The sequence below is a fragment of the Endozoicomonas atrinae genome, assembly GCF_001647025.1.
In the GTDB taxonomy this organism is placed as follows: Bacteria; Pseudomonadota; Gammaproteobacteria; order Pseudomonadales; family Endozoicomonadaceae; genus Endozoicomonas; species Endozoicomonas atrinae.
The window spans coordinates 1-44,210 of the sequence record NZ_LUKQ02000017.1 but is presented as its reverse complement, the minus strand read 5'-3'; the positions used below and the strand labels follow the sequence as shown (position 1 = coordinate 44,210).

The window sequence follows — 44,210 nt, the reverse complement described above, 5'->3', positions numbered from 1 at the left end:
AAACCATCAGTTATAGAAAAAAAACTACTTGGATTAGAAAATCCTTTTTTCTCCAACATTAAATCTAACAATATATGATTTTGATTGTTAGCTGCCTTAATAACACTGCGACTCGTATAAACAGGTGTAAAGAAAAACTGAAAAATAAACCACCAACCAAGTGCAAATAGAAAAAAACAAATTATATAAAATATCCCGGTTTTTTTAGTGACAGAATTATCAATACTACTATTTTTATTCTTTTGCATTGATTTCCACCATATCAGCAACCTAATCGGCTATATCTTTACATTGGTAAACCAGCCTATTTAAACACATCAGGTATCTATTTTTTAGTCACTTATCTTTGACAACCACCACCTTAACACATATTTCAAAAAGCACGCTACCGCCCGTCGACTTACGCATATGTCGAAACAACTCTTCGGAAAACCGAATCAGCACCAGAGCATTCCTTATCGCAAAGAATCATCCAGCACCTAAACGCAAAAAGGCCTTTAGAAGGCCTTAACACTTGTTATCATACAACTCTATCCAATAGTAAATTCTACACGACGAGCAATGACTAATCACGTTTTATCTATATGAAATAATACAAAATACTTACTACATCACGGAACAAAACGAACAAGAATACCCTCAAGCCCCATGTCTTTCTTGATGATGACTTTCAGCTGTTGAAGTTCATCCGGTCGCACTTCAGGACCGATATAGACCCGATAAAATATCTTCCCCTTTTCTGTAGAAATTATCTTCTGAAAAGCACTGTACCCCTTGCTTTTCAGCTGTTTCTCCAGGTTACGGGCATTGTTTTTATCGGCAAAGGTTGCCAGCTGCAGGGACCAGGCTTTCAGATGCCCTTTTTCATCCACACCAGTTGTCTGCTCAGCACGATCGCTTTCTGGCTCGAGAATTATCTCCGAAGAAGAAGACACCACTTCAACAACATCCTGCGGGATATCAAGCTGATCAACAAATGCAGGCACCGGGGGAGAGTCAAGCTGTGGAGCATCAGGGGAAGATCTGGAGGTAACCAGTGGATGGGTCTCTCCTCCCCTGAAAAGTGCAGGCGCGAGAATGATTAACAAGGCCAGCAATACGACAGCACCTATTAGTCTTTGCTTAAGTCCCTCGCCCAAGATACGCTCCAGATGTCCGCGACAGGAAGAATGTTAGTGGTTATATAGTTTCAACTTAGTGACTGTTGGTCAAGGCAGCAGATACCGTCATAAAGGATCCTGTGACTAACACCCTATCTCCACAAGTTGAGCTTGCAAGAGCATGATGCAATGCTTCAGCAACACTTTCATAGTTATTGACTACATATTCTCGTGCAACCAGTTTTTGGGCCAGCTCTTGTTCAGGCAGCGCCCTTGGAGACTCAAACTGCGCAACATACCACTCATCGATATTGCTGCTTAAGCAGTCGACAACCGCCATGTAGTCCTTATCCTTACACATGGCAACAACGGCTCTTGTGCTACCGTCTACCGGAGACTCATCAAGACGCTGCTTCAGCATGTCTGCTGCCTGGGGATTGTGGGCAACATCCAGCACAACCTCGATTGACTCACCCGATTCGTTTTTCATAGCCAACTTCTGGAATCGCCCCGTAACCGATACCCGTGACAAGCCTTCTCGAATAGCCTCAATAGCAATAGGTTCCGGTAAAAATTGCAGCGCCTGCAATGCAGTTGCCGCATTATCAATCACCACACTGGGAACAGGCAGGTTTTCCAGCTTCTGATTCTCACCACCTGACCAACTCCAGCTATTACCGTCCCTTTCAAGTGTAAATGCCTCCCCTCTGCAATAAAGAGAGCTGCCAAGGCGTCCCGCCATTTCAGTAATTGCATCTGGCACTGGCTGATCACCAAATACCGCGGGCTTATTGGAGCGGAATATGCCTGATTTCTCTTTGGCAATGGCTTCAATGCTATAACCCAGGTACTCCTGATGATCAAGCGCCACCGTAGTTATTACCGACACATCCGGGTCAACCACATTCGTCGCATCCAGTCGCCCACCCAAACCAACTTCCATCAGTGCTACATCGACTTTCGCTCGTTTAAAACAGTCGACGGCCGCCAGCGTGGCAAATTCAAAATAGGTTAACCATGTCGTTTTTCTGCCATCATTAATCTTCTCAAATGAATCACATAACCAGTCATCACTCACCTGTTGGCCATTAATACGAACTCGTTCGTTAAACTTGAGAAAATGAGGTGAGGTAAATAACCCAACTTTATACCCGGCTGACAGCAAAATAGCTTCAAGAACCGCCAGTGTTGAGCCTTTACCATTGGTCCCTCCCACCGTAATAACGAACGGTGCGGGCTTGAGCAAATCCAACCTCTCACCCACCAGCCGAATCCGGTCCAACCCAAAGTCGATCTCGTGCTCTGGACGCGTCTCCTCCATCCAGGTTAACCATTGATCCAGATTCTTTTCTTTCTGCTCAAAAGAGTTTTCAAAAGAGGACAACGTCACTTCTCCAGACGATCAGTTATGCCGCAAGTATTACACCAATTGCACTTTCTAACTCCCTATTGCGCTGACGGCCTGAAGCGTATTCCTGCGTTGAAGCTCCTCGCCATAGCTACGGCTATGACTCGTCACTTCGCCTTGTCTTACACTCCCGTCCATCATGCTCACAACGGGTTTAGAAAGTTTAATTGGTATTAGAACGATAAAGACAGAGAATAATACGTAATTGCATAGAAAGAAAAAGGCCGGTTAGAAAAAACCGGCCTTAGGAGGGATTAAGCAACCTCTGCAGTCTCAGCAAATTCTATATCAGCATCGGGCTTACCCTGCATTTTGCGACAAAGCCTGGCAATGGTGGACCGCAGCTCTGATCGAGAAACAATCATGTCAATCGCGCCATGATCCAGAAGAAATTCACTGCGCTGGAAACCTTCAGGCAGTTTTTCCCTTACTGTCTGCTCAATAACCCTGGGGCCCGCAAAACCAATCAGAGCTCCCGGCTCAGCCATGTTGACATCACCCAGCATGGCAAGACTCGCAGAAACACCACCGTACACCGGATCAGTCATCACAGAGATATAAGGAATACCTGCCTGGCGCATTCTTTCCAGGGCCGCACTGGTCTTCGCCATCTGCATCAGTGAAAACAGGGCTTCCTGCATTCGAGCACCACCACTGGCAGAAAAACAGATCAGCGGCATCTTTTCTTCGAGGCACAACTCGGCAGCTCGGGCAAACTTTTCCCCGACCACAGAGCCCATGGAGCCCCCCATAAACGAAAACTCAAAAGCAACAGCTGCTACCGGAATTTCCTCGACGGTACCTCGCATGGCAATCAGAGCATCCTTTTCGCCCGTTTGTTTTTGAGCTGCTGCCAGTCGATCACGATACTTTTTCGTATCACGAAACTTCAAACGGTCATTGGGCTCAAGGTCAGCAAACAGCTCCTCTTTTCCTTCCCGGTCAAGAAAGTAATCCAGCCGCGTGCGGGCACTGATTCTCATGTGATGCTGACACTTAGGACAAACACCCAGATTTCTGTCCAACTCTGGACGATAGAGAACGGCCTCGCACTTCACGCATTTGCGCCACAATCCTTCTGGCACATTACTGCTCTTCTGCTCACTGGCAGAACGCGATAACGATGGAATCAGTTTATTGACTAACCAGTTGCTCATTCATTCATCCTGTCATCTATAAAGCTGTCTAAAAGTAATCTCGTTAAATCTGATATTTCGATCAGATGCGCACTTAAAGACAGCTTCAGGAGAGCTTTACCTGAAAGCCCTCCAAGGTAGGCAGTTAGATAGCCTCAAACCACCCACCCTGTTTCATCTGTCCATAGCTGAGCGCATTTCGGCAATTCTGCTGGCAACACGGTCAATGGAGGCCTGCCCCTCACTGCCATACTGAGCCAGCTCAGATACCAGAACACTGCCCGCAATAACACCATCTGCTGTTCGCCCAATTGCAGCAGCAGACTCACCATCACGGATACCAAAGCCTACACACACCGGAACATTGGCAAAGCGCCGGATGTGATTGACCCGCTCTTCAACTTCTGCAGTATTTAATGTTGCCGCACCCGTCACTCCTTTCAGAGAAACGTAGTAAAGGTAACCACTGGCCACACTACAGATCTTCGCAATTCGCTCATCGGATGTGGTTGGTGTAATCAGGTTAATCATATCCATACCGCGATCATGCAGCATACCCAGGAAATCACCTGCCGCTTCCGGTGGCAGATCCACCATCAGCACACCATCAACACCCGCCTGACTGGCCAACTCAACAAACCGGTCGTATCCCATGATTTCTACCGGATTGAGATAGCCCATCAGGACAACCGGTGTGACATTATCCCTTTCCCGGAACTCAGAAACCATTGCAAAAACGTCATACAATGTAACACCTTGTGATACAGCACGCTCATGCGCCTGGGCAATCACCGGGCCATCCGCCACCGGATCCGAGAAAGGAAAGCCCAGCTCAATCATATCCGCACCACTGTCAACCAGCTGATGCATGACATCGACACTCTTTCCCGGAGGGTCACCGGCAAGAATGTAGGGTATCAAAGCTTTACGCTCACACCCTTTTAACTTTTCAAAACAGGCTTTGATTCTGTTCGTTTCAAGACTCATGCTGTGCCCACCTTATACTTCGAGGCCGTCAATGGCGGCAACGGTATGAATATCCTTATCACCACGGCCTGACAGGTTACAGATAATGATCTGTTCTTTGTCCATCGTGGGCGCGAGTTTATCTACCCACGCCAGAGCGTGAGCACTTTCCAGCGCAGGCATAATACCCTCAAGCCGGGTCAGCTTACGAAACGCAGCCAGAGCCTCTTCATCCGTTGCCGCCGGGTATTGTGCACGACCTATATCTTTCAGGTAGCTGTGCTCTGGCCCAACACCGGGATAATCCAACCCTGCTGATACCGAGTGACTTTCAATAATCTGTCCATGATCATTGGTCATCAGATAGGTTCTTGCACCCTGAAGTACGCCCGGACGACCGGAACTCATACGGGCAGCATGCTTATCAGTATCAACACCATGACCTGCGGCTTCCACACCGTACAGTTTAACGTCTTTATCTTTGATAAATTCGTGGAACAGCCCCATAGCATTTGAGCCACCACCAACACAGGCAACCAGTGCATCAGGAAGGCGACCTTCCTTTTCCAGAATCTGCCGACGGGCTTCGCGACCAATAATACTCTGCAGATTGCGTACCATTTCAGGGTAAGGCGATGGACCGCAAACCGTACCCAGCAGATAGAAGGTATCCTCAGGACGTGCCACCCAGTCCCTGAGCGCTTCGTTAATGGCGTCTTTAAGCGTCTGGGACCCTGTCTCCACGGGTACAACGGTGGCTCCCAACAGCTTCATGCGATAGACGTTCAATGCCTGCCGCTTAACGTCTTTGGCGCCCATATAAACGACACACTCAAGCCCAAGGCGAGCGGCCACGGTCGCTGAGGCAACACCATGTTGACCGGCACCGGTTTCCGCAATAATACGGGTTTTACCCATATGTTTGGCCAACAGCGCCTGACCAACCGCATGATTGATTTTATGGGCACCGGTATGATTAAGGTCTTCACGCTTCAGGTAGATCTTTGCGCCACCAAGCTCCTTAGTCCACCGCTCTGCATAATAGAGAGGAGATGGACGACCGACGAAGTCAGCCAGATCACGATCAAAGTCCTCCTGAAAGTTCTTGTCCCGCCAGAGCTCACGCCAGGTGCGATCAAGGTCTTCCAGCGCACCCATCAGGGTTTCGGCCACGAAACGTCCACCGTAACGGCCAAAATGCCCCATTAAATCTGGTTGATCGTACTTGTGTTCTTCAGAAGAACGCACGAGGGATTCAGAATTTTCTTGATCGACCATCATCTTCCCGCCGCCTTGATAAAGGCTTTGATTTTGTCGTGATCCTTAATGCCAGGCTGGCTCTCTACACCACTGCTGACATCAACTCCATAGGGTCGAACCCTGTTAATTGCCTGAGCGATATTGTCAGGACTTAAACCTCCGGCAAGCACCACAGGTTTATTCAGCTCATGGGGTATCAAATCCCAGTCAAAAGATTTACCGGTACCACCCACCTCCCCGGGCTTATAACTATCCAGAAGGTAGCCACAGGCCGTTGTATAGGGAGCCACCATTTCCACTACTGCAATGTCTGGTCGAACACGGAAGGCCTTCATATAACGTACCCCCCAGCGGGCGCACTCGACTTCCGGTTCATTACCATGAAATTGCAGGAGAGAAAGAGGTACTGCATTCAGCACCGATTGAATCAGCTCATCTGAGGCGTCCACAAACAATCCAACCACTGAGACAAAAGGTGGCAGAGCCCGAACAATCTCCACGGCCTGCTCAACCGTCACGTACCGACTGCTCTTCCGGTAAAAAACCAGACCAATGGCATCAGCACCACTTTCAACAGCAGTTAGACCATCTTCAACACGAGTAATTCCGCAGATTTTTATACGAGGAGATACTTCCATTTCCCGGTGTTCTCTTTCCCGCGCTCAGCGCCTGGAGACTGTCCAGAACACCGAGCCAACTACAGGATAAGGGCTTGAAGGTGCTTCCACACCTGGCTATACAACATAAGGTGCGAAAGGATAGGCAACCCCTGAGCGATCGTTGATCTTATCAGAACATTTCGGTGATTACTGCATCTAATTCTGGAAAAGGCGTCAAATTACAGCGGAATCAAAGGTGCAATAAAGTGCGGGTTTGATTCACTGGGGGGCAATTCAAAAGCCTCATCGTATCCGGCATCGATAAAATAAAGCCCGCAAGGGGAAGCGGTTACCCCACCCTGTGCACGATCCCGGGCATCCAACACCTCTTTTGCCCAGCCTGGTTCACGCTTACCACACCCTACAGCCATTAACACGCCGGCAAAGTTACGAATCATATGATGCAAAAAGGCATTGGCCTGAACATCGATAACAATAAGAGGCCCGTGGCGGGAAATATCCAGCCGGGTGACATTCCGAACCGGATTTTTGGCTTGACACTGAATCGCACGATAGGATGTGAAGTCGTGCTCCCCCACCAGATACTCTGCTGCCGCTTTCATGCGCTCAACATCCAGAGGCCGATAGTTCCAGGTCACTCCTTTGGAGAGGTGCGCTGGCCGAATGGGGTGGTTATAGATGACGTAGCGATAACGTCGCCAGAGAGCAGAAAACCGGGCATGAAAGTCATCCGAAACGGGCTTCACCCAGTTTATAGCAACTTCATCCGGCAAATTGGCATTCGCACCATAGGCCCAACCCCGTTCTGTGCGAACAGCATCCGTATCAAAATGGATGATCTGGTTACAACCATGAACCCGGGCATCCGTCCTTCCTGCACAGATAACGGATACGGGGTGGTTAGCTACTTTTGAAAGCGCAGCCTCTACAGCGGCCTGCACAGTAGGTAAACCGGTTTTAAGAATCTGCCAACCAAAAAACTGGGAGCCATCGTATTGAACACTGGCGGCATAACGGGGCATGAACGGAAAACACCTATAGAAAAAGCTAGACGCAGATTTTAAGCATCAGTGTCAGCAGGCGGATGACCACCAAGAGACCCTCTCGGCTTAGCACCTTTAACACTACAGGATTGAATCGTAACAGATTCATCGTCCACTACAGAAGCACCCTCACCCCTTGGAGGTTGATATACAACACGCGATCTGAGCGATGATTCCTCATCGTGTGGTGAGTGCCTTATGGCAGGGCGATAACAGGGAAGGCTTTCACACCACGGCCTGCAAACCCTGGGGGGATTGAATATCAAACCGCTTATCATAATCCCCCCACCTAAAAAAACCAGGACTCCACCAATAACAATTGCTGGCAAAGCATTACATCCACTGGAACCCCCTGGGGGTGCTACTGTCGTTGATTGCCGGGTCTGATTACCAGCAGAGAACGGAGAGACAAGATCTGCCACAGAAGCCCCATCCTTGCTACCTTTAGCCAGACAAATGGCGCCGTAAGATAACAAACAGATTCCCAGTAGAAATAATCCGCCACCCAACGTATGCTTTCCAAGCGTACCTTTATTTTCAACCACTCTTTGCCAGCAGACATTCTCAGCGGCAGAATCGACTTGATCAGAACAACCACCAAGTTCATCAATGGACTTTTTTACATCATGATAAAGAGGCATATCGGTTTGCCCATTCTTTTCCATGTTCTTCGCCACAACACCCAAGAGTTCTTCAAGCTGAGAAGCCAATTGATCTCTGAGAATTTTTATCGCATCTTCCGACTTTTTACTCTCTATAGATTTATTGAGTAACTGATAGGTTTTTGATACCTGCTGAGTCAAACGCGCAATGTCCACATCATCATAGGCCACTAATTGTGCAATTAATCCATCAGGCTTTCTGAAAGCACTAACTTCGGTACTGCTTGAAGCAGTAGGTAACACATGAAGAGAAACGGATCTTCGAGACACAAGAGCTAAATTGCTGGGGGCAGACTCAACATTGGCTTTAGATGCTGGATGAGAATCCGTTTGCAAAGAGGTACTACGTGCTTCTATGCTTGAAACATCACCAACCCCCGCCATTTTACCTTTTAAAGGCTTTTGAAAAGCATCAGCCTTAGCTTCGGAAGCAGAACCCGACTTTGAAGAACCATTGACTGAAGCACAACCAGTATCCATATTCCAAGAAGTATGAAATGAACATACTTGACAGACTCATTGAAGCTTAAAAAGTTCAATGACGGATGCAAGCTTGTTCAGCCTTCCAGAAAAGTATCGCCTTAAACATACATCAAAAGCCTTATAAACACTTAAACTAGAATCTATGGTATCTTTTCTTCACAGCAATTAAACCACTGCTTTTTTAACCCTTAATTGATAAAGAAATAATCAAGAACCAAATGCTTTGCCCTAAAAAAAGAGCGCCAATAAAAGGCGCTCTATGTCATTTTCTTTCTTTAGTCTATGAAAATATCAATCGATCTCAAGTCGTGTCTTACCCCAGAGACTGGTGTAATGTAAACGACCTTCCATATCTATCAATATACCGGCATACAGGCTATTAAATCGAGAACTTCCCAACACCCAGGTTCTGGCTGTTTCGCCGGTCGTCCAATCAATAGCTTCAACGGTGTATTTACCATCACGGCCACCCACGGTATAAGCCATATCAGATTGTGCAGCCATGGTTGGCGCGGCATTGAGAGAGCTTACATCCATATTAATCCACGCAGACTTAAACTCACGAGCAACGGGATCCCATTCAAACTTTTCAACACCATAAGGTTTATAGGTATCGTGATGACCAACCCACCCCACAATCATGGAATCACGCCCTTCAGGGAACCAGGCGGGGCGACCGGACGGTGTATTATTCACCACCATGGCACCATAACCATTAACCAGCACAGACTGCTCAGTTTGAGTACCCTCTTCCAACGGCACCATTGAGGTGTTCAGATAACCTGCGTAGCGCGGGTCGTCAACACCTTCCGGTGGCACCCAACCATCAGGGATTTCATTACGCCAGAACAGCGCAATCCCCATATGCTTTTTACCATCAGTAATAACGACAAACTGATCCTCTTCACCAAAACCCATCAGCGATGGTGTAGAACCGGAACCAGTGGTTTCATTAGGATATTTGGCAACCCACGCACCGGATCTCTTTCCAGATCTGAACTTCCGACCATCCCAGACAACTTTAACCATATAATTTTCAGTGGCAACATAAACACCACCGTCTTCATCAATGGTTACTGAGTTACGAACAGTGACCTGGTCAACGCCATCAATCATGGAAGCAATGTCAAACACTTCCATTCTTCTCAGCCTTTTTGATACCGCGACCAGCTTTCCATCACCAGCAATCATCATGTACCAGCCATCAAAGGTCATATTCATCCCTACCAGGGAGCCACTAACTTCATCTGGCAGATAAACAGTATCGTATTTCGTTATCTGTGAGTCTGGATCCCCCTCAACAGCATCCCCATACACATTGACGGAGCTGCGAAACCCTTTGCTTTTATCAGAGGGGTCAATAGGATCACTTCGACCAATAACAAACTGGTTATCACTATTGATCACCGTATAGGCTCCAGACAGATCCGCCATTAAAGGAGCGACGTTCTGGAATACCCATTGAAGCCCCTGATCCGCATCGAGCGTATCCATTTTCTCAAACACTTCCAGCCCCATCCCCATATTCAGGTAGTCACGACCCGGGAGCTTATAGATTGACAAGACATCATGGGTTTCATAATCAATTTTGACGATACGATCTATACCACTGCCCCACAAAACACGACGACCGTCAGGGTAAGGACCAGAGGTCGGCTGACCAAACTGGAACGTTCCTGATGCCAACCAGGTAACATCCTGATATGGATCAAGAACACGGCTCGGAGATGTTGGGCCTTCGCCCGGAACACTGGTCTGCTGAGCTGAATTATTATGACCGATCGGATTATTCGAGTCAGCCAGGTAAGGATTTAATGGTGCAGGGTTACCCGCAAAAACGGAACCAATGGCCATGGAAGCCATTACTGATGTAAGTACTGCTTTTTTTAGTTTTGTGCGCATTAGTTTTACTTCTTTTAATTTATTTTGAAATCAACAATGGCCATGAGCACAGCCATTGCGGCATGCATTTTTTTTCAATGCCAGATTACAACACTGCAAATAACAAAAATGATTACCTCTTAACGCCCTCCTGCTGTTTCAGCACCCCACTTCAAATCATACAACAGGTGCATTATAAATAATTATGAATACTAATACCCATTGATATTTTTGAATACTAGTATTCTTTTTACCAATAACAACCTATCACTATTATTTTTAGTAACTGCAATTTGAAGTGACGTTAAAAGCCCCCCACAGCCATAAAAACAATAGTAAAAGAGGTAGATTGATAACTTAAGCTGGATATGGTGTGATCTTCGTAGTATTGACGGGCTGACCAATGCGTACAGTCAGGACACACAACAGGTCTTTTTGCAAAGCCCAATGCCCAATGCCCAAAACGATAAAGTAAAAAAAAGAGCTCACAAGAGCTCTTTTAGATGTAGAGAGTTAATTAATCAGATGAAGATCAATTGGTTCCGGCATTCTCAAGTAGTGACATGGCTTCCTGTTTCTGCTCATCACTACCCTGCTCAATAACTTCCTGAAGAATTGCAGAGGCACCTTCCATATCACCCATATCCATATAAGCTCTTGCCAGATCAAGCTTGGTAGCAACCTCATCACCTTCTGAAAGGAAATCAAGGTCATCATCAAGAGAAGCTTCAAGACTCGAACCGCCTTCATCAGAGAAAGCAGCCTGCGTATCCTGAGCAAGCACATCGTCAACCTCAGAACCAAAATCCAGATCATCAAGCTCACTTGTCTCTGGCTGTGCGGCAGCTTCTGACTCCTCATCCAGATCAAAATCATCCAGATCAAAATCCAGATCATCCAGAGAGTCGGCTCCCTGCTCATCAGAATCCAGCTCAAGGCCATCAAGATCAAGATCAGGCATCTCATCCGGCGCTGAAACACCTTCAAACGCATCTGGGAACCGGGCCTTGAAGACATCCGCTTCACGCATTGCGGCAGGATCACCGGCCGCCTCCAGATCAGCTAATGCCTGATTAAACTTATCAAGATCGCCACTTTCCGAATGAACCTCAAGAAGCTTCAACTTCAGGTCTGATCTTCCCGGCTCGTTATAGATTGCCTGACTCAATAATTCCTCAGCCTGAGTCAAGCGACCATAGGCAATATAAATATCTGCTTCGCTCAGCGGGTCTTCTGTCTGCTGAGTTGTTTCCCCATCAGCTTCTACTTCATCAACAACCGAATCATCGATGGCCAGCGCATCATCAAACTTCAGTTCATCCTCAGCGCTGGGAGAGGTGATTGGCTTTGGGGAAGCATCAACCGGCGCCTCCTTATTCAAATTGAGAGACTGAATATCCGCATCAACACCTTCATCTTCCTGTGCTTCCTGCTCCCTCCTGCGACGCTGATAAAAGAGCCAGCCAGCACCTCCTAAAGGCACTAGGGCCAGAAGAAGCAACAACAGAGGATTTCCAAAGAGGGTATCCATCATACCAGGCTTGGCCACTGTTTCAGACTGGCGCTGCATGGGCACCGGTGGTACTGACCCGGACTGACTCTGCAGGGCAGCCATCTGATCATCCTTCATGGCAACCAGGCGCTTAAGAGTAGCAATCTGATCATCAAGATCTTTCAGCCTGCTGTTAAGCTCAGCATTCTCCCGACTCAGTTTATCAAGCTGTTCACGGGTCATGGCCAGCTCAGTCTGCAACACCGCATTTCCACCAGCAGTATCCCCACCGAGATCCTGCCCACGTCCGGTAGACGCATCACCCGAGACGATGGCCAACTTACCATCGACAGACTTTCGGGAATCTCTGGAAACGGATGAAGTTCTTCTCGTGGCATCCAATTGCGCAACCTGGCTACGTCCCCGCCACTCTCGATTCTGTCTGGATACATCAGCAACCGCTTCACGGACGGTCAAACGGGTAATATCACTGCGACTTGGTATCCGGAGAACCTGCCCGCTCTTGAGGCGGTTAATGTTGTTATCAATAAATGCCTGAGGGTTTCCACGCTGAATCGCCAGCATGGTCTGCTGTACCGTCACCCCGGAATCGGGGCGCACTCTCTCTGCGATTTCCCAGAGGCTGTCATTTCTATTCACACGATAAGTCCGGGATGGGCTATCCGCCATACCCGATGAGGCATAATTCCGACTGGAAGAAATTCGCTGAACCTGTTGCCGCTGACTGGAGTCACGATAGCCAGCCTGTTCCTGTTGCGGCACATAGTTACGATTAGGCCTGGGCGGCTCGTCCCATACAGGATTAGTTCCATAATGAGATGGCGCTGAAGTGGGCTTCACAACAGGCGCTGATGCTTGACCATTAAAGGCCGGAGGATCAAGGAGAAGGGTATACTCCTTCAACAGGCGACCACTTGGCCAGTGCACCTCAACCAGAAAGTTGAGATAAGGCTCATGAACAGGGCCATCACTGGTGACCTTGATCAAACCTTTGCCATCAGGGCCAACTTCGGAAGTAAACCGAAGATTATTCAAAATGAAAGGACGCTCAACACCAGCCCGCTCAAAGTCTGATTTGCTGGCCAAGTTAGACAGGATCTCATTGCGTGTGAGATCATTGACCTGCATTAACTCTATCTCAGCCACCAGGGGCTGATTCAAAGCGGAATAAAGCTTCACCTCCCCCAGACCCAGCGCATGGGAATTAATTGAAGCAATACCCCCTGCCAGCGCTGACATCACTACTACAAGTTTTTGCAGTTTCATCGTGAATCCTTGTTTTATACATAGACTGTTTGAGCCCCTTCTGCCTTCAGCTGTTGAGAAAGCAGCCCCCTTTCCCCATACAGCAAGGAACGCCAAGCAGTTAGCCTAAGTTATCACTTAGCAAAGTCTTTTATCAATAACCCAATCAATTCAACAGCATGAACAGCACTTCTCTTGAAGCTATCGGCCACAATCCAGAAACTCAAGTCTGTTTCATAATCTGATTGCTGCCGGATCTTACCTATATGCAGCTGATCACTTCCCGCAGCGTCTTCAAGGGTAGGTAAATTAGAACCATCAGCCACTGACATTTCAGGATGCTCTGATAGTAAAGACTCTATTTCCTGAATATCAACCGGTTGGACAGTATCCAGATCAATAACATAGCTGTCACCAAAAAATACAGGAGCTGTGATGCAGGTCACACGGATGTCCAACGCCTCTCCCAGAGCCACCAGAAGTTCATTACGCATATTGACTTCATTAATGATTTCCTCTCCCTCTCCTGCATCTACCTCCGGAATCAGATTGTAGGCCAGACGAGCGGGAAAATTCTCATGCTCTACCGGCTTTCCGTTTAGCAGTTCAATGGTTTGCTTACGCAAGGCATCGACACCTTTTTTACCAAGTGAAGCAACCGGCTGCATAACCACCAGATTCATACGACTCAGAGTAAATCGCTGGTGAAGCTTTTGCAGCAGAGGAAGTAAGCAGGCAACAGCAGACCCAGGTACAGCAAAGTAACGATTATCTACCGCTTCTTCGATAAAATGCTCATTCAGACCAGCCATTACCGGCACTGTATAACCTTGTGATGCTGCCCCCTTTGAGGCATCAATAATGGTGCAGCCACTCTCTACAGCCCGAGTCATCAATTCCGCATTTCGGGTACACCAGGCTGGCATCACCAGAAAATCAGCTGAGGAAAATTCTGCTTCATCAGCAGCAATAAACTCCAGCGTTTCTCCATGAAACTCCACAGAACCGGAAGCCTGTGAAGACTCAGTGAGCGGATAAAGGCTCATAACCGGCAGTGGCTTACCATCAAACAATTGTTCTTCCAGTTGCCGAACCAGAGTTTCACCAGCCAGCGTGTCGGCAGCGTAAATAGCAATATTGTATGTTCGGTTCATGGATTAAGGCCCCGCAAGCCACAGAAAATATGTTGATCTTTGACACTGTTTCAGCCAAAACCACACAAATGATACAAAACCGTCGACTTTATACAGGGCATTGATATCAGGCAAGCAGTTTCAGGCAGTTCCTTTTGAAAGTTTGAAATGTCCGCGCGCTATCGCTATTGGTAACTCCCTTTTACTCTGCCAGGCAGTCACTGCCACATTGGCTACCCTCGCTCCCTGACGACAGACTTCACAGTGAGCAAAAGTATCCTTTGGCTGCCCGGAGCGAAGATAGTCAATGGAGAAATCAATAATTTTGGGTAACCTTGGCTCATCCATAAACAGCATTAAATGCAACGCCGCAGACATCTCCATAAAACCACCAATAACCCCCCCATGAATGGCAGGAAGTATGGGGTTACCGATATTGGTCATCTGATTAGGGAGAGTAAATAGGGCATCATCGCCCATGGGCGTGCACTGCATACCGATCAGGCTGGCATAGGGAATACCACTGGTCAGAATACTGTAATCTCTTGAGTCCCTTGCATCCTTTATAATTTTTGCGAACTCAGCCTTCATTGAAAACGCTCCTGCATCGACTTCATGGAGTTTTGCCCTATTCGCATAAAGGTGCCTACTGCATGAGCAATGGGTTGATCACGACTCTCCTGATAGGCAACACCCCGGGTAAACACCATGGAACGTGTTATATGGTATGCCTCGGCAAATGCCCGGACGGGTTTATCAGGCTGAGCAGTGGTCATATGGTCAATACGCAGATCCAGTGTCGGGCATGCTTCCAGCTGCTCCATTCGAGTAAACACAGCCAGACCGCAACAGGAATCCATCAGTGTGGTAATGGCACCAGAGTGAATGACACCGGTTTCAGGGTTCCCAATCAGCCGACTGTCGTAGGGCATCTCCAGTTCAATACCATTACGATCCGCTTTGACCAATGACATATTCAAATGAAGGCAATGAGGAATAACTTTGACAAAGTTGCTGGCAAATTCTGTCAGCTGTTGTTCCGTTAACATAATAAATTCGTTTTCTGATTATTTAATTACCACAAAGGCACAAAGACACGAAATGACAAGCATTCTTCGCGCCTTTGTGCCTCTGTAATATATCGAACTATGTTTGCATAGAGGTACAGAAGCCTAGAGCAATATTGTCAACATGCGACGAAGTGGCTCTGCGGCTCCCCACAATAGCTGATCACCCACGGTAAATGCCGTCAGATAGTCAGGTCCCATATTTAATTTACGAAGGCGGCCCACCGGAATATCCAGACGCCCGGTTACCGCGGCAGGTGTCAACTGATGCATAGTCTCTTCCCGGTGGTTTGGAACGACGGATACCCAGTCATTGGCGCCAGCAATCATCGCTTCAATATCCGTCATGGGAATATCTTTACGCAGCTTGATGGTCAACGCCTGACTATGACAGCGCATAGCACCAATACGAACGCAGACTCCATCCACAGGTACCGGTGAAGCCTGGCGACCCAGGATCTTGTTGGTCTCCGCCTGTGCCTTCCACTCTTCGCGGCTCTGACCATTATCCAATTCTTTATCGATGTAGGGAATCAGACTTCCGGCCAATGGAACACCAAACTCACTCTGTGGGAGATCCGTGCTTCTCAAAAGAGAGGATGTCTTACGATCGATATCCAGAATGGCACTGGCCGGATCCGACAGTTCTGTAGCTACATTGCTCTGGATACAGCCCATCTGGCTGATCAGCTCACGCATGTTTCTGGCACCGGCACCACTGGCGGCCTGATAAGTCATGGCACTGACCCACTCAACAGCGTCCTGCCGAAAGAGCCCGCCAATCGCCATCAACATCAGGGAAACCGTGCAGTTACCACCGACAAAGTTCTTGACGCCATCATTCAGCGCACGGTCAATCACATTTCGGTTGACGGGATCAAGAATAACTACCGCATCATCGTTCATCCGCAGGGAGGAAGCGGCATCAATCCAGTACCCCTGCCAACCACTATCACGCAATGGCTGGAAGACTTTGCCCGTATAATCACCACCCTGGCACGAGATAATAATGTCCATTTCACGGAGGGCATCTATATCATGGGCATCCTGAAGCTCACCTACAGGCACACCAACATCTGGCCCGGGCTGGCCCAGCTGAGAGGTCGTGAAGAATACAGGCTCTACACCTTTACCCTGCAAACGGGTAAAGTCGTTTTCTTCCTGCATACGCTCCATTAATACGGAGCCAACCATTCCTCTCCAGCCAACAAAACCTACTTTTTTCATACTGCGCTCCCCCGAACAAACAGCCTCTTCTCAAAACAGCAAACAGAAGCCGTCGATATTCTATATACGTTATGCATTCAACAAACAGTCAACAACCGCATCACCCATTTCTACGGTTCCCATCAACTGACAACCTTCAGAGACAATATCCCCGGTACGATAGCCTTTATCCAGAACATCGCTGACGGCTTTTTCGATCGCATCCGCAGTAGTTCCTTCACCAAGGGAGTAACGAAGCAGCATGGCCAGTGACAGGATCTGCGCCAGAGGGTTTGCTTTGTTTTCGCCAGCGATATCCGGTGCAGAACCATGAACCGGCTCATACATACCCTGGTTCTTTTCATTCAGAGACGCTGAAGGCAGCATACCGATCGAGCCAGTCAACATCGCCGCACAGTCACTGAGAATGTCACCAAACATATTACCGGTTACCATGACATCAAACTGCTTGGGTGCTCGTACCAGCTGCATGGCTGCATTATCAACATACATGTGGCTCAGCTCAACATCGTTGTAACCGGCAGACTCCTCGATAACCACCTCACGCCAGAGGCCAGTAACTTCAAGAACGTTCGACTTATCAACCGAACAGAGTCGTCCACCCCGCTTCTGGGCTGCTTCAAAAGCAACTTTTGCTATACGACGAACTTCAGATTCCCGGTAAACGTAGGTGTTATAACCTTCACGTTCACCATTTTCCAGGGTACGCACACCACGGGGCTCACCAAAATAGATACCGCCGGTCAGCTCCCGCACAATAAGAATATCAAGACCAGCCACCAGCTCCGGTTTCAAGCTGGATGCTTCGGCCAGTTGAGGGAAAAGAATTGCCGGACGGAGGTTGGCAAAAAGGTCCAGTTCAGAGCGAAGTTTCAGCAGCCCTTTTTCAGGGCGGTTGGCCATTGGCTGATCATCCCACTTCGGGCCACCCACCGCACCAAACAGAATCGCATCCGAGTTTCTGGCCAGCGCCAGCGTTTCATCACTCAGCGGAACGCCATCATGATCAATAGCAGCACCTCCGACCAGACCATGACTGACTTCAATATCAAGCCCGAAACGCTGTTTGGCCGCATCCAGTACCTTCAGGGCTTCAGCCATAATCTCAGGGCCAATACCGTCACCTGGAAGACATAAAATCTGCTTGCTCATTGTTATTCCTTATTAATAGCTACTTTGAGCCATGAAAATCACGGAGAACACAAAGGATTTCAATCAGGCTTTTCTTTGTGCTCTCTGTGGTTCAAGAAATCATTCGCTGGCAAATAGCCATGGGTTATCCGCCTTGTAACGCTGTTCGAAACGTCGAATCTGGTCCGCATCCTGCAGGGTCAAACCAATATCATCCAGACCGTTGAGCAGGCAGTGACGACGAAATGCGTCGACGTTGAATGGCAGCTCTTCGCCATTGGGCTTAACCACCACTTCACGTTCAAGGTCGACCGTCAGCTGGTACCCTTTATTAGCTTCAACTTCATTAAACAGCTGCTCTACCACCTCATCAGACAGCGTGATCGGAAGAACACCGTTTTTAAAACAGTTGTTATAAAAAATATCCGCAAAACTCGGCGCAATAACACAGCGGAAACCAAAATCATCCAGGGCCCAGGGTGCGTGCTCCCGACTGGAGCCACAGCCAAAATTCTGCCGAGCCAGCAGGATTGACACTCCCTGATAACGGGATTGATTCAAGACAAACTCCGGATTCAGTGGCCGCCTGGAACAATCCTGCCCCGGGTAACCTTCATCCTGATAGCGGAGTTCATCAAACAGATTCACACCAAAGCCGGTACGTTTGATGGACTTCAGAAACTGCTTGGGAATGATCATGTCCGTATCAACGTTGGCACGATCCAGAGGAGCAACTGCCCCCTTATGAACAGTAAAAGCCTGCATGATTCCCCCTACGCTACGGATGCTTGACGATCAAAATCACGGACATCAACAAAATGCCCCGCAATGGCAGCTGCAGCAGCCATGGCCGGACTGACCAGGTGGGTTCGACCACCAAAGCCCTGACGGCCCTCGAAATTCCGGTTAGAGGTCGATGCACAGTGCTCTCCCTGCCCCAGCTTGTCGGCATTCATGGCCAGACACATGGAACAGCCCGGCTCACGCCACTCAAGGCCAGCTTCCACAAAAACCTTATCCAGCCCTTCGGCCTCAGCCTGGGCCTTTACCAGACCGGAGCCTGGAACCACCAGAGCCTCTTTAACCGTGTCAGCCACCCGTTTGCCTTTTACGACAGCCGCCGCTTCGCGCAAATCTTCAATCCGGGAGTTAGTGCAGGAACCGATAAAGACCCGATCCACAGGAATGTCGGTAATCTTCTGACCCGCAGTTAACCCCATGTACTCCAGGGCACGGGCATAGCCTTCCTTACGGGTTTCATCCGGCGCATCCTCCGGGAAAGGCACCTGGGCATCAACCGGCAACACCATCTCCGGAGAGGTTCCCCAACTCACCTGAGGCTTGATCTCATCACCATTAAGCACAACAACTTGATCAAAAACAGCATCACTGTCTGAGTGAAGGGTTTTCCAGACAGTAACGGCCTGATCCCACTGCTCACCTTTCGGTGCAAATGGCCGGCCCTGCACATAGTCGATGGTAGTCTGGTCAACCGCCACCATTCCAGCTCGAGCGCCCGCCTCAATGGCCATGTTACAGAGGGTCATTCGCCCTTCCATGGTCATATTGCGAATCACATCACCACCAAACTCAATGGCAAAACCGGTGCCTCCTGCGGTACCAATATGACCAATGATGGCAAGGATGACATCTTTGGGAGTGACCCCTGTTCCCAGGGAGCCATCAACACGAACCAGCATATTCTTCATCTTCTTGGCCACAAGACACTGGGTCGCCAGAACATGCTCAACTTCTGAGGTTCCGATACCATGAGCCAGTGCGCCAAAGGCACCGTGTGTTGATGTATGGGAGTCACCACAGACTACCGTCATGCCTGGCAGCGTAGCGCCCTGTTCAGGACCAACCACATGAACAATGCCCTGGCGCTGATCCTGCATATCAAACTGGGTGATTCCAAAATGATCACAGTTCTCATCCAGCGTCTTTACCTGAATTTTGGAAACAGGATCTTCAATCCCTTCAATACCGTGCTGACGCTCATTCAACGTGGTGGGTACATTGTGGTCAGGTGTGGCGAGGTTAGCGTCCAGACGCCATGGCTGACGATCGGCCAGTTTCAGACCTTCAAAAGCCTGTGGTGAAGTCACTTCATGGAGCAGTTGCCGGTCGATATAGATCAACGCGGAACCATCATCACGCTGACGAACAAGGTGGGCATCCCACAACTTGTCATAAAGCGTCTTGCCTCTGGAAGCCTGGCCAGCCATCGGAACCATCCTCATTGAAGTAATAAAACAGAAAAGACTGTTTTTTGTTTGATTTATAAGCAGTTTTAAAGCGTTTTTATAAAAAGACTTCGGCTTATCCTTAATACTGCGTATCCTAGTCGCTCATAAAAAATTACTCAAATTCATCTTTTTTATGCTATTGATAACTATCTGGAATCAATTGACTCAAAAAGGGTGTTATGGATACCACCAATCTCACTGCTTTTCTGGCCATTGTCGACACAGGATCCTTTTCTGAAGCGGGTGAAAAACTGTTTCTGACCCAGCCAGCAGTGAGTAAAAGGATTGCGGCCCTGGAAGACCAGCTGGGCACGCCGGTGTTTGATCGAATAGGCCGTCAGGTCACGCTGAATGAAGCGGGTAAAGCCCTGCTACCCCGAGCCAGAAAGATGCTTGAGCTGGTTCATGATACGAAACTGGAAATCATTAACCTCAGTGGTGAAGTGAAAGGCCCACTTTCCATTGCCACCAGTCACCACATCGGCTTACGACGACTGCCAGATATATTGAAAACCTTCACTAAATCGTTCCCCGACGTAAAACTGGATATCCGGTTTGTTGATTCAGAAGCGTCTTATGAAATGCTGAGCCGCGGTGAAATAGAACTCGGTATTATCACACTGTCTCCGGACAGCCAGCCTACTATTTATTCTGAAAAACTCTGGCATGACCCTCTGGGCTTTATGGCGGCAAAAGATCACCCTCTGACAAGATTGAAAACCGTTTCAACAGAACAGCTGAGCGAATATCAGGCGGTACTGCCTGGCAGAAACACGTTTACCTATCAGGTAGTACAAAACCTGTTTGATCAGGAAGGCTTGAAATTGCAAACGGCCATGTCCACCAACTATCTGGAAACCCTGCGTATGCTGGCTGCTATCGGTCTGGCCTGGTGCATACTCCCTTTGACCATGCAGGATGACGATCTGCGCGTCCTGAATGTTGAACTCAAGGGGGTGAAATCGCCACCAAGCCGGGAACTGGGGTATATCCTTCACCCAAAAAGAACCTTATCCAATGCCGCAAGAGCCTTTATCGAGTTACTGAAACAGCACAAAGACAACAGCTAACCTGCTTCTGGTTAGACATGTAACTTTAAGACTCTACTTCAGCTCGGTAACAACCACTTCAATAACGCCTGGACCAAGGTTAACGCAGGCGTGCAACTGGTCAGGTGGGTCAGCATCCAACCAATACGACTCTCCGGCTTTGAAATGACGAACTGCTAAAATTTCCCCTGATTCGGCAACGGACTTCAAAACCCCTCCCCTGAGAACCGTAACAACCCTTGGATATTCATGACGATGAAGCTTCAATGGCTGATTAGGTGCGATGATGGTTCGCCAGGTTCGGACCTGTTTATTATCAATTTGGGGAAACCGCTCAGACTGAACCCCTGATTTCAGAGGTTGTTCACAAGCTATAGACCAAGAGGGCTGTAGCATTTCAATGATTAATAAGTAAAGAAATGCCAGAAAGAAACGGATCATAGCTCATTCTTATTCGAAAGGTTTCCAGAAAAATACACTCCACCACACCTGACCATTATTTACAGCAAAAGCTTGAACTAACCATACATTTGATAAGGCAGGAAGAGCACCCAATAAAGACCATAGCTTACCCATGGTTTTACACAAGTGTTCAGCTTAAATAAACGGTTGCAGTCTGCTCTGTGCTACCTGCTTTGACAACGATCGCTACCCCCGGTTCATTACCTTTGTTAGTAACATTAATGGGAACCTCTACCGGCTCAAACATAATATCCCCACTCTGGAAGTAGTTACTCATTTCATGTTGAACCTGAAGCTCAAACGAACCGGACTGGATATAGGCAATTACTGGAACATTGTGCATATGCCAGCCACTGCTCTCACCTGCAGCCAGCTCAACTCTGAAGACAGACACCAATGGGGAACCGTTCTGCGGATATTCAATGACCTGATTAATGTCATTCGTGTGACTCTCTTTCAACAATGTAATATCCATCGCTCATGCCTGCCTGAAGTCAAATAAAATAGAAACAGCCCTCGCTGCCTGCCCGTTGCAGGAGTATAGTTCACGCTCTCACCTTTTTAAGAGATTGTCGTTTATGTTCAAGGCGTTAGTACTGAACCAGCAGGACAAAAACACTGTCGCTTCCATAGAACAGCTGGACGAATCCACTCTGCCAGCAGGGGATGTCGTTGTCGGTGTTGACTATTCATCACTGAATTACAAGGACGGTCTGGCCATCACCGGGAAAGGAAAGATTATCCGCGACTTCCCGATGGTGCCGGGTATCGACTATGCAGGTCAGGTTATCTCTTCAAAAGACGACCGGTATCAGTCTGGCGACTCCGTTATCCTGACTGGCTGGGGTGTCGGTGAAAACCATTGGGGTGGCATGGCAGAAAAAGCCAGCGTACCTGCTGACTATCTGGTCTCCATGCCTTCTGGGCTGGACAGCCGCAAAGCCATGGTTATTGGTACCGCAGGCCTGACCGCCATGCTCTGCGTCATGGCACTTGAAGATGCAGGTATTACGCCTGAGAAAGGTGAAATTCTGGTCACCGGTGCCAGCGGTGGTGTTGGCAGCGTCGCCGTAACCCTGCTGGATCAACTCGGCTATCAGGTAGTGGCTGCTTCTGGTCGTCCAGAAAACAGTGACTGGTTAAAGTCCATCGGGGCTGATCGGGTGATCGACCGGGCAGAACTCCTTGAGCCCGCCCGCCCACTGGAGAAACAACTCTGGGCAGGATGCATTGATACCGTTGGCAGTAAGGTCCTTGCTAAAGTACTTGCACAGGTTGACTACGAAGGCGCTGTCGCCGCCTGTGGCCTGGCCGGTGGTTTTGATCTGCCAACCACCGTGATGCCTTTCATTCTGAGGGGCGTAAAACTGCTGGGTGTTGACTCGGTAATGTGCCCATTTGAAAAACGTATGCAGGCATGGAACCGGATTGCCGAACTGTTGCCAGAGTCATTCTACAACGACGCTGCCACGGAAGTTGAACTGGATGCCGTGCCCGAACTGGCAGAGGCCATTACCAATGGACAAGTCACCGGTAGAACACTGATTAAGTTGTAATACCACTTCCAGCTTCTAAACTTCTCCAAGACTCGTCAGATGCGGTTACCCAACAGCATCTGACCGATCCTCCACGCCTTGTACCGCTGTTTAAGCTCAGGAGCCTGTTGGACTTAACGCTGACCTACCTGCGAAAAAGTCCAACAGACTCCCAGGGTTCAAGGTGTTTATTCTCAGTTATTGCCATTTAAAAAGAATGAACCACCGTCCAGTACTCTATGTGATTGGCCTGTTCCTGACCGCTATGGCCAAGTTTATGCTGATTCCTGTCATCTACGATCTGCTGACAGGTGATTCTGATATCTGGGAATTTGTGGCTGCTGCAGCCATTACGCTTATTACGGGTGGCGCCCTGACCATCAACTTCAAGCCAGAACATTTCAATATGAAACCAAGGCAGGTCTTTGTACTGACCACGCTCTGCTGGCTGGCTGTATGCACTTTTGCGGCACTTCCCTTCTGGTTCAAGCTCCCTATCAGTTACACCGATGCTTTTTTTGAAACCATGTCGGGTATTACCACCACCGGATCCACCATATTGACCGGGCTGGACCACATGGACCCCAGCATACTGATCTGGCGGTCACTGCTGCAATGGTTTGGTGGCATTGGTTTTATTGTGATGGCTGTTGCCGTTCTGCCATTTCTCAAAGTGGGGGGGATGAGGTTGTTCCAGAGTGAATCTTCCGACTGGTCCGAGAAAGCCATGCCACGTTCAGGCAGTATTGCCAAGCGTATCGTTACTGTCTATCTGATCATGACGGCTATCTGTGCCTACCTTTATTTCCTGGGAGGCATGACCGGGTTTGAAGCCATCAACCATTCGATGACCACGGTATCAACAGGTGGATACTCCACCTCAGATGCGTCCATGGGATTATTCAAAAACCCGTTTATCATCTGGACAAGCACTATTTTCATGATCCTTGCCAGCCTGCCCTTCGTTCTGTTTGTTCGCTGCATGCGGGGTGAAGTCAACTGCTTTTATGAGGATACCCAGGTACAGGCCTTTATCGGTTTTCTCCTTGTCGTCTGGCTGGTTCTGAGCATCTGGTTATGTTTTAACTCTGACTACACTTTTCTACAATCACTGACCCTTGTCTCTTTTAATACCACGTCGACTGTCACTACCACAGGGTTTGCCTATGGTGATTACACACTGTGGGGCGGCTTTTCCAATCTAATGTTTTTCTTTCTACTGTTCGTGGGAGGGTGTTCTGGCTCAACGGCGGGAGGCATCAAGATTTTCCGTTTCCAGATTGGAGGAAAGTTGCTGAACATTCAGTTAAAGCAACTGGTTCACCCAAGAGCCTGTTTTGTACAAACTTATAATGGTCAGCAAATCAGCAGTGAAATTCTCCGGTCACTGATCGGTTTCAGTTTCTTTTTCATTCTACTTATTGCGTTGATGAGCCTCTTACTGTCCCTTTACGATCTCGACCCTATTACCAGTATCACAGGGGCTACTACAGCAGTGGCCAATGTTGGCCCCGGTCTGGGAACCATCATTGGTCCTGCCGGGAATTTCAGTTCTCTACCTGATGCAGCAAAATGGATATTAAGTGTCGGTATGCTACTTGGCCGACTGGAGGTTATTACGGTTCTTGTGCTTTTTACACCTGCGTTCTGGAAAGGATAACCTACTAACTGATGGGTTACGGGCTCAGTTCTATTAAGTAGACAGACTCCCCACCCGAAACCTGGTTTGTTAATGAGTAGTGACTATGTTCATTAAGAATCCAGACTTTAGGGCGATCTGCGGACTCTTCAACCGGTTTTGCAAGATTCAGCACGGCATCACCATTGGTAAGGCTCACCACAGAAGTTTCTGAATTCAGTCGTCCTATCAGAAAAAGGGTTCGGTCATTACTATGAATTTCGAGCGGCTCTTCACTTACCTGAACCCTATATAGTGCCACCTTGCCCTTTCTGAACATTTCTTCTGGTTCAACGCCTTCCAGCAAGGCTGAGCTTCCCGATGCAATCCCTTTCAGGTTATGTATCTCAATGCGAATCGCACGATAATGATTCAGAGAGTCCCTGTTTTCTACGTAATGATAGGGTTCTGGTTCCATAAACTGCCAGATGGGTAGACTGTCGGCTCTCAGCAGATCCCCACTGGTCTGATGAACCACTTTCTCATTCCCCATCTGGTCGACATTCCGAACAACAACCGATGTTGGCCGATCAACAAACATAAAGCTGTCTATTTTATGGGTATGGGGTATCTCAGCAGTGCCGGCAGGAATCATCACATCAACTACTCTTGCCATTGGCTGATCCGCCATTAGCCGATGATATTCCGGGAAGCAGTCCGTTCCATCAATGTTATCCGGCCAGAAGTCTCCAGTATAAGAAGGTTCATTCTGTGAGCTGTATACAATTCCAACGGCTGCTGCCATAAGAATCACTGAGCACAATATGCTGGCAAATAAACGGGTATACAAACTTGATCCAGGCATCATCACAAATTTGCCTCTCAACAGAAAATAAAGCTAAAACATAGCAGAAGAGCACTGTCCGCTGAGTACCAGGCTCCCTCTTTCATTGGATATAAAACAGATTCTGCAGACTCAGTGATGGTATAATCTACACCTATTCCACAAAAGTGATGGGGTTTGTTTACATCCAGTAATAATCGTTACTAACCGTTACATTTTCCCGTTCTGGATGTCACCAAAAATGATCTGGATCAATTTTGGTATCCCAGGTCATCCTGTAACATCAGGCTTCCATCATTTTGTTGTCTACATTTTCATCCAGCTGTTGAGAATACTTTCTGTGCCGATGAACTCCCCCTTGAACATGCACCTGATCAGCCAGATCCGTGATCGTGCCCAGCGCAGCCCGGAACATATCGCCATGCGCTTCGCCACTCAAAGCTCTGATCAAGTTGCTCATCAAAACGAGTGGCAGGAAGTCAGCTGGCATCAGCTCAGTGAAAAGATTGACCAGGCTTCCCGCGCACTGCTGAAACAAAACCTGCGTGTACAGGCGAAAGTAGGCATATGGTCCCAGAACATGCCTCAGTGGACAGTAGCCGACCTGGCCTGCCTTCAGGCACGACTGGTTACCGTGCCACTGTATCCCACCAGTACTACTGAACAGGTCAAATACATTCTGGATGAAACAGAAGCCACTCTGCTGTTCGTAGGTGAGCATGCACAATACCAGGGTGCCCTCGAGCTACTAGATCAGTCATCCACGTTAAAGACCATTGTTGTCTTTGACCGATCAGTTGATATTGCAAGCTGCCCACAGGCAATCTACTTTGATGACTTTATCCAGCATGGTGTAGAACAGGCCATTCTCGAAGAAAGACTGGCTGCCCGTTGCATGGAAGACCTGTTTACCCTGATCTATACCTCCGGCACTACAGGCGAGCCCAAAGGTGTTATGCTGGACTTCGCCAATATGGCGGCCAGCTTCCGAGGTCATGACCAGATCATCCATCTGGACAGTCTGGATACCTCTCTCTGCTTCCTGCCACTCAGCCATATTTTTGAGCGTGCCTGGAGTTTTTATGCGCTGGCCCGTGGTGCAACCAATGTCTACCTTAAAGACCCTCATCAGGTCAGTGAGGCTCTGAAAAGCGTTAAACCAACTGTACTGTGCGTAGTCCCCAGATTCTTCGAAAAAGTCTATACAACCATTCACGGAAAAGTATCCACTGCTCCATTTGTTCGGCGCATGATTTTTAATACCGCCGTAAAAATTGGTACAGCCCACATGGAATACCGCCGCAAAGGCATTGAGGCTCCTGCATATCTGGAGAAGCTCAACAATATCGCGGATAAAATGGTATTCAGCAAAATTCGAGAAGGCCTGGGCGGTAATATCCGGTTTATGCCCTGTGGCGGTGCTCGTCTTGATGATGACATCAACCGTTTCTTCCATACCATTGGTATTGATGTAAAAGTCGGTTACGGCATGACCGAAACCGTAGCAACCGTAACCTGCTTCCGCGATACTGAATTTGAATTTGGCTCCTGTGGTATTCCTTTACCAGGCATACAGGTGCGCATCGGTGCAGAAGGTGAAATCCAGGTAAAAGGCGATACCGTAATGCGCGGCTATTACAAAAAACCGGAAGAGACCGCCAAAACCTTTACCGCTGACGGCTGGCTTCACACTGGCGATGCTGGCCTGATCGATGAAAACGGTGCGCTGCGCATGACCGAACGCATTAAGGAATTGATGAAGACTTCCAACGGTAAATACATCGCACCGCAATACATTGAAGGTACGCTGACCAAAGACCGCTTTATCGAACAGATTGCAATTATTGCTGACGCCAGAAACTATGTGACTGCATTGATTGTACCTGCATTCGAAGCACTGGAAGAACACGCAAAAGCCTTGAATCTGAAATACAAGAATCACAAGGAGCTGATTCAACACAGCAGCATTCAAGAGCTGATTCAGGAGCGTGTAATTAAGGTCCAGGAAGGGCTAGCCAAGTTTGAGCAGGTGAAAAAATTCACACTTTTACCTAAGGAGTTTTCAATCGAACTGGGTGAGATCACGCCGACATTGAAACTGCGTCGTAAAATTATCATGAAGCGTTTCCAGAAAGAGATAGAGGCAATGTACGCTTCCAAAGCAAAAGCCTGACAGCTATATTTTTCAGGCGCCACAAAAAAGGCATCCAAATGGATGCCTTTTTTCATTCGGGTAATACTGATGTTTATAATATCGATCGACTTATACCAGTTCCGCCAGAGCATCATTCAATAAAGGATAAAACTTCACTATCCCTTCAATAGGTTCAACGCCTGCCCGGGCCAGTGTTTTCAACGGCTGAAACTGTAATTCGCTGATCAAGAGCCGAGTATGGTTCTTCCTGCACTGATCAATCAACCGGGTAAGTGCAGTGAGCCCTCCTGCATCCAACAGATAGACGTTTTCCATCTGTAAAACAATTGTGTGTTTATCCTGACTTAAACGACTGATCTCTCCAAATACATGATCAGCAGCAGCAAAGAACAGTGGTCCCTCAATTCGTAGCACGGTTGTCGTTTCTGATGCCGGTATATTTACATAACGCTTATCGCTGGTGATATCCCTGACCTGTATCATCTCAGCAACTTCTTTCATAAACAGCAATGCCGCCAGTACAACACCGACACTGATGGCAATAACCATATCGAAGACTACGGTCAGTAAAAAACAAACCAGAAAAACCAGCACATCGCTGCGCGGCGCCGTTTTCAACAAGTGTACGGCTTTAGGCGCTTCACTCATGTTCCAGGCAACCACTAACAGCAGTGCGGCCATCGCCGACATGGGTATGTAAGAAAGAATACCGGTGAGCGCCACCAGCGCCAGCAGTACAACCAGAGCGTGTATCATACCTGACACCGGACTCTGAGCCCCGGCTTTCACGTTGGCGGCTGACCGGGCAATGGCTGCAGTGGCAGGAATTCCCCCAAAGAATGGTGCAACAATGTTACCAACACCCTGCCCTAACAGCTCACTGTTTGCACTGTGTCGTGTACCCGTCATGCCATCCAGAACGACAGCACACAATAATGACTCAATAGCACCCAGCATCGCGATGGCAAACGCTGAGGGCAACAATGCCTGAATCAGAGACCAGCTGACTCCCAGCGGCTGCCCATCAACACCTGCCTGCATCCAGGGCCAGGCAAACTCGGGAAGGACCGGTGGAATCCCCATTCCCATGGAGCCATCAGGTAACAGGTACTGGAACCGGCTACCAATGGTTTCAACCTCAACGCCATAACTCCCCATCACCAGGGCCAATAAACTACCAATAATCACGGCCGGCAGATGAGCGGGAACAGGTAGCCGTAACCTCGGCCATAACAACATCACAGTTAATGTAACAACGGCAATCAGCAGGCTTGGCCAGTGGGTACTGCCTGCACCATTGACCAGGGCTGCCACTTTCTCCCAATAATGCTCTGGCATGGCGCTAATGGTCATCCCAAAAAAATCTTTCAACTGAAGTGTCGCAATCACAACACCAATACCGGCGGTAAACCCCAGTGTAATTGACTCCGGTATGTACTGAATCAGACGTCCGAGGCGCATTAACGCCATCAGCACCAGAATGATTCCGGACATTACTGTTGCCAGCAGCAACCCGGCAAGGCCAAATTTTTCAGCGATGGGAAAGAGAAGTACGACAAACGCTGCTGTCGGGCCGGATATGCTGTAACGCGACCCACCCAGCAAGGCAATAATAAATCCGCTGATGATCGCCGTATAAAGACCGTACTGCGGCGCAACACCACTGGCAATCGCCAGTGCCATGGATAATGGAATAGCAATAATCCCGACGGTCAACCCCGCCAGAAGATCGTTGGCAAAACGCTTACCAGTATACTTGTCTGCAATGCAGGCCTGACTCAGGGCATGGCAGAGTTTCAATGACAATAGATGAGCTCGGTGTGGCACGACAGTGGCCTATCATCAGAAGAGGAGGGAAAAGGTGCGGTATCTTAGCCCCAATCCCAAATGCATTCTATGCGTAAAAAGAGCATTAATCTTAAACCCGGGCAAGCTGATTCACTTACTGATCAGAATAATTAGCTGAGATATTATGAATCAAATCCTGCATAACAGGACCTGGCTGATGATCGATACGCCAAATCAAGCCTACTGGCCAACGATATACAGCCTGAGGATGATTAAGGATCACCAAATTACCCAGGCGAATTTCTTCTATGGCTTCAGACTTCGGACAAACTGTCCAGCCCAGCCCGCGCTTTACAAGAGCCAGGGCAGACTGATAGTCCGACATCTGCCAGAAGTTATCGGACAAACGAACTTTGGAGGCATCAGTGGAAGGATGAAGACGAGCGGAAATCTGACGATGGCTATTCATATCGGTCAACTCCAACTCATCATGAGTGGCCAGCAGGTGATCACGATGACAAACCGCAACAAAGTCATAATGCCCAATTTGCTGACAGGTGAACCGGGTTACATCAAGCTGATTAAAACCGGTATAGGCAAAATCCAGTTCTCCTGAATCGACCCCACTGAGCAACTCATCATCAAACCCTTCTTTTAAGGTAATATTAACAGCAGGATGCTGTCGCTCTATTTCCTGCAGAATATCCCATATAAAGCCTTTCTCAACACCGTGATCTACCCCAAATGATAGACTTTCTTCATCGGGCAAATGCAAACTGGCAACCTTGCGTTCCAACATCTCAGATGTTGTTAGTAAAGAACGACAAATCATCAGCAATTTCTCCCCTTCATGGGTTAAAACCGGCTTATGACCCGTTCGATCAAACAACGTAACCCCCCACTGGTCCTCCAGACTGCCTATCCAGTTACTGACCATCACTCTGGGTTTACCCATTTTTTTAGCCGCTTCCGAAATTGAGCCCGATTCATGAGTTTGTAGAAATGCCTGTACTGCTTGAAGCTTCATTCCAATTTCCGTGATTACAAACTAGCGTTTTGAAGAAGAATATGGGGTAACGGCACTATGCCTTCAGACACTTTAAATTGCCAATCCACATTTCAATATCAGACCTGTACCAGTATGAGTTATTAGTGAAGGGTATTTTAATTGGCTTTGGCAGTGTTTTAACAACCGGCTTAGCTTCAATATCTGCTATCAGCTGCTGACTTATCAGACTCCGTACCTGTTCCATAGAAAGTAAAGTGTCCACGATTTCCAGCCTCCTATTGTAGTTTTGTCCCAGTTCTGTGCGATTTCAGATTGGCACAGGGTATTTTTTATCAACAGTAAAAATATTAAATACCAATAGGGTCTATACCGATCTGAACGGTGTGCTATTTTGCTCCTGATTCGAGGTGTTAGTCACATCAGAATCTGTCACAAAATCCTGACAGTTACATAGGGTTTAATGTCATTAATAAAACTGAAAATTACACGCTATTCTGCATCAGACCTTCCAACAGATATTGCACAATACCAGCCACTTCCATAGAATTTGCGGATTTATTTTCCTATGGCCTGATGCCGATCTTCTATGTCAAACATTCAGCAATACAACTTCACCTATAACAATATTCATAACACCATTCGTAATACGGCCAAAACCATTGCCGAACTCGGCTATGTGCCTGACTACCTGCTGGCCATCGGTGGTGGTGGTCTGATCCCCGCTCGCATCATGCGGACCTACATTAACCGCCCTATTCTGATCGTCTCTCTGTCTCGATACAGTGATGAGACCGGTACAGCGCCAGCCAGTCAGCCCATCAAACTGCAGTGGCTGGAAACAGACATCGACCTGACTGGCAAGAAAGTACTGGTGATTGATGAAGTAGACGACGAAAGAACAACGCTTGAATTTACTCTTCAACACCTGTTCGACAGTCACCCTGGTGCCGAGTTTTCTGCCTTTGTCGTGCACAATAAAAAGAAGGAAAAGAAGGGACAGCTGCCTGAACAGCTCAAGCACTTCTTTGTGGGCGAAGAGATCGAAGATTACTGGATCAATTATGCCTGGGATGCCGAAAACATTGATGCTTTTGGCCAATAAAATACGCTGACCAGCAAATAAAAAAGGCTTCCAGATGGAAGCCTTTTTTATGCTTTAAACAACCGGTGCCGGACTGACTACGTCAGCATTCTGTGCTCGATGGCGCATAAAATGATCCATCAGCGTAATCGCCATCATCGCTTCCGCAATGGGGACGGCACGTATACCTACACAGGGATCATGGCGCCCTTTGGTCACAACCTCGACCGGCTCACCCTGCATATTGATGGACTGACCTGGGGTGGTAATACTGGATGTTGGCTTAAGAGCGATATGCGCAACAACATCCTGCCCGGAACTGATACCACCCAGGGTTCCACCAGCATGGTTTGAAAGAAAGCCATTCGGTGTGATTTCATCCCGGTGCTCTGTACCTTTCTGGCTGACACTGGCAAATCCATCACCGATTTCCACGCCCTTCACGGCATTAATGCTCATCAGAGAGTGAGCCAGATCCGCATCAAGGCGATCAAAGACCGGTTCTCCAAGACCAGGGGGGACACCGGTCGCCATGACGGAAACCCGGGCACCTACTGAGTTACCTTCTGAACGCAGACTGGTAATCAACGCTTCCATTTCCGGTACTTTGTCCGCGTCTGGCGAGAAAAACGGGTTATTTCTGACTTCATTCCAATCCAGCTTCTCAACACAGATATCACCGATCTGGGACAGCCAGCCACGCACTTCAATACCCTGGGACTGCAGATACTTGCGGGCAATGGCTCCGGCAGCAACCCTCATGGCCGTTTCCCTGGCGGATGAACGGCCACCACCGCGATAATCCCGAACACCGTATTTATGTGTGTAAGTGTAATCAGCATGGCCGGGTCTGAAGAGATCCTTAATATTGGAGTAATCCTTGGAGCGCTGATCCTGGTTCTCAATTAACAGACCAATGGGAGCACCGGTGGTCACTCCCTCAAAGACGCCCGAAAGGATCTTAACCTGATCCGGCTCACGACGCTGAGTTGTGAATTTGGACGTACCCGGCTTACGACGATCCAGGTCAACCTGAAGATCTGCTTCGGTTATTGGCAGCCCGGGAGGGCAACCATCAACTATACAACCCAACGCCAGACCATGGGACTCACCAAAGGTAGTGACCCTGAACAGTTGCCCTATACTATTTCCTGCCATACTTAAGCGATCTCATTCTTATTTTCAGAAAAGTCTAAAAAAGAGTTTGAAAGCCCGTTACAGGGCTTTTAACCGATTCTTGAACAAAGGCTGATACTTTCTGCAATCTTCAGCGGACAGAACCAGAACGCCATGACCACCTTTTTCGAAATCAGGCCAGACAAACGGTACTTCCGGATACTCATCCTGTAAAGCCCACTGGCTGTTGCCCACTTCCAATACCAGCAGACCCTGCTCATCCAGGTAATCACCGGCCTGTGCGAGAATTGTACGGGCGAAATCAAGTCCGTCATCTCCAGCGGCCAGACCCAGCTCTGGTTCGTGAGTAAACTCTTCCGGCATATCGGACATATCTTCAGCATCCACATAAGGCGGATTACTCAAAATAAGTTGATACCGTGGACGCTCTGGCAAGGCATCAAAAAAATCAAACAGATCCGACTTGATGGCCTGTACCCTGCCCCAAAGCTCATGGCGATCAATATTGATATTAGCCACTTCCAGGGCGTCTTCAGAAATATCCAGCAGATCCACCTGAGATTCAGGAAACGCATGCGCTGCCGCAATGCCGATACAACCGGAACCAGAACAAAGGTCAAGCACACGACTGACCTCTGCATCCCCCATCCACGGCTGGAACTGCTGGAGAATCAGTTCGGCAATGGGGGAACGGGGAACCAGAACCCGCTCGTCCACATAAAACGGCATATCACAGAACCACGCCTGGTTAACAAGATAGGCCAGAGGTTTACGACTGACCGCCCGCTCTTCAATCAGGTTGGCCAGCTTTTCACGTTCACGATGGGTTAAACGACTGTCAAGATAGTTGTCGGGAAGATCCCAGGGAAGCTGCAATACCTGAAAAACCAGATGAAGGGATTCATCCAGCGCATTATCACTGCCATGACCAAAGAACAGACCTGCTGCATTAAAGCGGGTCGCTCCCCAGCGTACAAAATCTCGAATAGACACCAGTCCTTCGCAGGACTCATTGGAACCTGTCACATTTGCTCCTTCGGATTCGAAGCTCCCGGGGTTTTCACGGTGAGTCAAATCCTTACTGCCTCATATAGGCGGCATAAAATAGCATATTCCTTGCTCACGGGTAACGACTGTTTAAAAGTTAGCAGGTAACCTTAATCGGAGAGATAATACTCAATGGTCGCAACCACCCGGACCTTCTTGATATGCGGGTTATTTCGGTCACGGTTGCTGATCGAAAACTGCCCCTGAGAGGCTCTCTTGATTTTGCCCAGTTCACTTTGCGAGTCTGAGGCAAACTTTTCAGCCACTTCCCGAGCTTTGCGGGTCGCTTCCTCAATCATTTCCGGCTTTACATCATTCAACCGGGTAAACAGGTACTCGGGCTGTGAGCCATAATTTCCCCCGGTAAAAACAATGCCTTCTCGACCAAGGTCCGAGAGCCGCTCCATCACTGAGCGTACCGCCTCAATATTATTGGAATAAATAGTGATGGTTTGCAGGGCGGTATAGCGAAACTCCGGACGACTGCTGCTGCCATATTGGTTGGCCGATTTATCAGTAATATCAGGCGACATCAGACTGATCTCATCAGCAGCGATACCACTCCTCTCCAGAAATGCTCTGATTCGGTTAGTATTGTTCTCAATCGTGCCATAGAGCGATTTCAAATCATTATCTGCCGCTGAAAACTGAATTGGCCAGATCACAACGTCTGCCTGGCACTCCCTCTCCGACAACCCTTTGACAGTGACGCTTCTCTCATACTGCTTGTACTCAATGGCAGCATTCGCCAACAAATACCCCAGACAGGAAAGCCCCAGAAAAATAGAAATGCCCAGTATCAAGGCACTGACTCTACCGGTACTCATTCTTCTTCCACCTAATGCTTTTGTTTAAGAAAGAACCCGGTCCTTAGGTAATTTGATATCAGTTTGCCCCGCTAAATTATCAGATTCCGCGCTCATGTCATCTCATTTACCAGGTAATCAATAAAACAGCGAAGCTGAGCAGGAACATACCTTGACCGTGGGTACTGGATATTGATCCTGCCCTGGTAATTACCCATCACTTTCCAGTCTGCAAGCACCTGAACTATCTTTCCTTCCCGCAACGCTGGCTCAGCAGTAAAACTGGGCAACATGCCAATACCAAGCCCCTGAAGAATGCCATTCAAGCGCATTTCGGTATGATTCACAGCATACTGACCGTCTACGGCAACCCGGACTTTTTGATCCCCGTACACAAACTCCCAGTGGTTATCATCTGTCTTTTCCCCTAGGTAGAGACAGTTATGCCTGACCAGGTCTTTGGGATGCTCAGGGGTGCCATACTGCCGCAAATACTCTGGCGTTGCACAGAGCTGAAGTTCGACCTGTCCCAGAGAACGAGAGGCAAGACCCTCTATGGGATGATCGGTGATCCTGAAGATGGCATCCACTTCATCCTTAATCGGGTCCACAAAATAATCGGTGATCTTCAGCTTCAGACGAATATTCGGATACTGAGCAAGAAAAGGAAAAATCAGAGGCTCAAGAACCTGCTTGCCAAATGCCTTTGGAACGGCAATCCGGAGATAGCCCGCAGGATCTGACTTATCATGACCGGACGCATGAACGGCTTCCCTCGCCGAGTCCAGCATTACACGACAATAATCATAGGTTGGCTTTCCGGATTCACTGATCCTGACCTGTCGTGTGGTTCTTTCAAGAAGTTTGATCGAAAGGGCCGACTCCAGCCGTGAGATCTGTCGGCTCACCGCCGATGGTGTAACGCCTAACTTCTTTCCCGCAGCAGTAAAGCTCCCACACTCGACAACGGTGACAAAAGCAGCGAGGTCCGGCATGAGCGAAATCAGTTTATTTGTGTCCATACGTCAAAAATCATGTTCTTTTAGAGGTCATTATAAACATATAAAGCATTAGCTAGCATAAGTATTAAAGTTTGCAACCGGATACTGCAAATAAAGTACATCAGGAGTAATGACATGAGAAAAATAAGAAGTATTCAGGATTTGTCGTTTGTTGCTGAACAGACAGACCATGTACTCACCCTGTTCAGTGGCGGCCTTGACAGCACTTATCTTTTGAGCCTCCTGAGCAGCATGCATATCAAGGTAACCGCTCTGGCCGTCGACCTTGGTGATGGTATTGACCGGACAAAACTCCAGGCCATTACCGAACATTACGGGGCCGATCTGGTTGTCGAAGATGCCACTGAACAGTTTATTGAAAATGCCGTCATACCAGCTATCCAGGCACAGGCAATGTACATGAATATGTACCCGGTCAGCTCATCCCTGTCACGCCCTGTGATCAGCCGTATCGCCGTCGAGACAGCGGGTAAACTGGGGTGTGGTGCCATTATTCATACAGCAAACCAGTCGCAGAACAGTTTACGCCGCCTCAATGGCGCAATAAAAAACAGTGGTTACCGTGGCTTCTATGGTTCTCCCTACGAGTACAGTGCCATTACCCGTACCGACAAAGCATCCCAACTTTCCATTCCATGCATGCAGGACCAGCGCCAGGGAAGTGTCAGCAGTGACAGTAACCTATGGTGCAGAGAGTATGAGTCCGGTGTTCTGGACAACCCGGAAGATTTTATGATTCCAGAGTCCCTTTTTCTCTGGTCAAAGGAAAATCCATCCAGGCAGATTACTGAAGCTGCTCACCAGATTCGCATCACTTTTCGTGACGGGATTCCGGTGTCTGTCAATGAACAGCCAATGCCCCTGGTAGAGTTGATCAAATTCCTCAATATTCGTGCTGGCGCCTACAAAATTGGCAGATACCTGGGACTGGAACATCTTGATCAGGATGAAAAAGTGCTGGAAATACGGGAAGCACCAGCTGCGAGAATGTTGATGGAAGCTTATAAGCATCTGGAAATGTCAGCTCTGCCTACCGATTACCTGAACCACAAACATCAGCAGGAACAGATCTGGACCATGGAGGCCGTTGAAGGTCGCTGGGGTAGTCCTCTACAACTGGCGGCTCGGGCATTTATCCAGTCTTCAATCGAGAAAGTATCAGGCTCCGTTACCTACAAAATGGAAAAGGGTCTGGCAACGGCCATCTCTATTGTTGCCAGAGAGCCTCTTTACCTGACCAATCGAGATCACTGGGAAATTCAGGCAGCACAGGAAAGGAGCCAGCGCTCACTGGTCTGATCACTCCCCCTATAAAACCAACAATAATGAAAGGGAAATAGACATGGGTATGATGGTTGCTCCCTACCGGGAGATCAGGGAAGCGGTTCACAGTGTCAGCAACACACTGACTGGCAGGCAATGGATTACACTAAGCGGATCGGATATCACCCGTCTACTCAATATCACCCGGGAAGACATTCAACAGTTCGGTGCATTGTGGAGCGACCTCAGACTGGACCATTACATGGCTGATGGTGGCTGCTACCGTTACCGACGGTATGGCCAGTTTTCACTGGACCCGGACACACTGGAAAAGCATCAGCTTCCCCATGAGCCTTATTTTCAGCCAGGCTACATCAATACGTTGAACGGTGAAATAAAGCGTGCTTTCGAACCACTGACGGCGGAGTTCGCCCTCCATCATGTGCTGGATCGACTCATCCGTTTCATGGCGGAGGTCTGTAATGGCGCCTCGGGCAAAAAAGTGCCCTGGAATGTCCGCCTGCACCCCTACCGGATTGTTGCCACTGAAGACAGTCATGGTATGCCAACGCCAGAAGGACTTCATCGCGATGGTGTAACCTTTATTTCATCAGTCATGATCCGTAGACACAACATTCAGGGGGGAGTAACCACCATTACCGATGCCAGCCAAACCCACCTGGCGGATGTACAACTGACCCAGCCTTTTGATCTTATGCTGGCCAATGATGAAACCACCATGCATTCAGTGTCACCCATATCGATGGCCAATAGCGAGCTGAATACTGCATACCGTGACGTTCTAGTCATCGCTTTCACACAACCATAAAAAACACGAGAGATGGCAGGCTTTACCCAGGGAAAGCCTGCAGGTAAATTTATGCACTCATTATTACAAGCACGGTTTTACAACCGAAAACTGCCCATTGCAGAACTTTCACTGCTAATGGTTGCCATTTTCTGGGGAACCAGTTATGGACTGACCAAAGAAGCCCTTGTTTACATTCCGGTACTGGGCTTTCTGACCATCCGGTTTCTGATGACATTCAGCATTTTACTGCCGATTCTCTCCAGAGAACTGAGATCGGGTGCCGCCAGAGACTGGAAATATGCGCTGCCAACCGGCTGCATACTGCTGTCTATCTTTCTCTGTGAAACCTACGGCGTGGCCAATACCACTGCCTCCAACGCCGCTTTTCTGATCAGCCTGTGCGTTCTGATCACACCCTTTATTGAATGGGCGGTGTTCAAAAGCTACCCCGGTGGAAAGATTTTTCTGCAGGCCATGGGATGCCTGCTCGGTGTATTCCTGCTCTCTTATAATGAAACACAGGGAGTTGCCTTCAACCAGGGAGATGGCTTCATACTCCTTGCCGCCCTGTTCAGGGGTTTTATGGTTATTGTGACAAGGAAGCTGATGATTGGACGTCAACTTTCATCCATTAGCCTGACGGCTATTCAGTCCGGCGTGGTCGGTAGCGGAGCACTACTGCTCTGCCTGATGATAAATCCGGAAACCAACCTGCAGATTCCGATGGTTCCTGAATTCTGGCTAATCACACTCTATCTGGTGCTGTTCTGTACTATTTTTGCTTTTTTTGCCCAGAACTACGGTGTCCGACAGACCTCTCCATCGCGGGTTGCATTGCTAATGGGAACTGAACCGGCTTTTGGTGCAGCCTTCGCAATGTTATGGCTGGGAGAACACCTGACCGGACTCCAGATACTGGGAGGGCTATTAATCGTTGTCTGTGCAACCTACAGCTCGATTCATCGAGCCAGCCAATGACCCATAGCCATACAGATCATTAACGCCTTTGTAACGGTACCCGGGAAGTAGAAGATGCAGCCAAAAGTAAATGAATATTGAATCACAAAGGCACCAAGGAAACCTTTTGGTTTGTTGGACTTCTCAGGGGGGGCTGTCGGTTGGCTGATGCGTGTGCGGGCCTGAGCTGGAACCACAAAGAGCACAAAGGAAAAGAAAAGCGCGTGTTTGTGTCCTTTGTGGTTCCCTTCTTAAATCAGACCTTTAACTAATCCCCCCAACACTGAGGGTAATCTGTCCTGATGAGTTCAGTTGCTAACTGGAATATCTTTCAGACAGGATATAACAACAATTACTGGGTTTCAGATAACTGAAGGCGCTCTGCTTCTGCAACAATCATCGCCTCCAGCTTATGAATATTAGCCTGGACCCGCTGAACACCGATCTGTCCTCCCCTGGCAAAGAGCACTGGCATTTTTTCAATGGTCTTTTGACCGACAGGTGTCTGATAGAATGCATTCAGTTCACGGAGTTCACTCGCCGTAAACTCTTCGGCATAGAGCTTCACCATCTCAGGTTTAAGGCTTTCATAGCTCATATGCTGCTCAAAGAAGTCCGCAATCACATGCCTGAATGGTAACAGCGTAGGATTCTGCTGAATCTGCATATCCATCATCTGATTCATGGACTGTTCAATGGCCGTCTCAGCGCCCATTACATTCAATAGCCTGGCAGCCTCTTTCTTTGCTTCACTATTATCAGCCAGGGAAAAAGTGCTAAACGCGAAAAGCATCCCACATATCGTAAGACGAGCCAGCCTCATAGAAAATCCTTGTCGTTTTTATAAAGCCTGAACTCTACCGTTTCCATTGAAAAATAGAAAGGCCAGGCATTAGGGGGCGTTACCTACTGGACATACAACCAGTTGATCCCCCCCTGAGGCCTAATCATGCCCGTAACCAGTAGAATACGCCAATTTATAAGCAGCCAGGAATGCAGCACCGGATATTACAGCCTGCCAGTGTCGTGCTTTGACAAAATTTTCGTATTTTTCCTGTGTCATCTTACATTCACCAGCCAATGTTCCAGTATCACCAAAAGCAATATTTACTTGATCGTCCCACTCATTGCGATAGCCGGTAAAATAATCATGGTGATAATCATAATCCCAGAAAAAGCGCCACTGCAGAGTACATTCCGGGATCTTTTGATCCAATGCATGCAACGTCAGCAAAGCCGTGTTTTTAACAAAAAACAGCACCGGATTTCTTTTGACGGCGATATCCCCTTTTTTTGGTAAAGTATTGAGTAACAACTGCGGCTCATTGGAAAACAAGCGTAAACACAATGGATCTCTCTCTGACAGCTGATCAATATCTATCAGAAAGTGTTGATAGGCAACGGGCCAGTCATCCACTGTATCGTGAATGATCCGGGGTCCATACATGCCGGTTGCTCCCAGTAAAAAAAGCGGAGGCAAAGGCCCATGAAACACTGGCATAACATGGGCAGGCACCGTTACATCTTCTATAAAATGCAGTGCACTGCCTGCGAGCCGGCCAATGAAACGATCCGCAGCCCTGATATCACTTTCAATATCACTCAGCATTTTACTCATGGAACGGTTTATCGGCCCGTATTGCTGTCTGCTTTCCAGGTGGGGATTATAAAAGTGCCAGTTAAATACCCTCTTCACCGCTTTGCTTAAATAGGTGTCTTCACCGGCATCAGCCTCAGAAATATCAAGAGCAGCCTGGTCATCAATAACAAGACTGTACATCTCATCAGAAAGACACTGATTGAAAAGCTTGATGGACAGGCTGGAAAGTAATTTATGCTGGTCAGGCTCGTAGGCAAACAACGGTGAACTGCAAAAAAGCATCAGGCAACAAAGAAGATAGACGCGCTTCATTGATCATCAGTACTCTGTAATCTTTATTCTAAGAAGCTGGCCAAACGAACTCCTTTTCAGCACAGCACCATTGATCATTAAAGCAAATAATTTTAATGAAACAATGGCAACTGCATTCAAGGAACATAAAGTTAGACTTTTCTTGCGGATTGAAGCAGTTCCACCCGCTTATTCATCATATCCTGGTATGATCCTTGTCGGGTGACACTATCCAGAACCTGTATAAGATGCTCTTTCAAATGCTGTCTGAGACTCCCAGGCGTTTCATCCGATGTATAGCGGTCAACCATCTGTTCGATGGCGGTCGTGATCAGACTTGCAGAATTCAGTACTTCAGCAGCCACTTTCGGCTCACCGGCTTGAAGTGCAGCAATGGCCTGCTTAAGTTTTTCCACGGCTTCTTTATTCTGATCTTCTTTGATCTCCTCTTCCCGTAATCGCTCTTTCAATATCTCCAGAAATTCAGAATTTGCCATGGCTTCAATTGAAAGGAGTATCCCCTTTTGGATGACAAGAGTGCCCTCAAGGAACGATTCACGAGTCCTGATTAGTGGATCCAGGTCAATCCCCAGCCTCTGGGACAACAGACTTAAGCGCACATGCTCCGGTATTCCATAGAGATCTGCACTGTTCTGCTGAGCGCCCCTTGCTCCATTGACAGATGCCCCCCCGCTATTGCGATTGATGGAAACAATATCATCAATCATCCTTTGCAACGCCAGTGAGCCTGTATTCGCCACAGATGGGGAAACATTAGCCGCCACAACACTCAATGCCTGAAGAGGTGCTGATAACTCTGCGCCGGAGGTTTGCTGGATGGACGCTGCCAGCTGCCTGACATTACTTTCGTAGACTCCCATCATTGCCGCCGTATCCATGGCATCTGGCAGTGCAGACTGCATCTTTGTCACCATATCCTGTAATGGTGTGGATGCAGGCATCGTGACAGCTGACAGTTGAGGAGCAAAATCTTTTCCTGTCGCTGCAGTATGGCTATCAACGGTTGTCTGCGGCTGTGAAGGCTGCCCAGTCTCCTCGCCAGACACAGCCTCTGATGAGCTACTTTCGAAAGGCTCAACGTCCTCTCCTGCAGACAATTCTTCCAGAGAGTCTTTGGTAACCAGGGCTTTTGACAGAAGCCCCTTGATATCTTCAGATGCAGCAACCGTAGCCCCCGGAAGAGCCGGTTGAAGTGTTGGAACCGGTATCACACGTGAGGCAAGGTAGTCGTCAGCCTTATCTGGCTGACTTTGTGAGACAGTATTCGTCTGATCATAACCGGAAGTCACCTTTTCAACCGAGTCTTCTATGGGCTGACTGGCCAGAAGCTCTGTCGGTACCGGCTCCAGTCGCTTGGACTGTAAATCTCCTGATCCTGATATCTCACTCATACACTAACTCCTTTCAGTGCAATGAAAACTCGTTAATCATTTTTTGTACCCGACTGACATCTGAGCTGGTGATGCCGGATTCATTGGCCATCAAAACAGACGCCTGATAAGCAAGCCTCGCTTTTTGATGCTCCTCCAGAGCAACATAACAATCACCAATATAAATCATTGGATGTGGATCATCGCCATCGAGAGAGATGGCGTAAAGGTAAGTATCAATAGCCTCGCCATAAAGGCTCAACATTTGCTGGCAGGCACCAAGGCCAGTGAAAAAGCGAGGATTCCACTGGTCATAGAGACAGAGAAATTGAAATAAATGGGCGGACTTTTCGTACAACCCATTATTATATTTCAGATATGCCAGTTCATAGAGAGCTTCCTGTGCTTCTTCACTGATATCACTTGCTTCAGCAAGACTCCCTCCCCGAGCCATATAATCCCCAACAATGGCCATTGTCTGGGCATCGGATGAGCTGAACAATGAATCATTCATATACTGCTTCCCTGCAGATTAGAAAGATGAGTTATTCTTTATAGGTATAGCACTTACCAGTATGAATAATGATTTCCGGCATGTAGCTCCGCTTTTCACAAGACTCATCGAAAAACCCATAACCCCTTGAAGATAAGAAGGTTATTTGTTCAAACCAACCTCTGCCAGGCAATATCTGGGGAGCATGCACTTATGCAGGCCAATTAGAATAATCACAAGAGAACAGTAAATGAGGGCTATAAGGGATAATAGCGGAGAGGGATGGCTTCGAACCCTGACAACACTAGAAAAAAAATCTATATAGATCAATATATTAAAGTAAAAAGAAATAGTAAAAAGTGTCCATTCAGGTCGTCAAACGTGGTTATTGGACACATCAGTAATAATTTCTAAGGATATCTCTACAGATGTAAAGCCACCGATTCAATGTAGATTTCAACATCCAATAAAACGGGGGAAGTACAGCAGCTAACGCTGCATCATTTGTGATCGAATGGATCGCCCCCCCTGAACTTGACCCGCTTTAACGGACACCTTGTTCTTTTTATCAGGCAGCCAATTTCTCATACTGCTCAGGTGTTGTATATCCTAAGCCAGAGTGCAGACGCCTAACATTGTAATAACTGATATATTCTTTAACTGCTCGTTTCAATTGTTCTTCTGTTTCAAACTGGCAGCCATGCAATGCTTCTGCTTTCAATGAATGCCAGAAAGACTCCATATAAGCATTATCTGTACATTGTCCTGGTCGATTCATACTTGAGACCATACCAAGGCTTCTCAGCTCACTCTGATAGCGTATCGCAGTGTATTCAGCCCCTCGGTCACTGTGAAAGATCACACCTGTTGCTGGCCTGTAAATTCTGCTCGCCTGCTTCAGTGCGCTCAGTGTTAAATCTACTGTCCGTGTTTTATCCAATGACCAGCCCAGAATTTTTCGCGTGTGTACATCCAGAACAGCAGCTAGAAAGTAATGCCGATATCCCACCTTCAAATAGGTTACATCGCCAACCCAAAGCTGATTTTGCGCCGAAGGTTTTGCCTTACCAATCAATAAGTTTTCTCGGATATAGAAGGCCTTATGAGACGGAGCTCTCCGGTAAATCCGAGCTACCCTGGATTTCAGCGACTGCTGCTTCATTAGCCTTGCTACCCGTTTCCGGCCACAACGTACACCTTCACGCTTCAATGTCTGGTGGATACGCGGAGCTCCATATCTCCCCTTGTGGTCTCGATAGATCTCCTGAATTCGCTCACTCAAGTGCTGGTCTTGCTTGTCCCGGTTGGATTTGGTGCGCTTTACCCAGTCATAAAATCCGCTTCTGGAAACCCCATATATTTCACACAGACGCACGACGCTGATTACTTTTTTCTGCTGCGCAATTTTCTGGTAGGCCTCGTTTTTATGTCGAGCCCTGAAGAGACGGCAATGACTTTTTTTAAAAGGTCATGCTCCTTAAGAAGCTTCTGATGCTTCTTTTCTATAGCGCGTAAACGGGTCAACTCAGCGGCTGTTTCTCTGTCTAAAACCTGAGTATCAGTGTCTTGGTTCACAAACTTTCCATCCCTGTACTGCTTTTGTCATCACCGATGTAATAAGTCTTCAAAACACCAGTTTAATTTGACCTCCCGATTAACCCTTTTCTGGCCGATTGTTTTCCTGTTGGTATCAAGCAGGGAGCAGCGCCATGACCAATCGAGAGGAC

39 protein-coding genes and 1 pseudogene are annotated in these 44,210 nt (G+C 48.1%); 8 read left to right on the top strand and 32 right to left on the bottom strand.

Annotated features, from left to right (window positions below; all coding sequences use genetic code 11):
• The 18 genes from AK963_RS31785 to leuC form a co-directional block, all read right to left on the bottom strand.
• Positions 1 to 248: hypothetical protein (locus tag AK963_RS31785; RefSeq protein ID WP_139117241.1), on the bottom strand; the 248-nt coding region annotated here is incomplete at its 3' end.
• Between the two features lie 363 nt (positions 249 to 611).
• A complete protein-coding gene (locus AK963_RS04185; protein WP_066014220.1) occupies positions 612 to 1,139 on the bottom strand; it encodes an SPOR domain-containing protein in 528 nt (175 codons plus the stop codon).
• Positions 1,140 to 1,194: 55 nt separating this feature from the next.
• Positions 1,195 to 2,484 (bottom strand): bifunctional tetrahydrofolate synthase/dihydrofolate synthase, encoded by a 1,290-nt coding sequence (gene folC / locus AK963_RS04180; RefSeq protein ID WP_139117240.1) that lies wholly within the window; start codon positions 2,482 to 2,484, stop codon positions 1,195 to 1,197.
• A gap of 278 nt (positions 2,485 to 2,762) precedes the next feature.
• Positions 2,763 to 3,665 carry an acetyl-CoA carboxylase, carboxyltransferase subunit beta gene (accD, locus tag AK963_RS04175; RefSeq protein WP_066014219.1) on the bottom strand — a complete coding sequence of 301 codons (903 nt, stop codon included), beginning with the start codon at positions 3,663 to 3,665 and terminating at the stop codon, positions 2,763 to 2,765.
• A gap of 153 nt (positions 3,666 to 3,818) precedes the next feature.
• Entirely contained in the window at positions 3,819 to 4,631 is an 813-nt protein-coding gene (gene trpA, locus AK963_RS04170; RefSeq protein WP_066014218.1) for a tryptophan synthase subunit alpha, read from the bottom strand.
• Between the two features lie 12 nt (positions 4,632 to 4,643).
• The gene (gene trpB / locus AK963_RS04165) at positions 4,644 to 5,816 is read right to left on the bottom strand and encodes a tryptophan synthase subunit beta (RefSeq protein ID WP_202969714.1); all 1,173 of its coding nucleotides are present in this window, start codon (positions 5,814 to 5,816) and stop codon (positions 4,644 to 4,646) included.
• 71 nt (positions 5,817 to 5,887) lie between these two features.
• Complete coding sequence (locus AK963_RS04160) at positions 5,888 to 6,508, bottom strand: phosphoribosylanthranilate isomerase (RefSeq protein WP_066014217.1); 621 nt, start codon at positions 6,506 to 6,508, stop codon at positions 5,888 to 5,890.
• A gap of 200 nt (positions 6,509 to 6,708) precedes the next feature.
• The gene (gene truA, locus AK963_RS04155) at positions 6,709 to 7,512 is read right to left on the bottom strand and encodes a tRNA pseudouridine(38-40) synthase TruA (RefSeq protein WP_066014216.1); all 804 of its coding nucleotides are present in this window, start codon (positions 7,510 to 7,512) and stop codon (positions 6,709 to 6,711) included.
• Positions 7,513 to 7,550: 38 nt separating this feature from the next.
• Complete coding sequence (locus AK963_RS04150; RefSeq protein ID WP_066014215.1) at positions 7,551 to 8,675, bottom strand: hypothetical protein; 1,125 nt, start codon at positions 8,673 to 8,675, stop codon at positions 7,551 to 7,553.
• 294 nt (positions 8,676 to 8,969) lie between these two features.
• The gene (locus tag AK963_RS04145; protein ID WP_066014214.1) at positions 8,970 to 10,580 is read right to left on the bottom strand and encodes a hypothetical protein; all 1,611 of its coding nucleotides are present in this window, start codon (positions 10,578 to 10,580) and stop codon (positions 8,970 to 8,972) included.
• A 511-nt stretch (positions 10,581 to 11,091) separates the two neighbouring features.
• Positions 11,092 to 13,338, bottom strand: a complete 2,247-nt coding sequence (locus AK963_RS04140) for a motility hub landmark protein FimV (protein ID WP_066014213.1) — start codon at positions 13,336 to 13,338, stop codon at positions 11,092 to 11,094.
• A 113-nt stretch (positions 13,339 to 13,451) separates the two neighbouring features.
• Positions 13,452 to 14,471: an Asd/ArgC dimerization domain-containing protein gene (locus tag AK963_RS04135; protein WP_066014212.1), complete on the bottom strand. Its 1,020-nt coding sequence runs from the start codon at positions 14,469 to 14,471 to the stop codon at positions 13,452 to 13,454.
• A gap of 120 nt (positions 14,472 to 14,591) precedes the next feature.
• Complete coding sequence (locus AK963_RS04130; protein WP_066014211.1) at positions 14,592 to 15,041, bottom strand: PaaI family thioesterase; 450 nt, start codon at positions 15,039 to 15,041, stop codon at positions 14,592 to 14,594.
• Positions 15,038 to 15,499 carry a PaaI family thioesterase gene (locus AK963_RS04125; RefSeq protein WP_066014210.1) on the bottom strand — a complete coding sequence of 154 codons (462 nt, stop codon included), beginning with the start codon at positions 15,497 to 15,499 and terminating at the stop codon, positions 15,038 to 15,040. The genes AK963_RS04130 and AK963_RS04125 overlap by 4 nt, the downstream gene beginning before the upstream one ends.
• Positions 15,500 to 15,622: 123 nt before the next feature.
• Positions 15,623 to 16,744 carry an aspartate-semialdehyde dehydrogenase gene (gene asd, locus AK963_RS04120; RefSeq protein ID WP_066014209.1) on the bottom strand — a complete coding sequence of 374 codons (1,122 nt, stop codon included), beginning with the start codon at positions 16,742 to 16,744 and terminating at the stop codon, positions 15,623 to 15,625.
• Positions 16,745 to 16,813: 69 nt separating this feature from the next.
• Positions 16,814 to 17,896: a 3-isopropylmalate dehydrogenase gene (gene leuB, locus AK963_RS04115; protein WP_066014208.1), complete on the bottom strand. Its 1,083-nt coding sequence runs from the start codon at positions 17,894 to 17,896 to the stop codon at positions 16,814 to 16,816.
• 99 nt (positions 17,897 to 17,995) lie between these two features.
• Positions 17,996 to 18,640 carry a 3-isopropylmalate dehydratase small subunit gene (gene leuD / locus AK963_RS04110; protein WP_066014207.1) on the bottom strand — a complete coding sequence of 215 codons (645 nt, stop codon included), beginning with the start codon at positions 18,638 to 18,640 and terminating at the stop codon, positions 17,996 to 17,998.
• Between the two features lie 8 nt (positions 18,641 to 18,648).
• Positions 18,649 to 20,103, bottom strand: a complete 1,455-nt coding sequence (gene leuC / locus AK963_RS04105; RefSeq protein ID WP_066014206.1) for a 3-isopropylmalate dehydratase large subunit — start codon at positions 20,101 to 20,103, stop codon at positions 18,649 to 18,651.
• A gap of 200 nt (positions 20,104 to 20,303) precedes the next feature.
• Between leuC and AK963_RS04100 the strand changes: the two genes are divergently transcribed.
• On the top strand, positions 20,304 to 21,194 hold the full coding sequence (locus tag AK963_RS04100; protein WP_066014205.1) for a LysR family transcriptional regulator: 891 nt from the start codon (positions 20,304 to 20,306) through the stop codon (positions 21,192 to 21,194).
• A gap of 33 nt (positions 21,195 to 21,227) precedes the next feature.
• Here AK963_RS04100 and AK963_RS04095 read toward each other — a convergent pair whose 3' ends face one another.
• Positions 21,228 to 21,614, bottom strand: a complete 387-nt coding sequence (locus tag AK963_RS04095) for a cupin domain-containing protein (RefSeq protein ID WP_066014204.1) — start codon at positions 21,612 to 21,614, stop codon at positions 21,228 to 21,230.
• 151 nt (positions 21,615 to 21,765) lie between these two features.
• On the bottom strand, positions 21,766 to 22,110 hold the full coding sequence (locus AK963_RS04090) for a cupin domain-containing protein (RefSeq protein ID WP_066014203.1): 345 nt from the start codon (positions 22,108 to 22,110) through the stop codon (positions 21,766 to 21,768).
• 103 nt (positions 22,111 to 22,213) lie between these two features.
• Here AK963_RS04090 and acuI point away from each other — a divergent pair, with 103 nt between their 5' ends.
• The gene (gene acuI / locus AK963_RS04085) at positions 22,214 to 23,191 is read left to right on the top strand and encodes an acrylyl-CoA reductase (NADPH) (RefSeq protein ID WP_066014202.1); all 978 of its coding nucleotides are present in this window, start codon (positions 22,214 to 22,216) and stop codon (positions 23,189 to 23,191) included.
• Between the two features lie 163 nt (positions 23,192 to 23,354).
• Positions 23,355 to 24,830, top strand: coding sequence for a TrkH family potassium uptake protein (locus AK963_RS04080; RefSeq protein ID WP_238593635.1), 1,476 nt, complete (start codon positions 23,355 to 23,357; stop codon positions 24,828 to 24,830).
• A 16-nt stretch (positions 24,831 to 24,846) separates the two neighbouring features.
• On the opposite strand, the gene AK963_RS04075 is transcribed toward AK963_RS04080, so the two are convergent.
• Positions 24,847 to 25,656, bottom strand: a complete 810-nt coding sequence (locus AK963_RS04075) for a hypothetical protein (RefSeq protein ID WP_066014200.1) — start codon at positions 25,654 to 25,656, stop codon at positions 24,847 to 24,849.
• A gap of 217 nt (positions 25,657 to 25,873) precedes the next feature.
• On the opposite strand from AK963_RS04075, the gene AK963_RS04070 reads away from it, so the two are divergent.
• Positions 25,874 to 27,805, top strand: coding sequence for an AMP-dependent synthetase/ligase (locus tag AK963_RS04070; RefSeq protein ID WP_139117239.1), 1,932 nt, complete (start codon positions 25,874 to 25,876; stop codon positions 27,803 to 27,805).
• 90 nt (positions 27,806 to 27,895) lie between these two features.
• Here the strand turns inward: AK963_RS04070 and dauA are convergent, their stop codons facing one another.
• On the bottom strand, positions 27,896 to 29,614 hold the full coding sequence (gene dauA, locus AK963_RS04065; RefSeq protein WP_066014199.1) for a C4-dicarboxylic acid transporter DauA: 1,719 nt from the start codon (positions 29,612 to 29,614) through the stop codon (positions 27,896 to 27,898).
• 115 nt (positions 29,615 to 29,729) lie between these two features.
• On the bottom strand, positions 29,730 to 30,602 hold the full coding sequence (locus AK963_RS04060; protein ID WP_066014198.1) for a LysR family transcriptional regulator: 873 nt from the start codon (positions 30,600 to 30,602) through the stop codon (positions 29,730 to 29,732).
• Positions 30,603 to 31,170: 568 nt separating this feature from the next.
• Here AK963_RS04060 and AK963_RS04055 point away from each other — a divergent pair.
• Positions 31,171 to 31,686, top strand: a complete 516-nt coding sequence (locus AK963_RS04055; protein WP_066014197.1) for a phosphoribosyltransferase — start codon at positions 31,171 to 31,173, stop codon at positions 31,684 to 31,686.
• A gap of 54 nt (positions 31,687 to 31,740) precedes the next feature.
• On the opposite strand, the gene aroC is transcribed toward AK963_RS04055, so the two are convergent.
• The 4 genes from aroC to AK963_RS04035 form a co-directional block, all read right to left on the bottom strand.
• On the bottom strand, positions 31,741 to 32,823 hold the full coding sequence (gene aroC, locus AK963_RS04050; RefSeq protein WP_066014196.1) for a chorismate synthase: 1,083 nt from the start codon (positions 32,821 to 32,823) through the stop codon (positions 31,741 to 31,743).
• A 57-nt stretch (positions 32,824 to 32,880) separates the two neighbouring features.
• Complete coding sequence (gene prmB / locus AK963_RS04045) at positions 32,881 to 33,828, bottom strand: 50S ribosomal protein L3 N(5)-glutamine methyltransferase (RefSeq protein WP_083232444.1); 948 nt, start codon at positions 33,826 to 33,828, stop codon at positions 32,881 to 32,883.
• Positions 33,829 to 33,959: 131 nt separating this feature from the next.
• Positions 33,960 to 34,676, bottom strand: a complete 717-nt coding sequence (locus AK963_RS04040) for an SIMPL domain-containing protein (RefSeq protein WP_066014195.1) — start codon at positions 34,674 to 34,676, stop codon at positions 33,960 to 33,962.
• A 92-nt stretch (positions 34,677 to 34,768) separates the two neighbouring features.
• Complete coding sequence (locus AK963_RS04035) at positions 34,769 to 35,677, bottom strand: LysR family transcriptional regulator (protein ID WP_066014194.1); 909 nt, start codon at positions 35,675 to 35,677, stop codon at positions 34,769 to 34,771.
• A gap of 114 nt (positions 35,678 to 35,791) precedes the next feature.
• Here AK963_RS04035 and AK963_RS04030 point away from each other — a divergent pair, with 114 nt between their 5' ends.
• Genes AK963_RS04030 through AK963_RS04020 form a run of 3 tightly spaced genes read left to right on the top strand, consistent with a single transcriptional unit; the run spans position 35,792 to position 38,729 of the window.
• On the top strand, positions 35,792 to 36,976 hold the full coding sequence (locus tag AK963_RS04030) for an argininosuccinate synthase-related protein (RefSeq protein ID WP_066014193.1): 1,185 nt from the start codon (positions 35,792 to 35,794) through the stop codon (positions 36,974 to 36,976).
• Between the two features lie 43 nt (positions 36,977 to 37,019).
• Positions 37,020 to 37,769 (top strand): 2OG-Fe dioxygenase family protein, encoded by a 750-nt coding sequence (locus AK963_RS04025; RefSeq protein ID WP_066014192.1) that lies wholly within the window; start codon positions 37,020 to 37,022, stop codon positions 37,767 to 37,769.
• Positions 37,770 to 37,820: 51 nt separating this feature from the next.
• On the top strand, positions 37,821 to 38,729 hold the full coding sequence (locus AK963_RS04020) for a DMT family transporter (protein WP_066014221.1): 909 nt from the start codon (positions 37,821 to 37,823) through the stop codon (positions 38,727 to 38,729).
• A 331-nt stretch (positions 38,730 to 39,060) separates the two neighbouring features.
• On the opposite strand, the gene AK963_RS04010 is transcribed toward AK963_RS04020, so the two are convergent.
• The 5 genes and pseudogenes from AK963_RS04010 to AK963_RS33095 all read right to left on the bottom strand — a co-directional run.
• A complete protein-coding gene (locus tag AK963_RS04010) occupies positions 39,061 to 39,531 on the bottom strand; it encodes a DUF2059 domain-containing protein (protein WP_066014190.1) in 471 nt (156 codons plus the stop codon).
• Between the two features lie 120 nt (positions 39,532 to 39,651).
• Positions 39,652 to 40,620 (bottom strand): phospholipase C/P1 nuclease family protein, encoded by a 969-nt coding sequence (locus AK963_RS04005; protein WP_139117238.1) that lies wholly within the window; start codon positions 40,618 to 40,620, stop codon positions 39,652 to 39,654.
• Between the two features lie 131 nt (positions 40,621 to 40,751).
• Entirely contained in the window at positions 40,752 to 42,011 is a 1,260-nt protein-coding gene (locus tag AK963_RS04000) for a hypothetical protein (RefSeq protein ID WP_066014188.1), read from the bottom strand.
• Between the two features lie 13 nt (positions 42,012 to 42,024).
• The gene (locus AK963_RS03995) at positions 42,025 to 42,504 is read right to left on the bottom strand and encodes a SycD/LcrH family type III secretion system chaperone (RefSeq protein ID WP_066014187.1); all 480 of its coding nucleotides are present in this window, start codon (positions 42,502 to 42,504) and stop codon (positions 42,025 to 42,027) included.
• Between the two features lie 547 nt (positions 42,505 to 43,051).
• A pseudogene (locus tag AK963_RS33095) lies at positions 43,052 to 43,933 on the bottom strand (IS3 family transposase); the annotation flags it as partial.
• Positions 43,934 to 44,210 lie beyond the last annotated feature (277 nt).

Bases quoted from the DNA above. Each gene is read 5' to 3' on its own strand.
- AK963_RS04040 (WP_066014195.1), bottom strand. From the start codon at position 34,676: ATGAGTACCGGTAGAGTCAGTGCCTTGATACTGGGCATTTCTATTTTT.
- AK963_RS04140 (WP_066014213.1), bottom strand. From the start codon at position 13,338: ATGAAACTGCAAAAACTTGTAGTAGTGATGTCAGCGCTGGCAGGGGGT.
- acuI (WP_066014202.1), top strand. From the start codon at position 22,214: ATGTTCAAGGCGTTAGTACTGAACCAGCAGGACAAAAACACTGTCGCT.
- AK963_RS04030 (WP_066014193.1), top strand. From the start codon at position 35,792: ATGAGAAAAATAAGAAGTATTCAGGATTTGTCGTTTGTTGCTGAACAG.
- AK963_RS04090 (WP_066014203.1), bottom strand. From the start codon at position 22,110: ATGGATATTACATTGTTGAAAGAGAGTCACACGAATGACATTAATCAG.
- AK963_RS04100 (WP_066014205.1), top strand. From the start codon at position 20,304: ATGGATACCACCAATCTCACTGCTTTTCTGGCCATTGTCGACACAGGA.
- trpA (WP_066014218.1), bottom strand. From the start codon at position 4,631: ATGAGTCTTGAAACGAACAGAATCAAAGCCTGTTTTGAAAAGTTAAAA.
- leuD (WP_066014207.1), bottom strand. From the start codon at position 18,640: ATGCAGGCTTTTACTGTTCATAAGGGGGCAGTTGCTCCTCTGGATCGT.
- AK963_RS04150 (WP_066014215.1), bottom strand. From the start codon at position 8,675: ATGGATACTGGTTGTGCTTCAGTCAATGGTTCTTCAAAGTCGGGTTCT.
- trpB (WP_202969714.1), bottom strand. From the start codon at position 5,816: ATGGGGCATTTTGGCCGTTACGGTGGACGTTTCGTGGCCGAAACCCTG.
- AK963_RS03995 (WP_066014187.1), bottom strand. From the start codon at position 42,504: ATGAATGATTCATTGTTCAGCTCATCCGATGCCCAGACAATGGCCATT.
- AK963_RS04055 (WP_066014197.1), top strand. From the start codon at position 31,171: ATGTCAAACATTCAGCAATACAACTTCACCTATAACAATATTCATAAC.
- AK963_RS04145 (WP_066014214.1), bottom strand. From the start codon at position 10,580: ATGCGCACAAAACTAAAAAAAGCAGTACTTACATCAGTAATGGCTTCC.
- AK963_RS04060 (WP_066014198.1), bottom strand. From the start codon at position 30,602: ATGAAGCTTCAAGCAGTACAGGCATTTCTACAAACTCATGAATCGGGC.
- AK963_RS04000 (WP_066014188.1), bottom strand. From the start codon at position 42,011: ATGAGTGAGATATCAGGATCAGGAGATTTACAGTCCAAGCGACTGGAG.
- AK963_RS04070 (WP_139117239.1), top strand. From the start codon at position 25,874: ATGATCTGGATCAATTTTGGTATCCCAGGTCATCCTGTAACATCAGGC.
- AK963_RS04010 (WP_066014190.1), bottom strand. From the start codon at position 39,531: ATGAGGCTGGCTCGTCTTACGATATGTGGGATGCTTTTCGCGTTTAGC.
- AK963_RS04025 (WP_066014192.1), top strand. From the start codon at position 37,020: ATGGGTATGATGGTTGCTCCCTACCGGGAGATCAGGGAAGCGGTTCAC.
- AK963_RS04095 (WP_066014204.1), bottom strand. From the start codon at position 21,614: ATGATCCGTTTCTTTCTGGCATTTCTTTACTTATTAATCATTGAAATG.
- AK963_RS04135 (WP_066014212.1), bottom strand. From the start codon at position 14,471: ATGAACCGAACATACAATATTGCTATTTACGCTGCCGACACGCTGGCT.
- AK963_RS04130 (WP_066014211.1), bottom strand. From the start codon at position 15,041: ATGAAGGCTGAGTTCGCAAAAATTATAAAGGATGCAAGGGACTCAAGA.
- leuB (WP_066014208.1), bottom strand. From the start codon at position 17,896: ATGAGCAAGCAGATTTTATGTCTTCCAGGTGACGGTATTGGCCCTGAG.
- AK963_RS04020 (WP_066014221.1), top strand. From the start codon at position 37,821: ATGCACTCATTATTACAAGCACGGTTTTACAACCGAAAACTGCCCATT.
- accD (WP_066014219.1), bottom strand. From the start codon at position 3,665: ATGAGCAACTGGTTAGTCAATAAACTGATTCCATCGTTATCGCGTTCT.
- leuC (WP_066014206.1), bottom strand. From the start codon at position 20,103: ATGGCTGGCCAGGCTTCCAGAGGCAAGACGCTTTATGACAAGTTGTGG.
- truA (WP_066014216.1), bottom strand. From the start codon at position 7,512: ATGCCCCGTTATGCCGCCAGTGTTCAATACGATGGCTCCCAGTTTTTT.
- asd (WP_066014209.1), bottom strand. From the start codon at position 16,744: ATGAAAAAAGTAGGTTTTGTTGGCTGGAGAGGAATGGTTGGCTCCGTA.
- AK963_RS04160 (WP_066014217.1), bottom strand. From the start codon at position 6,508: ATGGAAGTATCTCCTCGTATAAAAATCTGCGGAATTACTCGTGTTGAA.
- aroC (WP_066014196.1), bottom strand. From the start codon at position 32,823: ATGGCAGGAAATAGTATAGGGCAACTGTTCAGGGTCACTACCTTTGGT.
- AK963_RS04005 (WP_139117238.1), bottom strand. From the start codon at position 40,620: ATGAAGCGCGTCTATCTTCTTTGTTGCCTGATGCTTTTTTGCAGTTCA.
- AK963_RS04075 (WP_066014200.1), bottom strand. From the start codon at position 25,656: ATGATGCCTGGATCAAGTTTGTATACCCGTTTATTTGCCAGCATATTG.
- AK963_RS04125 (WP_066014210.1), bottom strand. From the start codon at position 15,499: ATGTTAACGGAACAACAGCTGACAGAATTTGCCAGCAACTTTGTCAAA.
- AK963_RS04035 (WP_066014194.1), bottom strand. From the start codon at position 35,677: ATGGACACAAATAAACTGATTTCGCTCATGCCGGACCTCGCTGCTTTT.